This window comes from Pusillimonas caeni, from assembly GCF_003545815.1.
Lineage (GTDB): Bacteria > Pseudomonadota > Gammaproteobacteria > Burkholderiales > Burkholderiaceae_B > Pusillimonas > Pusillimonas caeni.
In genome coordinates this window covers 393,437-448,861 of the sequence record NZ_PDUW01000003.1, presented here as the reverse complement: position 1 = coordinate 448,861, position 55,425 = coordinate 393,437, and the positions used below count along the sequence as shown (strand labels likewise).

The 55,425-nt window shown below is 59.9% G+C and carries 59 protein-coding genes and 2 pseudogenes (1 of these 61 running past the window's edge); 21 read left to right on the top strand and 40 right to left on the bottom strand.

The window, feature by feature from the left end; translation table 11 throughout:
- Positions 1-362: the 3' portion of an RNA-binding S4 domain-containing protein gene (locus CSC67_RS09430; RefSeq protein WP_118994254.1), read on the top strand. 22 nt of this gene lie to the left of the window's left edge; 362 of the gene's 384 nt are visible here — the last part of the coding sequence; its start codon lies off the left edge, out of view; the stop codon is at positions 360-362.
- Between the two features lie 15 nt (positions 363-377).
- On the opposite strand, the gene CSC67_RS09425 is transcribed toward CSC67_RS09430, so the two are convergent.
- From CSC67_RS09425 to CSC67_RS09400, 6 genes and pseudogenes are all read right to left on the bottom strand, one after another.
- The gene (locus CSC67_RS09425) at positions 378-1,181 is read right to left on the bottom strand and encodes a family 1 encapsulin nanocompartment shell protein (RefSeq protein WP_118994253.1); all 804 of its coding nucleotides are present in this window, start codon (positions 1,179-1,181) and stop codon (positions 378-380) included.
- A complete protein-coding gene (locus tag CSC67_RS09420) occupies positions 1,174-2,223 on the bottom strand; it encodes a Dyp-type peroxidase (protein WP_118994252.1) in 1,050 nt (349 codons plus the stop codon). The genes CSC67_RS09425 and CSC67_RS09420 overlap by 8 nt, the downstream gene beginning before the upstream one ends.
- A gap of 557 nt (positions 2,224-2,780) precedes the next feature.
- Positions 2,781-3,686 carry an Abi family protein gene (locus CSC67_RS09415; RefSeq protein ID WP_118994251.1) on the bottom strand — a complete coding sequence of 302 codons (906 nt, stop codon included), beginning with the start codon at positions 3,684-3,686 and terminating at the stop codon, positions 2,781-2,783.
- Between the two features lie 97 nt (positions 3,687-3,783).
- Positions 3,784-4,065 (bottom strand): DUF2274 domain-containing protein, encoded by a 282-nt coding sequence (locus CSC67_RS21760; RefSeq protein WP_118994250.1) that lies wholly within the window; start codon positions 4,063-4,065, stop codon positions 3,784-3,786.
- Positions 4,043-4,222, bottom strand: a pseudogene (locus CSC67_RS21350) (hypothetical protein); the annotation flags it as partial. The pseudogene CSC67_RS21350 and the gene CSC67_RS21760, both read right to left, overlap by 23 nt.
- A 281-nt stretch (positions 4,223-4,503) precedes the next feature.
- Positions 4,504-5,376 (bottom strand): MBL fold metallo-hydrolase, encoded by an 873-nt coding sequence (locus CSC67_RS09400; RefSeq protein ID WP_118994249.1) that lies wholly within the window; start codon positions 5,374-5,376, stop codon positions 4,504-4,506.
- An 87-nt stretch (positions 5,377-5,463) separates the two neighbouring features.
- On the opposite strand from CSC67_RS09400, the gene CSC67_RS09395 reads away from it, so the two are divergent.
- On the top strand, positions 5,464-5,763 hold the full coding sequence (locus CSC67_RS09395; RefSeq protein WP_228255684.1) for an ArsR/SmtB family transcription factor: 300 nt from the start codon (positions 5,464-5,466) through the stop codon (positions 5,761-5,763).
- Positions 5,764-5,788: 25 nt separating this feature from the next.
- Positions 5,789-6,313, top strand: a complete 525-nt coding sequence (locus CSC67_RS09390) for a rhodanese family protein (RefSeq protein ID WP_118994247.1) — start codon at positions 5,789-5,791, stop codon at positions 6,311-6,313.
- A gap of 96 nt (positions 6,314-6,409) precedes the next feature.
- On the opposite strand, the gene CSC67_RS09385 is transcribed toward CSC67_RS09390, so the two are convergent.
- The 23 genes from CSC67_RS09385 to CSC67_RS09270 form a co-directional block, all read right to left on the bottom strand.
- The gene (locus tag CSC67_RS09385) at positions 6,410-6,652 is read right to left on the bottom strand and encodes a DUF2274 domain-containing protein (RefSeq protein ID WP_118994246.1); all 243 of its coding nucleotides are present in this window, start codon (positions 6,650-6,652) and stop codon (positions 6,410-6,412) included.
- Positions 6,606-7,946 carry a TraB/TrbI/VirB10 family type IV secretion system protein gene (locus CSC67_RS09380; protein ID WP_118994245.1) on the bottom strand — a complete coding sequence of 447 codons (1,341 nt, stop codon included), beginning with the start codon at positions 7,944-7,946 and terminating at the stop codon, positions 6,606-6,608. Before CSC67_RS09380 ends, CSC67_RS09385 begins: the two co-directional genes overlap by 47 nt.
- Before the next feature lie 2 nt (positions 7,947-7,948).
- Positions 7,949-8,941, bottom strand: coding sequence for a P-type conjugative transfer protein TrbG (gene trbG / locus CSC67_RS09375; protein ID WP_118994244.1), 993 nt, complete (start codon positions 8,939-8,941; stop codon positions 7,949-7,951).
- Positions 8,938-9,642 carry a conjugal transfer protein TrbF gene (trbF, locus tag CSC67_RS09370; RefSeq protein WP_118994243.1) on the bottom strand — a complete coding sequence of 235 codons (705 nt, stop codon included), beginning with the start codon at positions 9,640-9,642 and terminating at the stop codon, positions 8,938-8,940. The genes trbG and trbF overlap by 4 nt, the downstream gene beginning before the upstream one ends.
- Before the next feature lie 11 nt (positions 9,643-9,653).
- Positions 9,654-10,901, bottom strand: coding sequence for a P-type conjugative transfer protein TrbL (gene trbL, locus CSC67_RS09365; protein ID WP_118994242.1), 1,248 nt, complete (start codon positions 10,899-10,901; stop codon positions 9,654-9,656).
- Positions 10,902-10,917: 16 nt separating this feature from the next.
- Complete coding sequence (gene trbJ / locus CSC67_RS09360; protein ID WP_118994241.1) at positions 10,918-11,658, bottom strand: P-type conjugative transfer protein TrbJ; 741 nt, start codon at positions 11,656-11,658, stop codon at positions 10,918-10,920.
- Complete coding sequence (gene trbE / locus CSC67_RS09355) at positions 11,655-14,111, bottom strand: conjugal transfer protein TrbE (protein WP_118994240.1); 2,457 nt, start codon at positions 14,109-14,111, stop codon at positions 11,655-11,657. Before trbE ends, trbJ begins: the two co-directional genes overlap by 4 nt.
- Positions 14,112-14,123: 12 nt before the next feature.
- Positions 14,124-14,408, bottom strand: a complete 285-nt coding sequence (locus tag CSC67_RS09350) for a VirB3 family type IV secretion system protein (protein ID WP_118994239.1) — start codon at positions 14,406-14,408, stop codon at positions 14,124-14,126.
- The gene (locus CSC67_RS09345; protein ID WP_118994238.1) at positions 14,405-14,782 is read right to left on the bottom strand and encodes a TrbC/VirB2 family type IV secretion system protein; all 378 of its coding nucleotides are present in this window, start codon (positions 14,780-14,782) and stop codon (positions 14,405-14,407) included. Before CSC67_RS09345 ends, CSC67_RS09350 begins: the two co-directional genes overlap by 4 nt.
- Positions 14,779-15,849, bottom strand: a complete 1,071-nt coding sequence (trbB, locus tag CSC67_RS09340) for a P-type conjugative transfer ATPase TrbB (RefSeq protein WP_118994237.1) — start codon at positions 15,847-15,849, stop codon at positions 14,779-14,781. The genes CSC67_RS09345 and trbB overlap by 4 nt, the downstream gene beginning before the upstream one ends.
- A complete protein-coding gene (locus tag CSC67_RS09335) occupies positions 15,846-16,310 on the bottom strand; it encodes a ribbon-helix-helix protein, CopG family (RefSeq protein ID WP_118994236.1) in 465 nt (154 codons plus the stop codon). The genes trbB and CSC67_RS09335 overlap by 4 nt, the downstream gene beginning before the upstream one ends.
- Positions 16,307-18,322 carry a conjugal transfer protein TraG gene (locus CSC67_RS09330; RefSeq protein ID WP_118994235.1) on the bottom strand — a complete coding sequence of 672 codons (2,016 nt, stop codon included), beginning with the start codon at positions 18,320-18,322 and terminating at the stop codon, positions 16,307-16,309. Before CSC67_RS09330 ends, CSC67_RS09335 begins: the two co-directional genes overlap by 4 nt.
- 233 nt (positions 18,323-18,555) lie before the next feature.
- Complete coding sequence (locus CSC67_RS09325; RefSeq protein WP_118994234.1) at positions 18,556-18,822, bottom strand: EexN family lipoprotein; 267 nt, start codon at positions 18,820-18,822, stop codon at positions 18,556-18,558.
- Between the two features lie 32 nt (positions 18,823-18,854).
- On the bottom strand, positions 18,855-19,760 hold the full coding sequence (locus CSC67_RS09320) for a LysR family transcriptional regulator (protein WP_118994233.1): 906 nt from the start codon (positions 19,758-19,760) through the stop codon (positions 18,855-18,857).
- 97 nt (positions 19,761-19,857) lie between these two features.
- Positions 19,858-21,456, bottom strand: coding sequence for an apolipoprotein N-acyltransferase (lnt, locus tag CSC67_RS09315; RefSeq protein WP_118994232.1), 1,599 nt, complete (start codon positions 21,454-21,456; stop codon positions 19,858-19,860).
- A gap of 571 nt (positions 21,457-22,027) precedes the next feature.
- Positions 22,028-23,395, bottom strand: coding sequence for a dihydrolipoyl dehydrogenase (locus CSC67_RS09305; RefSeq protein ID WP_118994231.1), 1,368 nt, complete (start codon positions 23,393-23,395; stop codon positions 22,028-22,030).
- Between the two features lie 74 nt (positions 23,396-23,469).
- Positions 23,470-24,273 (bottom strand): sulfite exporter TauE/SafE family protein, encoded by an 804-nt coding sequence (locus tag CSC67_RS09300; protein ID WP_118994230.1) that lies wholly within the window; start codon positions 24,271-24,273, stop codon positions 23,470-23,472.
- A gap of 49 nt (positions 24,274-24,322) precedes the next feature.
- Complete coding sequence (dsbG, locus tag CSC67_RS09295) at positions 24,323-25,096, bottom strand: thiol:disulfide interchange protein DsbG (RefSeq protein WP_118994229.1); 774 nt, start codon at positions 25,094-25,096, stop codon at positions 24,323-24,325.
- Positions 25,097-25,131: 35 nt separating this feature from the next.
- A complete protein-coding gene (locus CSC67_RS09290) occupies positions 25,132-25,683 on the bottom strand; it encodes a TlpA family protein disulfide reductase (RefSeq protein WP_118994228.1) in 552 nt (183 codons plus the stop codon).
- A complete protein-coding gene (locus CSC67_RS09285) occupies positions 25,680-26,513 on the bottom strand; it encodes a TlpA disulfide reductase family protein (RefSeq protein ID WP_118994227.1) in 834 nt (277 codons plus the stop codon). The genes CSC67_RS09290 and CSC67_RS09285 overlap by 4 nt, the downstream gene beginning before the upstream one ends.
- Positions 26,510-28,360 (bottom strand): protein-disulfide reductase DsbD, encoded by a 1,851-nt coding sequence (gene dsbD, locus CSC67_RS09280; RefSeq protein ID WP_228255685.1) that lies wholly within the window; start codon positions 28,358-28,360, stop codon positions 26,510-26,512. The genes CSC67_RS09285 and dsbD overlap by 4 nt, the downstream gene beginning before the upstream one ends.
- A gap of 76 nt (positions 28,361-28,436) precedes the next feature.
- The gene (locus tag CSC67_RS09275; RefSeq protein ID WP_118994225.1) at positions 28,437-29,795 is read right to left on the bottom strand and encodes a sensor histidine kinase; all 1,359 of its coding nucleotides are present in this window, start codon (positions 29,793-29,795) and stop codon (positions 28,437-28,439) included.
- A complete protein-coding gene (locus CSC67_RS09270) occupies positions 29,792-30,469 on the bottom strand; it encodes a response regulator (RefSeq protein WP_118994224.1) in 678 nt (225 codons plus the stop codon). The genes CSC67_RS09275 and CSC67_RS09270 overlap by 4 nt, the downstream gene beginning before the upstream one ends.
- Before the next feature lie 236 nt (positions 30,470-30,705).
- Between CSC67_RS09270 and CSC67_RS09265 the strand changes: the two genes are divergently transcribed.
- The 16 genes and pseudogenes from CSC67_RS09265 to CSC67_RS09185 all read left to right on the top strand — a co-directional run.
- Positions 30,706-32,301, top strand: coding sequence for a cbb3-type cytochrome c oxidase subunit I (locus CSC67_RS09265; RefSeq protein WP_118994359.1), 1,596 nt, complete (start codon positions 30,706-30,708; stop codon positions 32,299-32,301).
- Entirely contained in the window at positions 32,298-32,948 is a 651-nt protein-coding gene (locus CSC67_RS09260) for a cbb3-type cytochrome c oxidase subunit II (protein ID WP_118994223.1), read from the top strand. Before CSC67_RS09265 ends, CSC67_RS09260 begins: the two co-directional genes overlap by 4 nt.
- A 7-nt stretch (positions 32,949-32,955) precedes the next feature.
- On the top strand, positions 32,956-33,774 hold the full coding sequence (locus CSC67_RS09255; protein WP_118994222.1) for a c-type cytochrome: 819 nt from the start codon (positions 32,956-32,958) through the stop codon (positions 33,772-33,774).
- A 15-nt stretch (positions 33,775-33,789) separates the two neighbouring features.
- Complete coding sequence (locus tag CSC67_RS09250; RefSeq protein ID WP_228255686.1) at positions 33,790-34,896, top strand: c-type cytochrome; 1,107 nt, start codon at positions 33,790-33,792, stop codon at positions 34,894-34,896.
- A 7-nt stretch (positions 34,897-34,903) separates the two neighbouring features.
- On the top strand, positions 34,904-37,159 hold the full coding sequence (locus tag CSC67_RS09245; RefSeq protein WP_164878369.1) for a heavy metal translocating P-type ATPase: 2,256 nt from the start codon (positions 34,904-34,906) through the stop codon (positions 37,157-37,159).
- A gap of 42 nt (positions 37,160-37,201) precedes the next feature.
- Positions 37,202-37,531, top strand: a complete 330-nt coding sequence (locus CSC67_RS09240; RefSeq protein WP_425337642.1) for a thioredoxin family protein — start codon at positions 37,202-37,204, stop codon at positions 37,529-37,531.
- Positions 37,532-37,919: 388 nt separating this feature from the next.
- Positions 37,920-38,537, top strand: coding sequence for a cytochrome c biogenesis heme-transporting ATPase CcmA (gene ccmA, locus CSC67_RS09230; RefSeq protein WP_228255687.1), 618 nt, complete (start codon positions 37,920-37,922; stop codon positions 38,535-38,537).
- A 4-nt stretch (positions 38,538-38,541) separates the two neighbouring features.
- The gene (gene ccmB / locus CSC67_RS09225) at positions 38,542-39,225 is read left to right on the top strand and encodes a heme exporter protein CcmB (RefSeq protein WP_118994218.1); all 684 of its coding nucleotides are present in this window, start codon (positions 38,542-38,544) and stop codon (positions 39,223-39,225) included.
- Between the two features lie 10 nt (positions 39,226-39,235).
- A complete protein-coding gene (gene ccmC, locus CSC67_RS09220; protein ID WP_118994217.1) occupies positions 39,236-39,973 on the top strand; it encodes a heme ABC transporter permease CcmC in 738 nt (245 codons plus the stop codon).
- The gene (locus tag CSC67_RS09215; RefSeq protein ID WP_118994216.1) at positions 39,970-40,152 is read left to right on the top strand and encodes a heme exporter protein CcmD; all 183 of its coding nucleotides are present in this window, start codon (positions 39,970-39,972) and stop codon (positions 40,150-40,152) included. The genes ccmC and CSC67_RS09215 overlap by 4 nt, the downstream gene beginning before the upstream one ends.
- Positions 40,149-40,589, top strand: a complete 441-nt coding sequence (ccmE, locus tag CSC67_RS09210; protein ID WP_118994215.1) for a cytochrome c maturation protein CcmE — start codon at positions 40,149-40,151, stop codon at positions 40,587-40,589. Before CSC67_RS09215 ends, ccmE begins: the two co-directional genes overlap by 4 nt.
- Positions 40,590-40,594: 5 nt before the next feature.
- On the top strand, positions 40,595-42,556 hold the full coding sequence (locus CSC67_RS09205; RefSeq protein ID WP_118994358.1) for a heme lyase CcmF/NrfE family subunit: 1,962 nt from the start codon (positions 40,595-40,597) through the stop codon (positions 42,554-42,556).
- Positions 42,553-43,077, top strand: coding sequence for a DsbE family thiol:disulfide interchange protein (locus CSC67_RS09200; protein ID WP_118994214.1), 525 nt, complete (start codon positions 42,553-42,555; stop codon positions 43,075-43,077). The genes CSC67_RS09205 and CSC67_RS09200 overlap by 4 nt, the downstream gene beginning before the upstream one ends.
- Positions 43,074-43,541, top strand: coding sequence for a cytochrome c-type biogenesis protein (locus CSC67_RS09195; RefSeq protein ID WP_118994213.1), 468 nt, complete (start codon positions 43,074-43,076; stop codon positions 43,539-43,541). The genes CSC67_RS09200 and CSC67_RS09195 overlap by 4 nt, the downstream gene beginning before the upstream one ends.
- Positions 43,538-44,386 (top strand): c-type cytochrome biogenesis protein CcmI, encoded by an 849-nt coding sequence (gene ccmI / locus CSC67_RS09190; RefSeq protein ID WP_118994212.1) that lies wholly within the window; start codon positions 43,538-43,540, stop codon positions 44,384-44,386. The genes CSC67_RS09195 and ccmI overlap by 4 nt, the downstream gene beginning before the upstream one ends.
- Positions 44,387-44,478: 92 nt before the next feature.
- Positions 44,479-45,051: pseudogene (locus tag CSC67_RS09185) on the top strand (LysR substrate-binding domain-containing protein); the annotation flags it as partial.
- A gap of 15 nt (positions 45,052-45,066) precedes the next feature.
- Here CSC67_RS09185 and CSC67_RS09180 read toward each other — a convergent pair.
- From CSC67_RS09180 to parA, 5 genes are all read right to left on the bottom strand, one after another.
- Positions 45,067-47,070: a relaxase/mobilization nuclease and DUF3363 domain-containing protein gene (locus CSC67_RS09180; RefSeq protein ID WP_118994210.1), complete on the bottom strand. Its 2,004-nt coding sequence runs from the start codon at positions 47,068-47,070 to the stop codon at positions 45,067-45,069.
- 460 nt (positions 47,071-47,530) lie between these two features.
- On the bottom strand, positions 47,531-48,130 hold the full coding sequence (locus CSC67_RS09170) for a S26 family signal peptidase (protein WP_118994208.1): 600 nt from the start codon (positions 48,128-48,130) through the stop codon (positions 47,531-47,533).
- Positions 48,127-48,672 (bottom strand): DUF2840 domain-containing protein, encoded by a 546-nt coding sequence (locus CSC67_RS09165; RefSeq protein WP_118994207.1) that lies wholly within the window; start codon positions 48,670-48,672, stop codon positions 48,127-48,129. Before CSC67_RS09165 ends, CSC67_RS09170 begins: the two co-directional genes overlap by 4 nt.
- Positions 48,669-48,953 (bottom strand): chromosome partitioning protein ParB, encoded by a 285-nt coding sequence (locus tag CSC67_RS09160; RefSeq protein WP_118994357.1) that lies wholly within the window; start codon positions 48,951-48,953, stop codon positions 48,669-48,671. The genes CSC67_RS09165 and CSC67_RS09160 overlap by 4 nt, the downstream gene beginning before the upstream one ends.
- Positions 48,950-49,588 carry a ParA family partition ATPase gene (parA, locus tag CSC67_RS09155; RefSeq protein ID WP_118994206.1) on the bottom strand — a complete coding sequence of 213 codons (639 nt, stop codon included), beginning with the start codon at positions 49,586-49,588 and terminating at the stop codon, positions 48,950-48,952. The genes CSC67_RS09160 and parA overlap by 4 nt, the downstream gene beginning before the upstream one ends.
- Between parA and CSC67_RS21345 the strand changes: the two genes are divergently transcribed.
- A complete protein-coding gene (locus CSC67_RS21345) occupies positions 49,587-49,727 on the top strand; it encodes a hypothetical protein (protein ID WP_164878370.1) in 141 nt (46 codons plus the stop codon). The genes parA and CSC67_RS21345 overlap by 2 nt on opposite strands.
- A gap of 174 nt (positions 49,728-49,901) precedes the next feature.
- On the opposite strand, the gene CSC67_RS09145 is transcribed toward CSC67_RS21345, so the two are convergent.
- From CSC67_RS09145 to CSC67_RS09130, 4 genes are all read right to left on the bottom strand, one after another.
- Entirely contained in the window at positions 49,902-50,762 is an 861-nt protein-coding gene (locus CSC67_RS09145) for a replication initiator protein A (protein WP_118994356.1), read from the bottom strand.
- 26 nt (positions 50,763-50,788) lie between these two features.
- Positions 50,789-51,073 carry a helix-turn-helix transcriptional regulator gene (locus tag CSC67_RS09140; RefSeq protein ID WP_118994205.1) on the bottom strand — a complete coding sequence of 95 codons (285 nt, stop codon included), beginning with the start codon at positions 51,071-51,073 and terminating at the stop codon, positions 50,789-50,791.
- A gap of 83 nt (positions 51,074-51,156) precedes the next feature.
- Positions 51,157-51,963, bottom strand: a complete 807-nt coding sequence (locus CSC67_RS09135; RefSeq protein ID WP_118994204.1) for a DUF2285 domain-containing protein — start codon at positions 51,961-51,963, stop codon at positions 51,157-51,159.
- A 370-nt stretch (positions 51,964-52,333) separates the two neighbouring features.
- Positions 52,334-52,729, bottom strand: a complete 396-nt coding sequence (locus CSC67_RS09130) for a DUF2958 domain-containing protein (RefSeq protein ID WP_425337641.1) — start codon at positions 52,727-52,729, stop codon at positions 52,334-52,336.
- A gap of 219 nt (positions 52,730-52,948) precedes the next feature.
- On the opposite strand from CSC67_RS09130, the gene CSC67_RS09125 reads away from it, so the two are divergent.
- Complete coding sequence (locus CSC67_RS09125; protein ID WP_118994202.1) at positions 52,949-53,245, top strand: helix-turn-helix domain-containing protein; 297 nt, start codon at positions 52,949-52,951, stop codon at positions 53,243-53,245.
- A 73-nt stretch (positions 53,246-53,318) separates the two neighbouring features.
- Here CSC67_RS09125 and CSC67_RS09120 read toward each other — a convergent pair whose 3' ends face one another.
- A complete protein-coding gene (locus CSC67_RS09120; protein ID WP_118994201.1) occupies positions 53,319-53,633 on the bottom strand; it encodes a DUF736 domain-containing protein in 315 nt (104 codons plus the stop codon).
- A 639-nt stretch (positions 53,634-54,272) separates the two neighbouring features.
- The gene (locus CSC67_RS09115) at positions 54,273-54,800 is read right to left on the bottom strand and encodes a JAB domain-containing protein (protein ID WP_164878371.1); all 528 of its coding nucleotides are present in this window, start codon (positions 54,798-54,800) and stop codon (positions 54,273-54,275) included.
- Positions 54,801-55,425 lie beyond the last annotated feature (625 nt).

The following is a 55,425-nucleotide window of genomic DNA, read 5'->3' as shown; positions in this document are numbered from 1 at the left end:
ACAAATGGCTGTGGGCCGCGCGCTTTTTCAAGACGCGCAGCCTGGCCTCCCAGGAAATCACCAAGGGCCGGGTGCAGGTCGATCAGCAACTGGTCAAGCCCGCACGCGACATCAAGCCGGGCGACACTGTCTGGATAAAACGGGGCGACACGACCATCACCGTGGTCATCCAGGCGCTGAGCGCCATACGCGGCCCCGCCCCGGTCGCACAGCAACTCTACGCCGAAACGCCCGAAAGCATCGCCAAGCGCGAGAAAGCGGCCGAAATGTGCCGGCTGGCGCCCGAACCCGCCCGTCAGATCGAACAGGGCCGGCCCACCAAGCGTGATCGCAGGCTGATCGACCGGCTGCGGGACACATGATGCGCGGTTGCGGCGCTACGTGTTGAGCGTCACCGAAACAGACGCCTCGCTGGTCAGCATCAGGAAGGTCAGGGTTTCGCGCAGATAAAGACGCACCACCTCATCGGTATGGCTTTGGTAGCCTATGGACAGGTCCTGTCCGAGATGGAGCCGGTAGTCGCCCCCGCGTGTGGACAGCACGCAGCCGCCGTTGATCGCGGGCGCCCATATGATCTCGCCGCTGACGATGCGCTTGATGTGTTCGATGACCGGGTATCCGCCATCGCTGCCTTCGGTGAGCGCCGTATAGGCGTCGGCGCCCAGCAGAACGGAATAAGGGCCGTCCACGCCGGCGAGCCGCAGCTTTTCCAGTGCCTGGCCGATGGTGAAGGGATAGTCCGCCACGTTGGCCGGCAAAGCCAGTTTTTCGTTGGACGACCCTTGCCGGACGCCCACGATGCTTGCGGCCTCGTAGCCGTCGAAAATCGCCCTGTCTTCTGCATAGGCGAGCCGGGTGGCGGCGTCCTTTGCCGGCTGCCAATCGGAATCATCGGCGCCGCGCTCGACGTTGTCGATCTCCTCTCGCCGCAGTTCGAACGGCACGGTGAGCTCCACCAGCGCCTTGACCTCGCGCAGTTTGGCGTTGACCCCTTCGTGCGGCGCGGCGATGCCCCGCTGGTGCCCTGTTCCCACTCCGGATCGATCCGCGCCGCCGGCGCTCTCGACATCGACCACCCGACGGCCGGCGACGGTGCGCTTGAAGGTGCGCGCGACCTCCTCTTCGATCTGGGCCCAGGCGGCGCCGGAGATGGGCGCAAGTTCGCGATGCAGATTATTCATGCTGGGGAACTCCTTTTAAAGAACCTATATTGAGGGAACCGGTATTGCTTTGTTCGGCGGCGGACTGTGCGGCATCCCGCCCGTCGATGTTCTCCCCGGGATCTCGGTCCGCCAGTGCTTCGAGCAGATCGGCCGAGGGAACGAAGAACAGACTGCCCGTCACGGCACGGCTGAAGTCGAGCAGGCGATCGTAGTTGCCGGGAGGACGCCCGACCACCATGTTCTCCAGCATCTGCTCGATGGGCGCAGGCGAACGGGCATAGCCTATGAAATACGTGCCGAACTCGCCGACGCCCGGGCGTCCGAACGGCATGTTGTCGCGCAATATCTTTACTTCCTCGCCATTTTCGGTAAGAGTCGTCAGCGAGCTGTGCGACGACGAAGGCTTGACCGACTCGTCCAGCTCGATGTCCGACAGCTTGGTGCGCCCGATGATGCGCTCCTGGGTTTCAACCGGCAGGGCATTCCAGCCCTCCATGTCGTGCAGGTATTTCTGCACCATCACATAGCTTCCGCCGGCAAAGTCCGCGTCTTCGTCGCCCACCAGGGTGAAGTCCACGGCCTCTTGGCCCGAGGGGTTTTCGGTGCCGTCGACGAAACCGACCATGCTGCGCATATCGAAGTAGCGAAAGCCGTGCACCTCGTCCACCACCGTCACCGCGCCTTTCAACTGGTCCATTATCTGCGCCGCCAGCTCGAAGCACAGGTCCATGCTTTCGGCGCGGATGTGGAACATGACGTCGCCCGGCGTGGCCATGGCGTGGCGGTCGCCGGCGCTGAACTCGCGGAAGGGATGCAGCTCGGCCGGCCGGGGCTGGCCGAACAGCCTGTCCCAGGCGTCGGAGCCGAACCCGCAGATACAGGACAGCCTGCCGGACTGCACACGATGTCCGACGGAACGGACCAGGGCGGCCAGGTTGCCGCACAGGGCCCGGACGGCATCGGCATGCTCGGCTCCGGCCCCGACGGTGGCAACCATGAAGATCGCGCTGCGTGTGATCGGTTCAACGACGGCTTGCGGCTGAGGGACGGTGTTGGGCATGGAGGCGGGTCGATGATTGAAGTTGTCCTGGTGCACAGTATAAAGCGCCACGGATACGAGTCTGCTCGGCGCCACAACTTATATCGCATGCCCCTACTACAATGCTATCTTGTCGCGCATCGAATCCCTTTCTTGTCCAGAGCAGGTCCGAGCCTGAGACGTCGGGGATTTGCGTCGATCCAGAGTTCCAAATGCATACAGTCTGTTGAAATTTAATGGAAAAACAGGAAAACAGTGCACACACCCCCATGGTGGAGGAGGAGCAGTTGCTGTCGGGGACAGAAAGGCGAAATTATCTTTTATAATCAATTAGTTAATAAAACTACGCCTTACTTGTCTCTGGCTTGATATGGGCATCGATTGGCATGATTTAGCGACTGAATTGTCCCAAATTTGTCCCAAGAATTTGGTCATCAACGTGGAGCATATTCAAGGGTATGCAGGCATACTTTGCAGCGCTTCGCTGAGGTACGCTGTATTGCCCTGCCGTATGGAATGCCTGCTTCTCATATCCGTCGCATAGTGGAGAATTATTGAACGGAAAAATCCGATGCTAATTACAGCCAGCCTGGTCGATTTCCCCAATCTATCGGGAAGCCTATTTCTGCCAAATGCACCTCTGGGTATTTGGCAAACAGGGCTTTCAACTGTTCTGACCATTCCAGCGGTAGGCCTATTTGTCGCAATAGGTAATTGATAACCGTTGCCACGGCATAGAACGATTTTGAATCGGAAAACCGAATGTCTGCCTTACGATAATCTCTGGGAGCAACGCCAAGCGTCACGCGAAGCAGTTGCCCGCTATGAGCCACCATGTTCCGTACAACTGTCAGAGTATGAATCCACGATTCAAATACTTCAGTCGCATCCACATTGAAGCGCCGACTGATTGCTTTGCGATCATCGGGATTCTTCAGCAACTGATAGGTTCTGGACCAAAGCCCAAAGGTTACGCACTCGCATACTGACCAACTGGGCGGAAGATGCGGTTCGCTGTACCGCGAGAAATAATGCTTCACAAATGTCTTGTCGCGGGCTCGATCTACCTCGGCCTCGATCTTCGCCACAAGCTCAGCTGCGCCCTGCCGCCGCCCTTGCCTGAACAAGTTACCATCCAGGAACCAATGCGGAGAATGCTTCAGACTCAGATGGTTTGCCATCACGACCCGCACCGCAATTTCCAGGCGCTCGACGGCAGCCATGGTCAGGGCTCGCAGCTCTCTATCAAACTCGCAGCGGCTGACAATCTGTTCGAACCGATATCCAGCGGGAAAGTTTTTCGTGACTGGATCGACCAGATGATGCCAGTACCCTTTGAGACGATATCCGCCCACGAAACGCATGTAATTACGCGCTTGCCCACGCTTAAAATCATCCACGACCAACCCCTGCCGCTCCAGCTTCTGGAGAAGCTGCTCCGGCGAGGACGCTGGTTTGCTAAATGGAATGCGATTTATTGCCATGGGCGTAATATGGGCGCAAAAAACCCGCCTTTTGCACGTCTGCGTTAGCAGAACCCTACCCGAAGATAGGACGTGTGGCGGGTGTGTTGAGACTATTCTAACCCAACCAGCCCTCCTCACGCAAACGCCGGAAAGGCCGACAGAAACTGGGGCCAAGCCGTTCGCGGCAATGCCTCTGATGCAAACACAACACGACGTCCTCCGCCCTTCGTGAACCCCCGGTCCCCGCCATGAACGCTTCCAGCATGTGTGGAATCAGTGTCACGGCATCGACCGATTCCCCATAGGTTTGTGCGTGCAGCTCTGCGTAGCGGTCTAGATCGGCCTTCAGGCCAGTCAGACACGGGAAGGTTAACTTAACAGTTTCGGTCTTCGGCAGCGGCCCAAGCCGCTGTTTTTTTAGTCGCGCTCATTGTGAACACCCCCTTGTTGAAGAAAAGCGGTTGGTAAGGCCTCAGCACCAGATCACGGTTGACGATGATGTGCACTGGCAACCCTGAGCGGGTGGTCAACGTAGGTTGGATGTTCATGTTGCGAGCCGCTGCTATCGCTCTAGTTTCTGTGGGCGATGTCTGCCTTGCAGCGAGCTCAGTCATGGACGGGCTGACCGCATTTGGACTTAAAACGGTCACCCAAGCAGTTGCGAAGGACTACATCACTGGCACCTCCACGCATTGGAGCTTAACGTCAAGGTCGAGCTTGCTCCGTTGGCGAAGTCAGGTCTGCAATAGCAGTGCCGCTGACTTATGCTACATGTGCCCGCGCACGCTCGTCACTTTTCTACCTCACTCGATCACATCCGATGCAGCAAACCGGCCTATGCCTCGGCCAAACTGACGGGGATCTTGAGGTAGCGCACGCCGTTGGATTCAGACTCCGGCAAGCGGCCCGCACGGATGTTGACCTGAATGGAAGGCAGCAGCAGCGTGGGAGCCGGAAGTGTGGCATCGCGAGACTGGCGCATCTCGGTGAATGCCTCGGCGCCCACGCCATCGCGCACATGCACATTGCTCTGGCACTGCTCGGCAACGGTCGATTCCCACGCATACTCGGTGCGCCCCGGAGCCTTGTAGTCGTGGCACATGAACAGACGCGTTTTTGGCGGCAACGCCAGAAGCCGACGAATCGACAGGTACAGCATATATGCGCTACCGCCTGGAAAGTCAGCGCGAGCCGTGCCGTAATCAGGCATGAACAAGGTGTCCCCCACGAACACAGCGTCACCGATACGGTACGACACGCAGGCGGGCGTATGGCCTGGCGTATGCATAACCTCTACGGTCAGCGCACCGATGTGGAAGGTTTCGCCATCGCGAAACAGCCGGTCGAACTCGCTGCCGTCGCAGAAAACATCGTCCAGGTTAAACACTGGACGGAAAATCCGCTGTACGTCGCGAATATGCTCACCGATAGCGACAGGCGCACCTGTACGAGTTTTGAGGTAAGGCGCTGCGCTCAGGTGATCCGCATGCGCATGGGTTTCAAGAATCCATGCAATCTGCAGTTCACGCGCATGGACGGCGGCCAGCATGCGATCAGCAGAGGTGGTGGAAGCCTTGCCGCTGCGGTGGTCGTAATCCAGCACCGGATCAATGATGGCGGCTTGGCGGGTGGATGGGTCAGAAACTAGATAGCTCACCGTATTGGTGGCTTCATCGAAGAAGGACTGAATGTCAGCGGCAGGAAACATAACTTGTCCATCCAGGGGTACGGAGTCTTGAATATATATTAGTTTATGCTAAATTAGAAAAATACGAAATAAATTGTGATTGTGACTATGAAAGACAAGCAGTTCCTACAAGACGGAGCGAAGCAGGCGGCTGCCATGTTACGAACCGTCGGCAATGAGCACCGCCTGTTGACCCTCTGTTTACTGATCGAGCATGGGGAAATGACGGTAGGTGCGCTGCATGAATACGTACCCTTGAGCCAATCCGCGCTGTCCCAGCATCTGGCCAAGATGCGCGAAGAGGGCCTAGTGACGTTCCGCCGAGAGGCACAAACGCTGCATTATCGGATCGACAACCCAAACGTGGCCACCCTCATTGCCACACTCAAGGCTATTTTCTGCCCCTGAACCCGACTGTCCGGAGTCAATTTTCATGTCTTTAAAGCCTATTTCCCCCCAAGCAGCCCGAGACCTTATGAATCACGGCGCAATCCTGATCGACATCCGTGCAGCGAACGAATATGCTCGCGAGCACATCGCCGCCGCACGCCACGTCCCCATGGAAGATCTGAAAAGCTCAGCACCGCTCGACGCCACGGCGGGCCTCATCTTTCACTGCCGTTCCGGCAATCGCACACGTATCAATGCTCAGACACTCAGCGCATGTGCGGCCTGCGAGGCTTATGTACTGGACGGGGGACTCGATGCCTGGAAGAAGGCCGGGCTGCCCGTGGTGACAGATACTTCCCAGCCGATGGAGTTGCAGCGCCAGGTGCAGATTACGGCAGGCTCGCTGGTCCTGTTGGGCGCTGTGCTGGGCGCCACAGTCTCGCCCTGGTTTCATGCGCTGTCGGCAACCATCGGCGCTGGCCTGGTGTTTGCTGGTGTATCTGGATTCTGCGGGATGGCCCGCCTGTTGATGCGTATGCCATGGAATCGTAAGGCTGTGGCCGGCTAGGCTAGATACGTCTGCCTCCAGGCATCTTATCACCACGCTCCTGGCTTTCCGACGTTTCTATGTGACTGGCGCACTGCACTCGCAAAAGGCATCAAATCAGCCATTTTTCTCCCTGCTGCTCCATTCGCCACCTCTTCTAAACCCACGATCTCCCGCTATGAACGCCTCCAGCATGTGCGGGATCAACGTCACTGTACTCACGGTTTTCCCGTAAGTCTGCGTGTGTAACGCTGCATAGCGGTCGAGATCGGCTTTCAGGCTGGCCGGACATACGAAGGTTACCTTGACAGTTTCAGTCTTGGGAAGCGGTCCCAGCCGCAGTTTTCGGGTGGTGGTCATTGTGTGACGCTCCCTTGTTGAAGAAAAGCGGCTGGTACGGTCGCAGCACCAGGTCGCGGTTGACGATGATGCGCACCGGCATTCCTGCACGGATAGTCAGTGTCGGCTGGATGTTCATGTTGCGCCGGGTCATCTCTTGGCCGACCTGATTGATGTTGTCCTGGGCGCTGTCGCGTCCGGCGATGATGACGCGGTTGCCGTCCTGCCGGTTTTCCGGCGCGGCCAACTCGGCTCCGACGCCCAAGAGCGTCGTCAGCACGGCACCGCCTATGATGCGATTCCAATGCCAGTCCACATCGTCTTCCAGGCCGGCGAACCCGGTCGGGTCGGCACCAACTAGGTTATCCAGCGTCAATGAGGCCGTATCAGGCAGGATGACCCGATGCCATACGACCTGCACCCGGCTTTGCCCATAGCTGACTTGGCTGTTGTAGCGCCCCAGGATGCGCGAACCTTGGGGAATCAACAGGTGCTTGCCGGTCGCGGAATCATAGACGGGTTCAGTCACGGTGCCGATCACATCCCCCGGAAGGTCAGACTTGATGCCCGTAACCAGCGCAGCGGCGATTACAGTCCCCGCCATAACCTGATACGGCGAGGCCGGCATTTGCAAATCCCCAGAATTACGGGTTTGCGTAGAACCGGATTGCAGGAAGGCTTCTTTCTGGTCTTGCCGGTTCTGTGCCGCAGTGGGATCGGTAGGTTGCGCCTCCGTCGAGGCTGGCCCTGCGGCCAACGGGTCGAACGCAGCTAAGGAATCATCCATTCCGGGCGCGACAGGCATCGCCTGCGCAGCCGTTACCGTGGGCTGGCCGGTGCGGAAGAATACAGGTGAAGCGGCTGCTGCTTCTGCTTCCTTACGCCGCGCTTCGCGTTCGGCAGCTTGCGCGTCAACCCCCGGCGGCGCATAGGTGGCAACCGCCGGCTGCTGACTATTCACGATGGCCGGCCCCAGATCGCCCGGCAGGGGCGGCCCGAGCTCCGGCACATCGGACGGCACGTCCGGGGCCGACAGCATGGAATAGTCAGCGGGCAAGATGTCCAACCCTTCCGACTTGGACACCCGGTCGACGTTGTACAGCTCGGTGTGCTCGCCCGCGCCGCGCCGCTGCGGTTGCAGTGACCAGATGGTGGCACCCAAGGCCGCCGCCGACAGCCCTGCCACCAGGAGGGCGAGCATGCGACGGTTTAGTCGCGTGACGGGCCGTGGCCGTGCGCGCAGCGCCACGGTTTCGGGGGCCACCTTATCCGTCGCCTGTGGCGTGGCTTGTTCGGATCTGTGTTCCTCGCTCATACTCAGTTCCTCCGCGCCACGCCATCGGTACGCTCTATGCGCACCACGTCGCCTCGATCACCACCCAGGCGCAGTTCGGCTGCGCCAAAGAGTCGATCCACGATGTAGTACGGCGAACGGAAGCGATAGTTGACCAGTTGACCGTCGCCCTCAGCACCGATCACAAAGAGCGGTGGCAGCTCCCCTTGAGCAATCCCTGCAGGAAACTGGATATAGACCTTCTGTCCGTCATCAAAGGCGCGCAGCGGCTTCCAGGGCGGATTGCTGCCGCTGACTGCATACCGAAAGCGCAGGCTCTCCAGCGCCAGCCCGGTATCGACGGACGCGCCAGCCTGCGCGGCCCGGTTCTGGCGGTGCAAGGCTAGCATCCGATCCTTCGGGTACTCCCAAGACACCGACGCCATCCATGTCTTTTCGGTGGACGTCAGTTCCAGCAGATAGGTTCGGCGATTGGTGGTAATGACGAGGTTCGTTTTCAGGCCTGAGCGGATAGGCTTGACCAGCACATTCACGCGCAAGTCCGCGCCGCTGCCGCTGGACGTGTCGCCCACGATCCAGCGCACGGTGTCGCCGGCTGCCACCGTCACCAGCTCCTCGCCGGGCTGCAGCGCAATCACCGTTACGCGGCCCACGCCGGTATAGACCTGATAAAGCGCCCCATCGCTATAGGGCCAGACCTGAATGGCATTGACATAACCTTCGCGTGTGGGCGCAATCCGCGCTTCGGCATTGGCGCGGGACACCCGGACGGTTTCATCGGTGGGTTCGGGCGTGGACTTGCCCGCATCCGTGTCCGGCAAGGGTTTCAGTTGCGCCGGCAGCGCCAGCGGTTCGGGCACGGCAATCACTTCGACCGGGCTGGGTGGTTCGGGCAGCAGCTCGGCGGCTACCGGCTCATCGAGCGAAATGGCTGGTGGTGGCTTGCCGTGCGTAGCGCACCCAGCGAGGATGATCAGGGTTAAGGGGGCAACCCACATGCGGACAACATTAATCATGGCTGTGCTCCTTCCGACACGTTCAAATCTCGACTCCAGGACAATCCATGGACATACAGGCCCAAGGAATTCTTTCTCAGTTCGTCCTCTGTTTTCGGCGCCTTATGGACAAGCGTGATGACGGCAGACCAGCGCTGCGTGGACGCAAGAGCGCCGTTGGCGTAGTGCCGTTCAATCCAGCGAATGTTGAAGGTCATGTCGCTGGCTCGAACCACGCTATAGACCTCCACAGTTGTGGACTCCTTACCCACTTTTGCGAAAGGACTGTTCTGCCGTGCATATTCGTTCAGCACGGCGGCACCGCGATCCGTCGTGTAGCGGTAGGCCTCAAGCCAGCTTTCCCTCACGACCACGGGGTCAATAGAAAGCGAGCGAACAAGCTTGATGAAGCGTTCAAGATGCGTAACGATCTCAGCCTCCTTCGGGCTGTAGGGTTCTGTAGCTTTGCCGACCGCCCGCGTATTCCCCAGGCTATCGACCTCCACTACATAGGGAACGATCGTGGACTGCATCGAGCGCCACACCAGGCCACCGGCCATGAATAGCGCGAGCAGCAGGCAGCCGAAGGCCATAAGCCGCCAGTTTTTGGCCTGTACGCGAGCCGAACCGATCCGGTCATCCCAGACCTGGGCGGCGGATTGATATGGGGTTGCAGGTTGCGGTGTCTCGGCATAGCGCACCTGCGGTCGTTTGAAACGCATGGTTGTTCTCCTTATGAATCGGCATCACGAAGGCTCGGACCTTGGCCCGTGCCGCCGCCATCCCCACCGCGTAGAGCATGGGCGGCAGTCGTGGCGGCTTGCGTCAGTTGTTGTCTGCGGTGCAGGCGCTTGGCCCAGGCCGGTTGTGCGGTGCCGGCTGGTTCAGATGACGCAACACCGGACGCACCTATCCCGGCGCCAGAAGCGGAAGTCACCCCCGCCGCTCCTTTAAGGCCGCTACCCGCTGTAGGACCTGTCTGAGAGGCCGACCGGATGCTGCCCACACTTGAACCGATGGAGCGCGCTGCGCCGGATGTCATGCGGACGGCACCCGGGACCATGCGCGCGCCTGCCGCCACCGCACCACCCACCCCTGTGGCGGCCGCACCGATGGCAACCGCAGTCCCGACAGCACCCACGGCGGCACCGGCCATGGAGCCCGCGCCCAACTGCGGCCCGCCGGAGACAAGCCCCGTAGCGATGCCCGGCCCGAATATTCCTAGCGCCAGCAAAGAGAGCGAGGCCAGCATGATGACCAGCGCATAGTCGATGGACGGCTCATCGGGATGCACCTGGAACTCGGCAAACAAGCCGCTGCCAATGCCGACGATCACGGCCAGCACCAGCACCTTTACCCCTGAAGACACCACATTGCCCAGTACCTTCTCAGCAAGGAACGAGGTTTTGTTCCAGAGGGCAAACGGCACCAGCACAAAGCCGGCAAGCGTGGTCAGCTTAAACTCGATCAACGTCACAAAAAGCTGGATGGCGAGCACGAAGAAGCTCAGCACCACCACCATCCAGGCCAGGAACAGCACCACGATGGGGTCGATGTTGGCGAATACTTGGGGAAAGCCCGCCATGTCGCCGATTTGCTCCAGAATCGGCGCGGCGGCATCAATGCCGGTCTTGGCCAGCCGCCCTGGCTGCAGAAAGTTACCCATGCTCAACGACGAGCCCGAGGCCATCAGCCCCAATCCCGCGAACGAGCGGAACAGGATCCCAGCCAGCGCGTTGAAATTGCCGATAATGTAGGCAAAGGCGCCGACGTAAAGCACCTTGCGCAGCAGCTTGGCGATCACGTCATCGCCCTGGCCGCTGGCGTGACCCATTGCCCAATACAGGCCGGCCAGCGTCATGTCGATGACAACTAGGGTGGCGGTGAGAAACGCCACGTCGCCTTGCAGCAGCCCGAACCCCGAGTCGATGTACTGCGCAAAGGTAGCGAGAAAACGGTCGATCACCGCCACGTCGTTCATGGCTCAAGCGCTCCGGTCAGTTGCCGTAGAAGGTCACGGCCTGTGGCGTGTATGGCGTGCCGCTGCCCTGGAAGCGCCGCCGTACTTCACGGGCGCGCTCGGTCACGGCGGCTTGCTGGGCCAGCTCCAAGGCGGCAGCCCGATCCTGGGTAATCTGAAGCTGCTGCGCCTGAATGCTCTGTTTGGCCTGTAAAGCCAGAAGCTGGTTGGTCGCCTGCATGGCCTGCAACGCGCCTTGCGCCGACTGGCTTTGGTTCACCAGATCTGCCAGCGCGCTTTCATCGTCGCGCAGGTTCTGCGAGGCTTGCGCCTGCACCCGCATGGCCGTGTACAAGCCATTAAGCGTGTTCTGCCAGCGCGCCCGCGCATCCTGAGCCATACTGTCGCCGCTGACAGTTGCGGCGTACTGGTCGGGATACAGGCGGGCGAATTCCTGATCCATGTGCGCCACCTCGTAACTGAGCCCCTGCGCCTGGCCGATCAAACGGTCGGTGGCGGCCAGCGCGGTACGCAGACGGTTCACGACGTTGAAATCCAGGCTCGCCAGATTACGTGCCTGATTCATCAACATCTGCGCCTCGTTCTGAAGCTGGCTAATCTGGTTATTGATCTGCTCCAACGTGCGGACGGCAGTCAGCGTATTTTGCGTATAGTTGGACGGATCAAAGACCGTTTTCCAGGCCCAGGCGGGCGAAACAGCGAGTAACGACATCGAAAGCACGACGGCAAGCGATACGGATAGCGCGCGGGTTTTCATGGCAGGTTCTCCAGGGATGAAGGGGAAAGCTCGGGAACGGGCGAGAGACCGGGAAAATCGGGCAGCAGATCGGCAGCCCAGCCCAGACCGCGATGGCGCAGCCAAGCGCCCGCAAAGCCGGGGACCCCAGCGTCTAGCAGGATTCGGTCGATGTCGCGCTGGTCTTGCGGGGTGGACACCCCCGCAAAGGCCAGCGTCGCCGGTCCCAGGTCAAGGTCGAACAGACGATTGCCCAGACGCGATTGGTAGTAGTAGTCGCGCTTGGGTTGGGCGGTGGCGACAATCTCGATCTGTCGGCTATTCAGGCCAAAGCCTTCGTAGATCGTGCGAATCTGCGGTTCGGTCGCCTGTGGATTGGGCAGGAAGATGCGGCTGGAGCAGCTTTCGATGATGGCTGGCGCGATGCTCGAATCCTTGATATCAGCCAAGCTTTGCGTGGCAAAGATGACGCTGACATTCTTTTTGCGCAGGGTCTTCAACCACTGCCGGATACGAGCGGCAAAGGACGGTTCATCGAGAAACAACCATGCTTCATCTAGAATCAGGAGGGTGGGAGCACCATCGAAGCGTTCATCAAACCTGGCAAACAGATAGCGCAGCACCGCCTGCACGGCGGCCGGACTGTGCATCAATTCTTCCATCTCGAAGCCCTGCACGTCGGCCATGCCCAGCCGGTCATGGTCGGCATCCAGCAGCTTGCCGTGTGAGCCGCCCAGGACATAGGGCGCAAGCGCTTGGCGCAATGTGTTCGATTGCAGCAGCACGGAAAAACCCGTCAACGTGCGCTGCTCCACCGGCGCACCTGCGAGGCTCCCCAGCGCCGACCAGATGGCGACTTTATCGTCGGGGCTGACGGCCATGCCTTCGTGCAGCAAGCGACCTTCGATCCATTCTGCGGCCCAAGTGCGGTAGCCGTCGTGGTCAATGCGCGCCAACGGCTGAAAGGCAATCTCACCATCATTGCCAAGGTCATAGTGCTCCCCGCCCAGGCCCAAGATGGTGGCGCGCATTGAACGGCCCATGTCGAAGGCGAAAATACGTGAACCGCGATAGCGGCGAAACTGCTTGGCCAGGACGGCCAGCAGCACCGACTTGCCCATGCCGGTCGGTCCTGCGACCAGGGTGTGGCCCACGTCGCCGATATGCGTCACCAGCCGGAATGGTGTGGCGCCTTCGGTGCGCGTGATAATCAGCGGGGGGCCGTCCAGATGGTTGTTTTTCTCCGGTCCAGCCCACACTGCTGATACCGGCATCATGTGCGCCAGATTCAATGTAGACACAATCGGTTGCCGTACATTTGCGTAGGCGTTGCCGGGGATGGACGAGAGCCAGGCATCCACAGCATTCAGCGTCTCAGGAATCGTCACAAAACCCCGGCCCTGGATGACGCGTTCAATCATGCGCAGCTTTTCATCGGCCGCAGCGGGTTCGGCATCCAGCATCGTCACGGTAGTGGTGACGTAGCCAAAGGCGACTTGATCACTGCCCAACTCCTGCAAGGCAGCATCTGCATCGGCGGCCTTGTTGCTGGCATCGGTATCGACCAGAGGCGACTCCTGCTGGAAAATCGTTTCCCGCAGCAGCGCCACGACATTTTTGCGCTTGGCGAACCACTGACGACGTAGGCGGCGCAGCTCCTTTTCCGCCTCGGCTTTGTCCATACAGATGAAGCGCGTACTCCAGCGATAGGCAAAACCAAGCCGGTTAAGGTCATCCAAAATGCCCGGCCAGGTGGACGTCGGGAAGCCCCGCACCGATACCACGCGCAGATGTGCGTCGCCCAGTGTCGGTGCCAGCCCACCCACCAGTGCGCAATCGCTCAGCAGCGCATCCAGATGGAACGGCACTTCCGGCACACCGATGCCGTAACGCCGTGTCGAGATGGTGGAATGCAGGTACGCGAGCGTCTGGCTGTCATCCAGCCAGCCGATTTCTGGCATCACGCTATCAAGTAGATCAAAGACGCGATCCGTTTCCGCTACGAATGCGGCCAGCCGCTCACGCCAGTCCACGCCTTCGGCGGGACGGTTCTCATAGAGCAGCCCCGCTGCGCGGGCGCGAGACTCCTCGGGTGGGAGGAACACGAACGTCAAGTAATAGGCACTCTCGAAGTGATTCCCAGCCTCTTCGAAGGCGGCGCGGCGCTCCTGATCGACCAGCCAGGACAGGGCTTCAGGAAAGTCCGAATGGGGGTAGCCCGCCGCCGGGCGGCGCTCGGCCTCAATGAAAAGCGCCCAGCCCGACCCCAGGCGCCGTAGTGCATTGTTCAAGCGCGCCGTCGTGGCGATCAGCTCGCTTTGGGTCGCGCTATCCAGATCAGGTCCGCGAAAACGAGTCGTGCGCTGAAAGGAACCATCCTTATTCAGCACGATGCCCGGCGCAACCAATCCGGCCCAGGGCAGCCAGTCTGCCAGCAAGGCGGGACGCTGGCGATATTCGGCAAGGTTCAGCATGACGGTATCCTCTTATACGTCCAGCAACGATTTGTGCTTAATGTGGCGCGCGAACACCTGCATGAACTGCGGGTCCAGCCGCGCGCCCCAGACCGCCAGAGAGTGGCCGACGATCCACAGCACGACGCCCGGTATCCACAATTGCAGACCCAGCCCCACGGCAGCCGCCAGCGTGCCGTTGGCAATGGCCACGGTGCGCGGTGCGCCGCCCAGCAGGATGGGTTCGGTCAGCGAGCGATGCAGCGGAATTTCAAAGCCGGACGCGAAGCTCGATGCGCCTTTGGTGTCGACACTCATACGACGGCCCCGCCCGAGAACGAAAAGAACGACAGGAAGAACGAAGATGCGGCGAACGCGATGGACAGACCAAAGACAATTTGAATCAGTTTGCGAAAGCCTCCGCTGGTGTCACCAAAGGCGAGCGCCAGCCCCGTGGCGATAATGATGATGACCGCCACAATGCGCGCCACCGGCCCTTGAATGGACTCCAGAATGGATTGCAGCGGCCCTTCCCAGGGCATGGAGGAACCAGCGGCGTGTGCTGCGCCGGCCAGGAGCATCAACATCATGGCCAGCAGCAACCCTTGCGCGGCAGGCCGGACAAGCAGACGCAGGCGGTTCATAGTAGAAAGCGGAATCACGGAAATACGAAATACATCAGCAGGCGTCATGGCAGTTCTCCAACGGAATCAGGGGATGGGAAGATCGCCGCAGCGGGTGCGGCATCGGAAATAGGTGACGGTGCAGAAAGCGGCGTCTCCAGCGCATCCCCCAGGCGATAGCCCGCCGCATCGAAACCCATGACACGGGCAATGCTTTCGACGCGGCGCTTACGGCCCCGTCCGGCGATGTGGATCACGACGTTGACCGCCTCGGCGATGAGCGCACGCGGCGGGTTCACCGCGACTTCCAGAATCAGTTGCTCCAGGCGCAGCAGCGCACCCAAGGCGGAGCCAGCATGGATGGTGGCGATACCGCCGGGATGGCCGGTGCCCCAGACCTTGATGAGATCCAGGGCTTCGCCGCCGCGCACTTCGCCAACCACCACGCGGTCGGGGCGCAGACGCATGGTGGCGCGCACCAGCTCCTGCATCGACACGACCCCGGCGCGGGTGCGCAGTGGCACGTGGTCACGGGCCGCGCATTGCAGTTCAATGGTGTCTTCCAGCACCAGTACGCGGTCGCCCGTGGCGGCGATCTCGGCCAACAAGGCGTTGGCAAGCGTGGTCTTGCCGGTGCTGGTGCCGCCGGCGATCAGGATGTTCTGCCGCTCACGTACCGCAAGCCGCAGAAACCCGGCCTGATCAGCGGTGACGATGCCGTCGGCCACATAGCGATCCAGGCTGAGGATGCTCACCGCCCGCTTGCGTAGCGCAAAAGCCGGGCCGGGTGCGGCGGGCGGCAAGATGCCCTCGAAGCGCTCGCCTGTTTCGGGCAGTTCAGCGCTCAAGAGCGGCTGGCCGCGATGCACTTCCGCGCCAACGTGCGTCGCGACCAGCCGGATGATGCGCTCGCCATCGGCTTCGGACAGCTCGACGCCCAACGGCGTGCGGCCCGTAGAGAGCCGATCCATCCACAGGCTGCGGTCGGGGTTGAGCATGATTTCCACCACGTCCGGGTCTTCCAGCGCGGCGGCGATCAGCGGCCCCATTGCTGTGCGCAGCATCTGGATGCGGCGGTCCAGCGATGTGGACGCGGACGAACGAGGTTCATGCAAGGACTGCGGCGCGATAGTCATGAGACACGCTCCTGCGCTTCGAAATGCGCTGGCGCGTCGTCCATACGTATCGGCTCGGGGTGCAACTCATCCACCACGTCGCGCACCAGGCTGCGACCGCGCAGCAGGTGGCGGCCAAGCTGTTCGACGAATTGCTCAAAGCGCGCCTTGCCCTGCGCACGGGCCGCATCCTGATGGGCTTCGGGCACCGGCGTGCTGACCGTCAGGTAGTAGCGCACGAACAGCGCCAGCGTTTCGATCTGGATATTCTGGTCACGCTCCAAGCGCTCGAACTGGCGTGACAGGCGATCCAGGCGCTTGGCCATCGCCGCTTCGCGCTGGTCGCCGGCATCGGGCGAGAGCCACGAAGCCAAGGCGGCGGCGACGATGGACGATTTGGACACCCCTTTCTTGGCGGCCAGCTCGTCCAGGCGCTTGGCGTGTTCAGGGTGGATGAAGAGATTCAGGCGATATCGGCTCATAACTGGATTCCGTCATCAGGGTCGAGGACAGCCAGCCGCGCCACGCGCTGCATGGCCGGATCAAGCTGGCTGGGAAGAACAGGCGCCAGATCGTCGTCATCGAGCAGCGCCAGGTCGCTGGCGGGGTACTCTGGCTGCGGGCTGTAGGTGGCGGCTTCGTCTAGCTCGGGCCGATGGCGCGGGCCGCCGTCATCGGCCACGCCCGCCATGCCATCGCCACCCGCCGAGGCGGGCGCAACGGGAACAGCCGGAATCGACAGACCGCTCCAATCATCGGGACGGGCCGGCGGTGCATCCGCATAGCGCCCGGCGGCAAGTACCGGCGGCGCCAGCACGCGATGCTTGAAATTGGCATCCAGGTAGTAGCGCAGCTTCTTAGCCTTGATCGGCGCCACGCTGGAAACCATCACCACCGCCTCATCGGGAGGAAGCTGCATGACTTCGCCGGGGGTCAATAGCGGCCGCGCTGTTTCCTGGCGCGACACCATCAGGTGCCCCAACCAGGGTGCGAGCCGGTGGCCCGCATAGTTACGCTGGGCGCGCAGTTCGGTGGCCGTACCCAAAGTTTCGGAAATCCGCTTGGCGGTACGCTCGTCGTTCGTGGCGAAGGTCACGCGCACATGGCAGTTATCCAGAATGGAATGGTTCTGGCCGTAAGCCTTGTCGATCTGGTTGAGCGACTGCGAGATCAGGAAGCTGCGGATGCCGTAACCGGCCATGAAGGCCAGCGCCGTCTCGAAGAAGTCCAGGCGGCCCAGGGCCGGGAACTCATCGAGCATCAGCAGCAGCTTGTGGCGGCGAGCGATGCCGTCGGAACCGTCCAGCGATTCCGTCAGCCGCCGCCCGATCTGATTGAGAATCAGGCGAATCAGCGGCTTGGTGCGGCTGATGTCGGACGGCGGCACCACCAGATAGAGCGACACGGGATGGTCGGCAGCGATCAGGTCGGCAATGCGCCAGTCGCAGCGTGAAGTGACTTCGGCCACCGTGGGGTCGCGGTACAGGCCGAGGAACGACATCGCGGTGGACAGCACGCCCGAGCGTTCGTTATCCGACTTGTTGAGCACTTCACGCGCGGCGGAGGCCACCACCGGATGCGGTCTGCCTTCATCCCCATCCGTGCCCAGGTGCGGGGTCGTCATCATCCGATGCAAGGTCAGCTCGAACGGGCAGGCCGGGTCGGACAGAAAGTTCGCCACGCCGCGTAGCGTCTTGTCTTCGCCCGCATAGAGCACATGCAGGATGGCGCCCACCAGCAGCGCATGACTGGTTTTCTCCCAATGGTTGCGGCGCTCCAGCGCACCTTCGGGATCGACCAAGATGTCCGCGATATTCTGCACATCGCGCACTTCATGCGCGCCGCGCCGTACTTCCAGCAGCGGGTTGTACCCTGCGGATTGGCTATCTGTGGGGTTGAACAACAGGCAGTGCGAGAAGCGCGCGCGCCACCCGGCCGTGATCTGCCAGTTCTCGCCCTTGATGTCGTGAATGACGGCCGACGCCGGCCAGGCGAGTAAGGTGGGCACCACCAGGCCCACGCCTTTGCCCGAGCGCGTGGGCGCGAAGGCCAGCACATGCTCCGGTCCTTCGTGGCGCAGGTACTGCCCCTCGTGCTGACCGAGGAAAACGCCAACGGGTTGGGTCAGTCCGGCTTCACGGATGTCGCTCGTCTCGGCCCAGCGAGCTGAACCGTAGGTGGTGACCATCCGTGCCTGGCGCGAGCGCCAGATCGACATGCCGATGGCAACCACCACGGCAATCAGGCCGCTGCCGCCCGCGATCAGACCACCGATATTGAAAACCTCGGAGGCATAGGCGTCGAAGAAGAACCACCACTCGAACAGTTTCCAAGGGAGATAGATCGGCGTGCCGTAGACATCGAACCAGGGCGAACCCAGGCGTAGCTGATAGCCCAGGGCGGCGGCTGTCCATTGTGTGGCACTCCACACTCCGGCGATCACGATGCCGAATACGACGGCGATCTGCCCGAACAGCACGTTCGTCCCTTGCATAGCCTGGCCTCCGATGTCTCCTGCGCTGATTCCTCAAAAAGGCGGCACGTGGGTGTGCCTGCCATATGAGGATCGGTGCCGGGCCAGTGCAGGTCAAAGACTCTTATCGGGACAATGCTGACGAAAAAAGCATCAATTCATATAGGAGCGAATACAAGAAAAAAGCCGCAGGCGTGGGCGCGCTGCGGCGTGTTGGCAAAGAAAAACGGGATTTGTCAGAAAATGCCGACAAATCAGAACTTGGGTGGCGTATCCGATGGGGTGTAAGGTACAGTGCCGTCACCGTAGAAGCGCTGGCGCGTTGCTTGAGCCACCCGGTCACACAGTAGATCTCCCATATTGGTACGATCTGTTTTGCACTGCTCGCGTAGCTCTTTTAACGTCGTCGGGTCGGCAGCCAACTCCTCTACAGTCGCGACATCCGGTTTCTGTTCGGGTATTTCTGATTGGCCGCAACCGCTTAGTGTGGCTACCAGAAGAATAAGGGTGACTCGTTTCATGGCTCTATCTGCTCCTTAGAGTCGACTTCAGATTACATCGGCTTGAACTGACGGAGTATGTCAATAGCCTGCACGCGCTTGATAAAGCGGGACAACTCATCAGAAACATCATCATCCCGACGCAGCAGGTACGTCATCAACATCGGCGGGCGGCCCGCTAGCGGCCGTGCCACTATACCTGGCTCCCGGCTTGCAGCAATATGTGGGGCGCTAGCTAGGCTAAGTGCAAAACCCGCCGACACCAATGCCATCATCAGGTCGTAAGATGCAACTCGCTCTGCGATTAGAGGCTCTACTTCGGCCTGCCGCAACACCCGGTCTATTTGACGGGAGAACCCTTCACATGCCAAAGGATCACACAGCACAAGTGGATACCGCAGGACTTCACTCAAAGGAATTCGCTTATAACTCAGCAACGGATGTCTCGCCGGCACGGCTACCATCAGCGGGTCGCTCCATACCGGTTCGGCAACTATGCCATCTCCAACCTCATTGGATTGTGCAAGCCCCACATCGTACAAGTCTTCTTGCAGCCCTTTGAGCTGCTGCGACACAGGCACCTCGAATAGGCGGATTTCAACTTGAGGCTCCTCCTGGCGGCAGAGCGCTAACAAGGCCGGTAAGCGTAATGGAGTAATGCCATCGGATAACGCGAAGCGCAATTGACCGTAGAAGCCATTGGCCGCCGCTTTGACACTGTCTCTGGCTTGCTCTAAGGAGACGAAGACTCGTTGTGCATGCTCCAAGAACAGCAGCCCCGCCCGGGTCAGTCGAGTGCTTCGTGTAGTTCGAGCGAATAACACAACACCCAACTCATCTTCTAGTTCTTTGATAGCGCGCGACAGGGGTGACTGCTCGATGTGGAGCCGCTCCGCGGCGCGTGCAAAATGGAGCTCTTCAGCAACCGCTAGAAAGCAACGCAGATGACGCAGTTCCACCGCACTCTCCATTAATTAGCTTGACCTGATCCCACGAGCACTTAGCAAATGCCGTAGCTCGTTAGAGGTGTTTTCCCCACCATCGATGACCGGTTTCTCAAATGCCTCCGTTACTTCCGCTGCTGGACTGCAGCGCATTCGAGTGCCACATGCTCGACAAGCGACGGCTATAACGACATCGGACAGCAATCACCAGAAATACCGCTACCAACATCAGCACGGGGCTATCGCCGAAGCGGGTATACGGGGTTAGGCCCGTCATACCTTGCACCGTGACCGGCAGCACGCCAGAGCGGTGTGGGGGCAATGCGGCCAGAACACGGCCATGCGGATCAATAGATGCCGTAATGCCGGTGTTGGTGGAAGTCACCATAGGTCGAGCAGTCTCAATGCTGCGCAACCGGCCGATTTGTAGATGCTGGCGAAGTGCCCACGTATCACCGAACCAGCCGAGATTGCTTATGTTGACGATAACGCTCGCACCTTCGTCGCTGCCGGAGCTCGCGAGTAACGCCGGTAGAATTTCCGGCCCGAAAACGTCCTCATAGCAAATGTTGAAGGCCAGTTGCTGCTCGCCTACCGTGAACGGAGTCTGTCGGATAGGACCGCGGTCGAACTCGCCCATGGGTATGTCGAGCATCTGCACGAACCACTCAAAGCCCGGTGGTACATATTCGCCCCATGGTACCAAGTGGCGCTTATCATATCGCTGCGGCATCGTGCCTTCTATCAACTGCTGCACCGGCGTACTAGCGTCAAAACCAATTGCACTATTGGTATACCGAAACTCTCCGTTCGTTTGTGCGATTCGAAGAGGCGCCCCCATAGCAATCGTACTGTGCTGGCGCTCGGCAACGTCGCGCCACGCTTTCCAGACATGGGCTTCGAGCTGGTCCTGGAATACTGGTAGTACGGTCTCAGGCAGCACGATTAGATCGGGAACTGGTTCGTCAGGAAGAGGCGGTTTCGTCGCAAGCTGCAAGTGCCTGGCAATGCCCAGTTCAAGCAATGCCGGATCAAACTTCTGAGACTGCTTAATATTTCCTTGAACTAGCCGAATATTCAATGGCTTACCTTCGGCCGAAGCCCATTCGACATGAGTCAAAAGCTCGCCCACGCCGACGACGACTACCAGCGCAGACAGCGTGAAAATGGCAGGCCGGCGCAAAGAAGTAGGAGACGAACAAAGAGCGGCCAGTGCAGCCGCTACGAACGCAGCTGACAGCGCGGTACCATGCACGCCCAGGACTGTCGCCCATCCTGCCAGCGGGCTATCAACATGAGCGTAGCCGATATTCAGCCATGGGAACCCGGAAAAGGCCACAGCGCGCAGCCACTCCATACTTGCCCATGCTCCCGACCAAGCCAAAGCACCCATTAGGGGCGCTGTGCGTAAAGACGGTGGCCGCAGCCAAGAAAAAATTGCACATGCTATACCGGTAAATAAAGCCAGAAAGGCCGATAACGCAATTACACCAGCAGCAGCCAGCGTAGCGGAAAGACCTCCATAGTGATTCATGCTAATAAAGAGCCAGTACAAACCGACTCCGAAGCTCACCGCGCCGAACCACCAACCTCGTATGGCAGCTTGTTTAAGCGACTTGGCATCGCCAACGACACGCACAAGCACCGCCAAAGATGCGATCTGTACAATCGCCAACGACCAGGAAGGCAGCGGGCCTATCGCGAATGTCATTGCGTGTACGCCACCAGACAGGGTCAACACCGTAGCGGAACGCAAATACCCGACCGGGAAAGAGGCTGACTTTATGCTTGGGAACACGCTATGCCAGATGGACAAGCTATTACGACCGAATGTATGCCCAACCGCTTTGTTGTAGGCGAACAAGCTCAAGGACTGCGGCTCTATCCAGTAAGCGAAGCGGCTGTCGATTCTCCCTATTGATTCGAGCAAGAGTATTCGGACACACCCATGTGAACTCATCCGCATCTGGATGCGCCTCATCCAAGGCTTCGGCAACCGCCTCAGCATTAATGACGATACACACATCTGCTCCAGGATCCTCCCGTCTCAAGTTCATCGCGTTGCTGCGCGCCCGCTGAAGCGCCTCAGACGTCGGTGCGTGAAACACAACTTTCAGTTCATTATCTTGCTGCATACTGTTCATCATAATTAGGACATTAAATCGAGCAGTGGCGGCTCGAGGGCCACGCTATATATGGATTGCAAAAACTAATCCTAGAATAAAGCTAGAAATCGAACGGGCATGGACAGTCATAAGCGGCTCCTATGAATGTGGGTCACTTTAAGTACCGATTTGCTGGGACGCCGATTTCAAAGCGCTCTGCAACATCTCCTCGATGGAGGGATGGTAGTACGGCATGGTCAGTAGCTCATTGACGGTTTGCTTCGCCTGAATCGCCCATGCGAGCAGGTGCGCTATATGTTCACCTCGAGTCAGCAGCATGCTGGCGCCAAGCAAAATGCCCGTATCCGGCTCGGCATAAACTCGCAGCAGGTTATCTTGTGCACCCAGTATCTTGGAGCGACCATTGCCACTGCCTTCGGCCAACCCTATGATCGCGCCCTGCTGCATCGCGGCATCGTAGGACACCCCTACAGTGCAAACATCCGGGTCCGTAAACAAGATCGACATCGGCACTCGGCGTGAAGTACTTGGCCGCTGCTCATCGCGCAAGTAGGACAATGCGGCCTGCGCCGCCATTAGTCCTTCATCCGCTGCCTCGTGCATCAAAGCTCGGTCGGGTTGCACGTCGCCGGCAAAGAAAATCGGCACATCTGAGGCCTGCATGGTAACGGGGTCAATAGATGGCCTACCTTGATCATCCAGCGAAATTCCCGCAACCGACAGATTCAGTGCAGCAGTACTGGGAGCCCGTCCTGTGACGACCAGAAGGCGGTCCACAACGGCACTATGCTCACTCGTACGCATGAGTACCCCTTCGCCCGCCAGGTGGATTTCCACCGAGTCTCCCAGCCACATCGGCAGCTCGCTTATGAATGCTGAAATGGCCCGCTCCTGAACCATGGGATCTTGAATACCACCGATAGTATGGCGCTGATCGGCTCCTATTACTTCTACGTCTAGACGAGCGAGCGCCAAACCCAGCTCAAGGCCAACCGCTCCCATGCCAAGAATTCCCAATCGTTTCGGCAGAGACTCCTGGTCGAAAAGGGTATCGGTTGTCAGGATTCTAGTCGCAACACTTTCAAGTGCTTTGGGCACAACAGGGCTAGAACCGGTAGCGACAATAAAGGCATCGGCTTCGAGACACTCCGATCCTATCTGCAAGACGCCAGGTTCAATGAAGCTTGCTTCGGCCAGAATCAGACTATCTTTTGCCGCATTGCGCGTACGCTCCGCTGCCCCGTTGGCCAACATGTCCCGTGTCTCGCGAGCATGCTTCCACAAAGCTTGTCGTCCTCGCGGGAAGAGCACAGCGCCATCTGGCAATTGCTTTACGGTCTTCCAGCGCATACCCGCATGCAACGCAGCTTTCGACGGCATACATCCGACGCGGGCACACGTCGTGCCCAGTGGCCCTCGATCAATGAGAGCCACTTGCTTGCCTGCAGCTTTTATCGCATGGAATGCTGTGATTCCCGCAGTGCCTGCGCCAATAATGGCGACATCGATTTTCCGGTTGGGCATTGAACTCCCTTTATCCATAATTAAAGAAATGGGCGTTGAAGCATGTTCGCAACAGCGCGCCTGTCTAAGAACCGTTAGCCGATATTGCGCGTGAGCATCATGGCCGCCACCACAACGCAGGCGATGGCAAAAATTCGCTGTAATACCATTGAGGAAATCTTCGGCACCAGCAAGCGAGCGCCCGCCATGCCTGCGAGTGCGGCGGCCGAGAATGCCCAAGTTGCAGCAGTAAGTGAAAGACCTTGTTCTGACGCAATGAAGACGGTGACTACAGATAGCAGTGCAATCACCAACAGAGATGTTGCGACGATGCTGTGCATGCGAAGTTCGCTGAAGTACCCCAGCGCGGGGACGATGATGAATCCACCGCCGATGCCCAACATGCCGGTAAAAAGGCCCGAGACCACTCCGATACCGCCCAGCGTTGTGACGGTGCGTGGGTTCCAGATGAAGCGTCCGGTCTCCTTGGATACTTTGCAAATCCCAGATTGCATCAGGGGCAACTCGCCATCGTTTTGAACACCGCGTGAAGACATGAACATGCGGTAGGCGACCACAAGCATGACGGCGACAAAGATCAAGTTCAGCCACCGGGAAGGAAGCCAGTGAGCCAGCCTGATGCCGAGTGGCGCAGTAATGGTACCCGCTGTCGCCAAGACAATCGCGGCTTTGTACCGAACAAGGCCTTGGCGCAGCCCTTGCAATGCACCAAGCATCGCTGCGGAACCAACGGCCATGAGTGCCATAGGAGCAGCCGCACGCATATCCATACCCAGGCCAAACACCAGTGCCGGTACGGCAAAGATACCGCCTCCAGCCCCAGTGAGTCCTAAGACAGCGCCGATTACAAGCCCAAGCAGCCCGCCACTAAGCATCATGCCCCCTGCCTTGACACATAATTCCGTACGTCTGTACTCAGATGATCCATCAGCGCGGACCCAACACTTCGGTCAACGCGCCCTGTTGCGGCATGCCGTTGTACTTCTGGATCAACCCTTTATCGTCCTGAACGATGATGCCAGGGGTTCCTCGAAATCCCATCGAAAGCATGAGCATCTGATTATCTTCGAGCGTCCGCTGTACATCGTCCGGTACGCTCTTGGCGGGCGTAATACCGCCCTGGTCGAACTTGACTTCATTCTCTCGCAACGCGGCTGAAGGATCGGCTGCGCCAAGAATCGCCGCCGCTTTGGCCGGGCTGTCCTCTTTGATGACGCCGACTAACAGGTGGCGCAACTGGACCTTTCCGGCATCAACCCACGGACGCGCGGCCTCCCAGAACAAATGGCAATAGGGACAATTTGCATCGGTGAAGGCATAGACGATACGCGGCGCGTCTGCCTTGCCATCCAGCACCCACGTGGCCGACTCCAGCTGCGCCCACGCCTGGTCGCTGATTGGCTTGGCAACCAGGCTCTGCAGTGTCGCTTGGTCAATCGGTTCGCCCTTGGCATTCAGGCGCGTGCCCGCAACGGCATTACCATCGGCCAGGACGTAGACCGCGACGGGGCTGTCGCCGAGAACACCGGCGAAGGCGCGCACGCCTTTACCGGCCTCGAACTCCTGCTTGAAGATGACACCTTGGTCTTCCAACGCGTCGATAACTGGCGGTTTATCCGTGACTTGGGCCAGGCCTCCGCTGGGCATCAGAATGAGAGGCGCCGCAGTCATGAAAGCGAAAAGCACCCGCGGTGCAAACATAGTCGTTCCTTATCCGTACTGGGTTAAATGAATGGTCAAAAATGGCGTGATATCTTGTCTTTGAGATCACTCATCGTGATCTCGCCTAAATGCAAGTCCACCATGCGTCCTTGTGCATCGAAAAGGAAGGTAGTGGGCAAGCCACCCGTCCGCATTTCCTGCATCGCCTTGGACGATGGATCGAGCAGAACATCCTTCAAATTCAGACCTTCGCTACGAAGAAACGCTTTAGCCTGTTGCGCGCTTTCCCCCTGATTGATCAAGACGAAGGCTACATCGGGAAATGCCGCCTGGGCCTGCTCGAGCACCGGCATCTCGCGCCGGCATGGTGGGCACCAGGTCGCCCAAAGATTGAGCACGACCGGCACTCCCACATACGAACTCAAGTGGGCGGGACGCTCCTCCAGCGTCATTAACTGCAAGTCCGGCAAAGACAGCGCGGCCTGCTGCGCCAGCTTGTCAGCTTCCAATCCCAGTGCTGTTGAGGAGTTTTCTGCGTTGTCTGCCTGATTGCAGCCCGCCATCAGCATGAGGGTGACGACAACAAGAATGAGCAGGCGTAAAGCCGGTGTAAGCTTGGTTATCATTTTTCGGCTCCCGAGCCGGAGGATAGGTCAAAACGACGCAGCATCTTGTCCTTGAGGCTGGGCATGGTGATCTCGCCCAAATGCATGTCCACCTGACGGCCTTGCGCATCGAAAAACAAGGTGGTGGGCAAGCCACGCGAGTTCATTGTGCGCATGGCCTCGGAAGCGGGGTCAAGTAAAACATCCGTCAAGCTCAAACCCTCACTTTCAAGAAAAGCCTGCGCCTGCTGCGCGCTTTCCCCTTGGTTGACCAACACGAAGGCCACATCCGGAAAATCGGTCTGAGCCTGTTCAAACACCGGCATCTCGCGTCGGCATGGCGGACACCAGCTCGCCCAAAGATTGAGCACGATGGGGCGCCCCGCATACTCGCTCAGCGAAACGGGATGTTCGTCCAGCGTCGCCAGTTGCAGGTCCGGCAAAGGCGGCGCGGCGCGCAGCAATAAAGCGAGCACCCCGCCCGCGAGGGCCCATGCGGCGACGCCGACCATGACGCCCGCCATCACGGGGACGCGCAAGATCTGAGCGGACCGGGTTCGCCGCCAGATGTAAGCAACGACCACCAGCACGCCAACCCACCAGACAAATCCACCATCGCCGATGGCGATCATGGATCTGGGTGTGGCCGAGTACTCCTCCCACCACTGCGCAATGTATGCCAAGCGTGCCGTCAAGAGCCCCCAAAACACGGCGTCAAGAATCATTGATCCGGCGGCTTTGTAAGACACATCAGGCGTCCTCCGACCGACAATTCGTGCTGTCAGCCAAGCCAGCAGTACGGCGGCAATAACCGTGACGACCTGTATAGGAAATGGACCAATGCCGCTCATGACACCCCCGCCGCGTCCAGGCGGTCCTGAAACTCGCGCGCACCGATCTCACCCACCACACGCAGATCCCGCCGTTCCGTACCATCCGGCCCCACCAGTATGAGCGTGGGCGGCCCCATGACGCCCCAGTGTTTGAGCAGTTCCTTATCTGTAGCGTCATTACGCGTCACGTCTGGCCGCACGACCTGCATACGCGCCAGCTGCGCCGCAACCGCGGGATCGCCGAATACATTGCGCTCGATTACATGGCAGCTGACGCACCAGTCGGCGTAGAAATCAATCAAGGTCCACTGGCCGCGCGCGGCGCCTTCCGCCAGGCGAGCATCCACGTCGGCCACCGATTTCGCCTGGATATAACTGACCTCGGCGGTTGGCGTGGCCGCAGCGGGCGCGCCGCGCAGATGCGCCAGGGGCTGCAAGGCGGCGTCACCCCCTGAAGCGGCGCCCACGAGCATCAGGACAGACCACAGACCGACGAACGCCGCCGCCGAACGCAAGCTCCACGCCAACCGCTGCCTATTCGTAACGGCTTGCGCCCAAGCGACGAGCCCCACCGCCACCAGCAGCATCCAGGCCCCCCAGAGCAACAGACTCGTCGTTCCGGTCAGAAAACGCGTCAGCATCATCACTGCCATGCCAACCATGACATAGCCGAAGGCGACGCGCACCCGATCCATCCACGCACCGGGCTTGGGCAGCACACGGGCGCCGAACACAGCAATGGCCAACAATGGCAGGCCCATACCCAAACCCAGCGCAAACAAAGCCAGCCCCCCTTGGATCGCACTGCCCGTCTGCCCGATGTACAACAGCGCACCCGCCAAGGGAGCCGTCATGCACGGACCAACCAAAAGCGCCGACAGAAAACCCAACACCGCCGCACCGGTGATACTCCCCCCCGAACGAGCAGGCCCCGCTGCCTGGAGGCGATTCGTCACAGCGGATGGCAAGCGCAACTCGAACAGACCGAATAGCGAACTGGCCAGAATGAGAAAGAGCGCCGCGAAGGCGCTGAGCAACCAAGGCGACTGCAGCGTGGCTTGTAAATTGGCACCCACCAGTCCAGCCGCCACCCCCACTGCAGCGTAGGTACCCGCCATCGCCAGGACGTATGACGACGACAAAACGAAAGCCCGACGCGGCTTGGCCTGGCTACCAACGACCATGGTGGAAACGATGGGAATCATCGGCAAAGTGCAGGGCGTAAAAGCCAACAATAGGCCGAATCCGAAAAACAGCAGCGTGCCGGCAATAGGCCCCAGCGCAGCAAGTCGCTGAGCAGCCGCCTGATCCTCGCCAACACTGGCGCCCGAAGGCATGCCGGCCGAATCAGGCCCGCGCTCCGAGACTGATTCAGGTTCCGATGCCTGAGGCGGTTGCTCGACAGCCTGACCGTCAGCTACCGCTGTCGCTGCTGGCGCGCTGATATGCATCGTCTGCGGTGGATAGCAGATACCGTCTTCTGCACAGCCTTGCCAATGCAGTGTCAGTGGGCCGGTTACAGCCGCCGGGAAGCGCAGACGGGCCGTATCGCCGGTGTAGATGACGGTATCGCCAAAAAACTCGTCATGCCGGGGCGTTCCAGCAGGGAGAGCCAGATCAACAGCATTCTCGTTGTCGTCGACCAGCTTCAACGAGTGGCGGTAGACATAATAGCCGTCGGCAATCTGCCCTTCGACTATATACTCTCCGCCTTGCTGCCTCACCTCCTCTACCTTGAATACGTCTGAGGCTTCAAGAAATTCGGGCTCCGTGGCCGACGAAAACAGACCATTGCCTGCCCAGGCACTTCCAACGGCAAAACAAAACAGTACGAGAGCCGCACGGGCAATCCGATAGACAGACAAGCTGAACTCCTGCAGGTAAACTTAGGTGAATCATGCACCTGCAGGATTAAGGGAAGCTTAAGGCTTCGCAGAAAACTCAAGAAAGCGTAGTATCGCCCGCTACTGGAAGCGTAAGTCGTGCTTCCAGCCCGCCGCCATCCCGTTCCAGAAGCTCAAATGCGCCCGCATGTCGACGTGCAATCGCGTTCACAATAGATAGGCCTAGTCCGTAGCCGGGTATTTTTGGGTCTCCACGCCAAAACCGATTAACTGCTTGAGCCCGCTCTTGCGCATTCAGGCCAGCGCCTTCGTCCAGCACACTAATGTGCATGGTGCCATTGCTTTGCGGCTCCAAGCGAATCGTAATGGGAGTGTCGGTGGGCGCGTAGCGTATTGCATTATCAATTAGGTTTTGAATTGCCCCAACTAGAAGTGGTCGGGCGGCGCGTACCGGTCGCGAGTTGTCAGCCCCTTGCACCGATATCCTACCTATAGAATCACCGTACATTGGCTTCAATGCCTCAATTGCAATGGATGCAGCCTCAATCGGATCGCTAACCTCCTTCGCGACAGAATGGCCTTCTAACCGCGCCAGATCAAGCAAACGCTGAAGGATATTCTGCAGCTGCTGTACCCCTTGGTCTGCGCTGGTGAGGGCTGCTTCCATGGTGGCTTTTTCATCTCGCCGTTGCAACGCAAGCTTCGCCACTTGAATGTGTGTTTTCACACCGGTAAGGGGAGTACGCAATTCGTGCGCCGCGCTATCGGTGAATCGGCGCTCTCGCACGATTGCGTCCTGCAGTCTCTCCAAAAGTTGCTCGATCGTATGCAGGAGCGGCTGTAACTCTACAGGGGCCTTCACCTCAGGCAATGGACTATCGTCGCCGGGCCGGCGCCGTGCCAGAAGGCTACGAATACGCTCCACGGGCGCCAGTCCACGGGTAATGCCCAACCACAGCACGATCAGGGTGCCAAACAAAGCGACAACGAACGGCACCCCTGCCGAAAGGATCAACTCTTTGACCAATGCCTCTCTGACGTCGATGCTGTCGGCGGTAGCGATCTGAACGTCGCCCTGCCGCAGTACATAGGTACGCCATCGCTTATTACCGTATATATAGGTACTGAAGCCTGGATCAGCATGCATCAGTTCCGGACTGCCTGCCGTACGTGCCACGGTTTCAATCACGACTTCACCGCGCACGAGGCTTACTTCGCACGCCACCCCATCTCGGGCGACGACGTCCAATGGCTTATCACCCATTGCGGCAATATCTTGAGGTTCGGGAAATTGGGAAACCAGCCCGGCAACCATTCGTGCGGACGCCGCCAGACGGTTGTCCAATGCCTGGCCTAACGACTGACGGGCGTCAATGAACATCCAGGTCGCCACCAAAGTCCAAAGCGCAGTCAGCGAAATACCGATATACAGCAAAAGGCGCAAGCGCAGACTCATGTTCCCACTACCTTCTCGGCTGAACCAAGCCTATAACCGAGTCCACGCACTGTTTCGACAATATTATTTCCGAGCTTGCGGCGCAAATGATAAATATGTACGTTGATCGCATTGCTTTCCACGTTCTGCTCATAACCATAGACGCTATCGCAAAGCTGCTCTGTACTAAGGATGGCCTGGGGATTCTGCAGCAAGGCGCGCAATAATGACAACTCGCGACGTGCCAGCGCTACCGGCTCATCGGCTAGCCATACTCGGCCTGTCGACGAACAGAACTTCAGTTCCCCGTGATTCATGCAGTCGGTGTTGCGGCCCGCGACCCGGCGCGTCAGTACGTGCAACCGTGCCTGCAACTCATCCAACTCGAAAGGTTTGACCAGGTAATCATCAGCCCCTCCAAGTAGTCCCTCCACACGATGGCTGAGCGCGTCACGTGCCGTCAATACGAGAACGGGAAGATCACGACCTTCTTCGCGCCAACGGCGCAGCAATGCCATTCCATCTTCGTCTGGCAGCCCAAGATCAAGGATGCATACATCAAAGTATGACGTCGCCAATGCAGCATCCGCCAAGTTAGCCGTGCTCACGTGGTCGATCGTCAAGCCATGCAATCTCAGTCCCGCCACAATACCGCTCGCGACGAGGAGATCATCTTCTACGAGCAAAATATGCATTTCATTATCCTTGCGTACAAGCGCCGGAAACCTTCTGAACTCTCAATCAAGCAAAAATCTTAACAGTCTTTCAAGCTTTGCTCACCCTCGCATCACCTCTTAATGCTGCCTTAATTCTGGCAACTTATTGTGTCTCCAATTTGGCTGTATTTAATCTGGATTGCCACGTATCTCCTGAGGCAGCACCGGATACGACTCTACCGGATGCAGCCCCTATGGAAGCGGACACGTATGCTATGACACCTATACTGGGAACCTTGCTAGCGACAAGCTTTGTCGCTTCATTGGTGGCGCTGGGCATTCTCGTCTGGGCTGTTGCCAATAAGTTGATATTCGTGGGTAAAGCCGAGGCTTCCACGATTTTCATGGAAGGAGAGCTCGGCCATCCCGACGACAGCTCCTCTTTTGGTAAACAGAACGAGGACGAATCACATCACTTCGACGTATTGCGCGCTGGCATCGATCGCGCCGGGAAGGGCCCAGTTCTGGTTCTGATCACGGCTGGCATTCTCTGGCTACTGATAGGCTCAACATTCGGCGTCATTGCATCCTTGAAGCTGCACTGGCCAGATTGGCTCGCGGATGTTGCGCAGATCACTTTTGGCCGTGCACGCACACTACATCTGAATATCGTTGCCTATGGCTGGCTTTCGGTCACAGGCATCGGCGTGGCTTTATGGCTGTTGCCACGAATCTTCCACACGCCCCTTCGACGGCCCAATATGGCCTATCTTGGGGCCTTTCTTTGGACGCTGGGTGTTCTGGGTGGGACCATCGCCGTCGCTAACGGCTGGTCCGATGGCATTGAGTGGCTGGAATTCCCATGGCAAATCGACTTGGTGCTTGCATTGGGCGGTTTCTTCCTTGCCTGGCCTGCGATTGAGACTGCTGCACGGCGGAAATCACGTCACATCTATGTGTCTGGCTGGTATTTCTTAGCCGGCATGGTGTGGTTTCCCTTCTTGTTCCTGGTGGCGAACATACCCGGCCTGCACGTGGGCGCTCAGCAGGCGACAGTGAATTGGTGGTTCGCCCATAACGTGCTGGGATTGTGGCTGACGCCCATGGGCGTTGGCATGGCCTACTACATTATTCCCAAGATCATCGGCAAACCGGTGTATTCATACAACGTCTCGCTCCTCGGTTTTTGGAGCCTGGCGTTGTTCTACAGCCAGGTCGGCATCCACCACCTGATGGGCGGACCGATCCCGACCTGGGCGGTGACGCTGTCTGTTGTCCATAGCATCATGATGTTTGTCCCGGTAATCGCCGTTGCGATCAACCAGCACGTCACTGTCGCCACCAACATGTGGGCGTTCAAGCAGTCAATGTCGCTCCGGTTCGTATGGATCGGCGCGCTGATGTACACCCTCTCTTCCTTTCAGGGCTCAATCGAGGCAATACGTTCGGTCAACTCGATCACTCACTTCACCCATTACACCGTCGGGCACGCACACCTGGGCGCCTATGGCTTCGTTTCGCTTGTGCTGTTTGGCACTCTCTATTACATGATGCCGCACATCGTTGGCCGGCGCTGGCCCTACCCGAAACTGGTGCAAACGCATTTTTGGCTGGTGGTGGTCGGATTCACGATCTACTTCGTCTCCCTGACCATCGCTGGCGTCCTGCAAGGCATGGGGTTGATGGATCCGGGATCGAGCTTTGCCGAAATCACCCGATCGATGATTCCTTATCTTGAAGGCCGATCCATCGGCGGCACGTTGATGACCTTGGGCCACTTCGTCTTTGCCGCACATTTCGCCTTGCTGCTGCTGAAAAAAGAATCGAGCACCAATTCCGTCGATACGTTCGCTCCTGTGAAAGCGTCATGAACAAACTTTTGCCACTTCTCATTGGCGCAATTGGCGTCTTGCTGCTCGCCACACTGATGCTGGTGATTCTGCCCGCCTGGCAGCTTCGCACATCGCAGCCGCCGGCGCAGCTCCAGCCCTACACCGAGCAGCAGTTGTTCGGACGCCAGCAGTACGTCGCCAACGGTTGTATCTACTGCCACAGCCAGCAGCCCCGCTCCACAGGCCAAACGCTATTCGACGGCGCCCGCGGCTGGGGCCGCGCCTCGACGCCGGGAGACTATTTCTACGACACGCCCCACCTGCTGGGCACCATGCGTACCGGCCCCGACCTGCTCAACGTCGGCGCCCGCCTGAAAAGCCGCGATTGGCATCTGACGCACCTGTACCAGCCGCGCGCCATCTTCGATTGGAGCATCATGCCTTCATATCCCTATATGTTCGACGTGAAGGATGAAGCTGCGCAGGACGACGTCGTGGTGCGCCTGCCCGCCCAGTTCCAGCCGCCGGGCGGCCGGGTGGTCGTGGCTCGCAAAGAAGCGCTGGATCTCGTCGAATACCTGCTCAGCCTGGATCGCACCTATCCGGCCAGCCACGAGGAATTGCAGAAGAGGGACCGCGGATATGACCACCGTCCGGAAACAGCGGCAGACGGGCATGCGGGTTAGGAACGCCATGAAAACTAATCACCACTCGACAACGCCCCGTGTCGACGACATCGATCCCACATTCGAACCTTGGGAGCCGCCCCGCCCGATTCCCATTTTCCTGCTGGCGGTGCTCATCGCCTTGGCGCTGGCCGGCGTCGGCATCTATCTAAGCGACCTGGCTCCATGGACGGACTCCGGCTCGCCCGATACGGTCGCCAGTGGCCCGGTCGCGCCGGTGACGCCCGCAGTGCCTACTCCCATCGCGACGCAGGATGCACCCGAGCTGGTCCATGCCGGCCGAGGTAGCGTGTGGAGCTGCGCATCCTGCCATGGCGATCAGGGCGAGGGTGCCGGCAACACCCCCCGTCTTGCCGGCCTTTCAAAGGAATACCTGGCCAAGCAGCTGCGCGACTTCGCTTCCGACGAGCGCATTAACGAATCCATGCACTACGTGGCGCGCGAACTATCGGCTCACGATATTGCGGAAGTGACGGCCTACTATGCGAACCTGCCCGTCCCCCAGTTGATGCTGCCGCACTCCGATGCCGACATGGAGAGAGGCCGCCTGCTGTTCGAAAAAGGTGACTGGAAACTGGACGTGCCTGCATGCGTCAGTTGCCACGGAGACCAGGGACAAGGCGTGGGTGTCTCCTTCCCGCCCCTGGCTGCGCAACAGCCCGAATACTTGTTCGGCCAGTTGGCCGCCTGGAAAGGTGGTCACCGGCACAACTCACCGCAATCCTTAATGGACGACATCGCGAGCCGACTGTCCTACCAGGATCTGTATGCGGTATCCAATTATGCGGCGTCCTTGCCGGGAGACCGCGACGACACTGTCAAGTAAGCATAGAGAGCCAAGATGACACAAAACCATTCCTCTAACCGGCCGGAGCCGGGCATACGCAAGCGGATGTCAGGCGCCCGGCGGTTAGCCTGGAGCGCGGGACTGGGCATCCTGTTGTTCGGCGCCGGCTACCTGATTCATGACAGCGGCCTGATGTCGTTCTCTTTCACTTCCGAGAAAGGCGGCATTACCCAGATCGGCAGCCAGGTCTACACACGTGAAGCCATGGAGTCCGACCGCAAGACACACCAAGCAGACAGGGCTGCGCCCACAGCCGGCATGCCAGTCGGTGCCGATGGCTATTACTCACCTCCATCGGAAAACAGTATTCCTGACAGTCCCTACGGCGATGCCGTCAAGCGAGGCCGCGCCATCTTCATGGAAACGTCGACCATGGTGTCCGAGCACGTCGGCAATACGCTCGCTTGCGTCAATTGCCACCTTGATGCCGGACGCCGAGAAAATTCAGCTCCCATGTGGGGCGCCTATGTGCGTTATCCAGCGTACCGAAGCAAGACAAAGTCAATCAGTACCATCGAGGACCGCATCAAGGGCTGTTTCACGTACTCAATGAATGCACAGGGCTCACCATCGGGCCAGCCTCCACCAGCCGGGAGCGATATCTACCGCGACTTGACAACCTACTTCTATTGGATGGCCGATGGTGCGTCCACGGGAGAAAAGTTACCTGGCTCAGGCTATCCCAAGCTCAAGAAACCCGAAGAAGACTACGACGTGATGCGCGGACAGACAGTCTACGCGCAGAACTGCGCCCTGTGCCATGGCGCGGATGGCCAGGGCCAGCGAGATCCCGACAGCGGTGTGGTGTTTCCCCCGCTCTGGGGCCCGAACTCCTACAACTGGGGCGCGGGCATGGCGCGTATCGATACGGCCGCCGGCTTCATCAAGGCCAACATGCCGCTGGGCAAGCCATTCTCGCTGACCGACCAGGAAGCTTGGGACGTTGCAGCTTTCGTCGACAGCCATGAACGCCCCAAGGATCCCCGTCAGACCGGCACCCTCGAAGAGGCGCGCGTCGAATTCCATGATGGGGAGGAAAGCTTCTACGGCAAGGCAGTCAACGGGAAGGTCGTCGGCGGGGGTACGGAACAAGAGGACTGATCACGCCATGCAGTCGACGACAACGGCCGCCGCAGCCAACACATTGGACCTAGAGTCGCTGCGCCCCGCCGGACGCATGATTTTTTCCGTGCGCGGCATGTTCTGCGCCAGTTGCGCCATGGCGGTGCAGCGCGTCATCGATAAAGCGCCGGGAGTGCTGGAGAGCAACGTAAATTTCACCTCCGGCTCCGCCTTAGTTCGGTGGGAACCGGCGCGCTTCGATTTTCAAAAGCTTTTTGATCGGGTGCAGGGCCTAGGCTACGAAATGTCGCCGCTGCTGGACGACAACGAGGTGAACCTATCCCTGGAAAAACAAGCATCGCGGATACGGCTGCAGTTGATCGTTGCCGCCTTCTTCGGCATGTGGAGCATGCTGGGATCCTGGATGCTTTACTTTGGCATCGAGGCCGTGGCCGGTATCGATGCCTTGCTGGTAGGCTGGACCGCAACCATTTTCAGCCTGCCGGTGGTTCTATACAGTGGCCTCGATTTTTATCGGGCGGGCTGGAAAACAGTGCGAGCCGGAGTTCCCGGCATGGATGCCCTCATATCGCTGGGCGTCTGGGGCTCCTTATTGCTGTCGCTATGGAACCTCACTCGAAATTCGCCCGCCGTATACGTCGATGCCGCCACGATGCTTATCACATTCCTGTTGGTGGGGCGGCTGATCGAGATCCAGGCACGCAAGCACAGCATGGTAGCGATCGACGCCCTGCGCCAGCTCATGCCGGAAACGGCACGCATCATCCAGCCTGACGGAAATAAAAAAATCGTTGCGCTGGAGTCGGTCCAGACGGGCTCACTAGTTTACGTGCTCGCTGGCGAACGCATACCTGTCGACGGGCTCATAGAAAAGGGCGCGTCGCAGGTAGACACGTCTTTGCTGACGGGAGAATCTCTGCCGCTGGAGCGCAGCGCCGGCGAGTACCTGCATGCCGGCATGGTGAATCTGCAGGCCCCGTTAGTGCTGCGGGTGGAAAAATCTCAAGGCGAAAGATATGCCGATAAACTGGGTCTGCGCATGCATGAGCTGTTCGGCGCGAAGTCCTCGATGTCGAAACTCGCCGAACAATTTGCCCGATGGCTACTTCCAGTGGCTGGCGCGATATCGCTGCTTGCGCTCATGCGCCACCTATGGATGGGTATGGCCGTCGACCACGCATTACTAGCCTCGCTCTCGGTACTCGTCGCGGCTTGCCCCTGCGCCGTCGGGCTTGCCCTGCCGCTGGCATTCTCGGCAGGCAGTGCTCGCGCTTCGCGCGCCGGCATCCTGTTCAGGGATCCCGCCAGTGTCGAAGCCCTGGCGCGAGGCCGCACATTTGCGTTTGACAAGACGGGAACGCTCACGACGGGGCAATTGACAGTGGCGCGCATGACAAGCGAGCACCTGGCGCCCGACGATCTCCTACGAGTCGTCGCGAACGCGGAAACAGGCGTTGCCCATCCTGTGGCCAACGCCATCGTCCAGCATGCTCGTTCTCGTGGAATCGAAGATCTGCCGCTGACGCCCCTTGTGGAGCGGCATCCGGCCGGCGTACGTTATATCGCGCCCGATGGGGCGACATGGCTGATCGGAGCCGTCAAGTGGCTGGAGCGGCAGGGCGTGCGCTGCACCGAGAAGGAGGAAGCAGCCGCTGATCCCGCAACAGGCCCAGCACCAAGCGCCACAGCGCACATTTCTCGTAACGGACGATGGGAAGGCAAAATCGAACTGCAAGACAATATCCGGGCCGATTCGCTGAAGTCCTTGAACTTCCTGCGTAAAGAAGGCTGTCGAACTCTGCTGGTAACGGGCGATCACGCCATGGCGGCAAACTGGGTGGGTGAAAAACTTGGCTTTGCGCCGAAGCACGTTCACGCAGCCAGCAAGCCGGACGACAAAGTCGCAATCCTTCAGAAACATGGGCATGACACTGTTTTTGTCGGCGACGGCATCAACGACACGCTGGTCCTTGCTGCGGCCGGCTGCGGTGTGGCCGTCACTGGTGCAAATGCCATCGCCGTCACGGCCTCAGGCGTGGTGATCACGCGAGGCGGCATGAGCCAAGTGGTCCTGGCACGTCAAATGGCCCGCCACATCATGCGGCGAATCCGTCAAAACCTCTTTTTCTCGATCATCTACAACGTTGCAATCGTTGCGTTGTTCTTGCATATCGGCGTTACCCCCGGTGCGGCCGCCGTCGCCATGCTTCTAAGCAGCATGACGGTCCTCGGCAATTCTGCTCGTCCATTTCAGTCCGACGGCTTGGCTGCTGCTCATTAAGCAGCACCGCCAAATCTTTCATCCCTCTCGCCCGGAAACTTAATCATAATCAGAGAACTAACCTCCGAGAGTTTTGACACCACCATAGGCCTATCCGGCGTGCACGTTGTGCGCTTCTGGGCTAAATGGTGTGGACCGTGCCGGGCCATGTCGCCCCCGGTCAAGCAAACCTCCAATGACATGGCCAAAGACGCCCACTTCGGTGAGATCAACGTTGATCATGCGCTGGCATTGACACATCGCTTCGGGGGTTCAGAACATACCGGCAGTCCTAGCATTCAAGAACGGCTCACTCGCGGATCGAACGGCAGGAGCGATTGGAAAAACGCAATTGAACAATTTCGTCAAGCAACACTTGGATTGATCGAGTGAGCACGCACCGCTCACTCATTATCCTCGGTTCAGATCCTGCGGGATGGGCCGCCGCCATCCATGCTGCACGTACCAATCTTAGGCTCGTGGTCATTACTGCTTAGAGCAAGGTGGTCAGTTGATGACTACTACAGAAGTCCATAATTGACTAGGCGATGCTCACCGCTTGGAGGGACCGGAGTTGTTCATCAGCGCGACCCAAAGGTTGAAACCGGAGTTACATACGGCCACTGCGCCTTTAATATTGACTTAATCGGGTTGGCGTATCGTGTGTAATGATTGGCCCAATCGAACGGGTCATTACCCATACGAATGCGCTGAGCAGTGTGAGTGAATCAACACATGCAACCTGCGCTTTTACCGATTGGGAGTAATCCCATAAATTGAGGTGAAGTTGTTCAAAGCTCTCAACCTAGAATGTGTACGCGGTGATCGCAGCTTGTTCAACGGCCTGAGTTTTCATCTCAAGGCCGGAGAGTGTCTGGTGATTCATGGCGACAACGGTAGTGGAAAAACGAGTCTGCTACGCACACTTGTGGGGCTGGCAGCCCCCGCTGCTGGCGCACTGTACTGGCACGGGCGCAAGATCGACTCTCTGGATGAAGAATACCGATGTCAGCTCATTTACGCAGGCCACCTCCCAGGACTGAAGGAAGAGCTAGATGCAGAGGAAAACCTGCAGTTTGCCTTGACCCTGGCGAATGAACCGTCCAGCGTAAGTGCGATACACACGGCATTGCATCAGGTCGGATTGCAAGGCAAGGAAAATCTGCCGACGCGGCTCTTGTCTGAAGGACAGAAGCGTCGAGTGAGCTTGGCTAGATTAGTACTGCAAAAACGCCCTTTGTGGGTATTGGACGAACCTCTGGCCGCCTTGGACAGCAAAGCCGCCCAATGGGTGACGGAAACGATAGACCGGCACCTGTGCCGTGGCGGAATAGCCGCTGTCACGACGCATCATGAGATGAAACTGAAGCATGCGACGTATCACATCACATGCGGATAAGCACATGAGTGCGCCCCTGGGGCTGGCTTCTTTCCATGGAGTGATCAAACATGATTTAAAAGTCGCCATGCGTTGCAAGTCCGAAGTCCTGACTTCGCTTTCGTTCTTTGTCATCGTGGTCAGCTTGATTCCATTGGGCGTTGGCGCTGAACGAGACATACTCAGACAGATTGCACCCGGCATTCTCTGGATTGCCGCATTGCTGGCCACCTTGATCTCGTTGAATCGCCTGTTTGAACGGGATTATCTGGACGGGACCCTGGAGCAACTGCTCCTGTCCCCCGCTCCGTTGGGCGTACTGATATTGGGCAAAGTCGTCGCGTACTGGCTATTGACCGGCCTGCCGCTGACATTGCTGGCGCCATTTTTGGCACTGCAATTCGACTTGCCGCCTTCATCTCTATACGCGCTGACAGCCTCGTTATTGCTCGGCACCCCGGTGCTGAGCCTGCTTGGAGCGATTGGAGCCAGCCTGACATTGGGCTTGCGCAGCAACAGCGTGCTGCTGACACTGCTGATTTTGCCGCTTTACGTACCGGTGTTGATTTTTGGCACGGCCGCTGTTGACGTCGCCACCGGCGGGGCACGCACAGGCGCGAATATTTCGCTGCTGGGAGCGATGTTGGTGCTGGCCGCGTTTTTTGCTCCTTGGGCGACGGCTGCCGCGCTGAAGATTGCGCTGGAGTAATGAAAAACAGATGATCAACTGGTTCAAATACGCATCGCCAAGAACGTTTTATCCGCTTGCTGGGCGCCTGATCCCGTGGTTTGGCGCAGCCTCCGTCCTGTTGACTGCGGCGGGGTTATACGCAGGTTTCTTCATGGCGCCCACCGACGCCCAGCAAGGCGAGGGATACCGCATTATCTTCGTGCATGTGCCCGCCTCATGGATGTCGATGTTCATCTATTTGGTGATGGCTTTCTGGGCCGCAGTGGGGCTGGTTCTCAACAGCCGCCTGTCGGCCATGATGGCATCGGCCCTGGCCCCCACCGGCGCCATGTTCACCTTTCTCTCCCTATGGACCGGCGCCTTGTGGGGCAAGCCCATGTGGGGAGCCTGGTGGGTGTGGGATGCGCGCCTGACCTCAGAACTGATTCTGTTCTTCTTGTACATGGCCTTCATTGCGCTCCAGTCGGCCGTGGACGACCCTCGACGCGGCGACAAGGCCGCTGCCGTGCTGGCTCTTGTCGGCGTGGTGAACATTCCGATTATCTATTTCTCGGTCCAGTGGTGGAGCACCCTGCATCAGGGGGCCTCGGTCTCGCTGACACGCGCTCCGTCCATGGCAACGATCATGCTGGCCGGCATGCTGCTCATGGCCCTGGCCGCATGGGCGTACACCATCGCCACCGCACTAAGACGTATGCGCTGCATCATTCTGGAGCGCGAGCGCCATGCCGGGTGGCTGAACGAATTGAAGGAGATGCAAGAATGACATGGTCAAGTCCAACTGAATTCCTGGCCATGGGCGGCTATGGTGCATACGTATGGGGCGCCATGGGAATGTCCATCATCGCTGTGTGCGCCGAACAGATGCTTCTTGGACGGCGCCGTAGATCAGCGCTGCTGCAAGCAGTTCGCGAGCAGCGCATGCAAAAAAAGGCAGTCCAATGAAGAAGCGCCATCAACGCAGCTTGCTCATTGGAGGCGGGCTGGCCGCCATCGCCATTGCGACGGCGCTCGTCCTCAATGCATTCCAGAATAATCTTGTGTTCTTCTTTACGCCTACGCAGGTCAATGCGGGCGAAGCTCCCCAGGAACGCCTCTTCCGCGTCGGGGGGATCGTGCAAGCGGGCAGCGTACGGCGTGACGGCCTAACCGTGCAGTTCGTCGTGACCGACAACGCCAAGACGGTACCCGTCAGCTACACGGGCATACTCCCTGACCTCTTCAGCGAAGGCAAGGGCGTAGTGGTGCAAGGCAGGCTTGAGCTTGGCGGCCGGTTCCTGGCCCAGGAGGTACTGGCAAAGCATGATGAAAACTACATGCCTCCCGAAGCTCAGCACGCCTTGAACGAAGCCGAGAAAGCCACCAATGCAGGGAGGCCATGATCGCCATGCTTCCCGAGATCGGACATTTCTCCCTAATACTCGCGCTGTTCGTGGCGCTAGCGCAGGCCAGCCTGGCCCTTGCGGGCGCCGCGCGTGGCAATGCCGCCTGGATCGCCCTCGCGCGTCCCGCCGCACGCGCTCAGTTTCTTTTGGTGTCCATCAGCTTTATCGCGCTTGGCGGGTCGTTCTTCGCCAACGACTTTTCAGTTCTCTACGTGGCGCAGAACTCCAACTCTCAACTTCCCTGGTTCTATCGAATCGCCGCGACGTGGGGTGGACACGAAGGGTCGCTGCTGTTGTGGCTGCTGATGCAAACCGGATGGGCGTTTGCCGTAAGCTTTTTTTCAAGACAACTGCCGGAGGCTATGGTGGCGCGCGTACTGGGCGTGCTGGGCTTGGTCACCGTCGGATTTCTGCTGTTTGTACTGGCAACTTCCAATCCGTTCGAGCGGCTGATGCCTCCCGTCATGGAGGGGATGGACTTGAATCCGCTACTGCAGGATATCGGCCTGATACTTCATCCACCTTTACTGTATATGGGGTATGTCGGGTTCTCGGTGGCTTTCGCATTTGCCGTGGCCGCCTTACTGGCCGGAAAATTGGATTCTGCCTGGGCGCGATGGTCCCGGCCCTGGGCTACGGCTGCCTGGTTGTTTCTGACACTGGGCATCGCCCTGGGTAGCTGGTGGGCCTATTACGAACTCGGATGGGGCGGATGGTGGTTCTGGGATCCCGTGGAAAACTCGTCCTTCATCCCCTGGCTTGTCGGCACTGCCCTGATTCACTCCTTGGCCGTGACGGAAAAACGCGGCAGCTTCAAGAACTGGACAGTGCTCCTTGCCATCTGTACGTTCTCATTTTCCCTGCTGGGGGCCTTTCTGGTGCGTTCGGGTGTGCTGACGTCCGTGCACGCCTTTGCCACCGATCCCCGAAGAGGCGTGTTCCTGCTCATTCTTTTTGCTGTTGTGGTGGGAGCATCATTAGTGCTCTTTGCTCTGCGCGCCCCCAAAGTAAGCACAGGCGGCCAATTCTCATTGGTGTCGCGCGAGACTCTCTTGCTGGTGAACAATGTGCTGCTGGCTGCAGCGGCCGGCGCCGTAACCCTCGGAACCCTGTATCCGCTGCTGCTCGACGGCTTCGACCTAGGCAAGATTTCGGTCGGTCCCCCGTACTTCAATGCCATCTTCGTGCCGCTGATGATTCCCGCCCTGCTGCTTATGGCCATAGGGCCCGCAGCCAACTGGAAATCGGCGAAAATCGCGGCCTTGACAAAGCAGCTTCTGCATCCCGCATGGATAGCGCTGATCGTCGGCATCGGTGCCCCGCTCTTGCTGGGGCGATGGTCTGTGCTGATAGCGCTGGGACTGGGCCTAGCGGCCTGGATCGCGGCGTCGGTGGCCATCGGCGTGATGCAACGTGTGCGCGCCACCCGCAGTGGCCCGCTGAAACAGCCGCGCAGCTGGCTGGGAATGCATCTGGCTCATTTTGGCATTGCCGTGTTTGTCACGGGCGTCACGCTAGTCATGGGGTATGAAACCGAACAAGACCTACGCATGGAACCCGGCGCTACGGTGCAGGCGGGAAGCTATGACTTGACGTTCCGCGGGGTCACCAAGGCAACAGGCCCCAACTACGAGGCGGAAATTGGCGACGTGCTGCTCTCAAAGAACGGCAAAGCGCTGCGCACACTCCATCCCGAGAAACGCGATTACTTTTCATCGGACATGCCGATGACGGAAGCGGCCATTGACGCCAACGGCCTGCGGCACGTGTACGTCTCCTTGGGGGAACCTCTGGGCGGTGGATCGTGGAGCGTGCGGGTCTACTTCAAGCCGTTTGTCGATTGGATCTGGATCGGCTGTATCTTGATGGCACTTGGCGGGCTGTTGGCCATCAGCGATCGACGCTACCGGCTTAAACGCCGCCGGCGCCAAACAGACACGGCTGCCCATGGAGTTGACGCATGAATCGTTTTTTTTGGCCTTTGGCCGGACTGCTGTTACTGATAGGCCTATTGGCTATCGGCTTGACGTTGAAGCCCAGTGAAGTGCCTTCTCCGCTTATCGGCAAACCGGCACCCGTCTTTAGCTTGCCCAAGTTGGCAGCCCCGGACGAAACATTCTCGCCGCAATCCATGGACGGCAAGGTGTGGCTGCTGAATGTCTGGGCCTCGTGGTGCCCGCCCTGCCTTGAAGAGCACCCCGTCATTACCGATTTGTCGACCACCCACGGATTGTCGATTGTCGGTCTGAATTACAAGGATATGGCTGATGATGCAATCGCCTGGCTACAGCGCCATGGCGATGCCTATGAAGCAGTGATCACAGATCCCGAAGGCGTCGTCGGTATCGACTATGGTGTTTATGGCGTGCCGGAAACATATATCATCGATAAACAGGGTGTCATCCGCTACAAGCATATCGGCGCGGTCAGCTTCGGCGATGCTCGCGACACCATCCTGCCCCTGGTTCGAGAGCTGCAAAAATGAAGCGCATATGGCTGTTGCTGCTTTGCGCATCGGTTTGCCATCCCGTCTGGAGCAACGGCAGCGCGATTGAGGCGCGAATGCTGGATATCGCCACCGAGTTGCGCTGCCTAGTGTGCCAGAACGAATCAATTGCCGCCTCGCGCGCTGACTTTGCGAGGGACATACGGGAGCTGATTCGTAATCAGATCAAGGCGGGACGGTCAGAAGCTCAGATTCAGGATTTCCTGGTGGCGCGGTATGGCGACTTCATACTCTATCGGCCGCCATTGAAAGCTACCACGCTCTTTCTGTGGCTCGGACCCATGCTGCTGATGGTGGGCGGGCTCCTGGTGCTCGCCATGACACTGCGGCGCCGAAATAGAAACGCCGCGCCTGACCCGCTTGACGATGACGAACAACGCATGGCTGACGCCCTTTTACAGCGCAGCACCAGCGAAACTCATTCAAAAGGTAATTCATCATGAGCTTGCTCTTCGCTGGCATTGTGTCGTTGCTTTGCGCAACGGTGGCATTGTGGCTCGGCCGCGCCCTTTGGCGCGGCCCAGGCCAAGGTGATGAGATCGGGCATCACTCGGTCAACGCAACAGTTTTGCGCGATCAATTGGCTGAATTGGAAGGAGACGTCGCAAACCGTACACTATCCGAGCACGATTTTTCCGTGGCCAAGCAAGAGTTGCAGCGCCGCGCGCTGGATGAGGCGATACCTGGCTCGGCTCCCGCTACCGGTGCGCATAACAGCCGACGAGCAGCCGCGGTAGTGGGCATCGTCTTGCCTGTGGCCGCCCTGCTGGTGTACGCATACCTTGGCAGCCCGGCCGCAACGCGGCCCGCCCCAGCTCCCAGTGCTGCCACAATGACTCAGGCTGATGTGCAGAAGATGGTGGAATCTCTAGAGGCGCGCCTGAAAGAAAATCCGGACGATCCCGAGGGCTGGCTGATGTTGGGCCGCTCTTATCGATACTTTGGAAGATATGCAGATGCAGCCCAAGCTTTTTCCAAAGCTGCTCCCATCATCGAGGCGGACCCGCTTTCCCTGGCGGAATATGCCGAAGTGATCGCACGCAGCAGCGCAAGCGGATTTACCCAAGAAGCGACGCGACTACTTGACCGCGCCCTTACCCTCGACCCGGACGAACCATTCGCCCTCACCTTGGCGGGAAGGGCTGCATTCGAGCGCGGCGAATATCAGGCGGCCATTGGCTATTGGCAACAATTACTAGAACAGTTCCCGGCCGGTTCGGAAGCGGCCCAGGCGGTACTAAATGGCATTGATATGGCTCGACGAAGTGCTGGTGCCGCCTCTCCATAACCCATCAGCATACTTCGAACTCGCTTGGAAATCGCCTTCAAACCAGCTAATCGGTTTCTCGCATATAAGCCCGGGGACTGCACTTCATCTCGGTAGATCGATTCCAGACAGCTTGTCCGGACATCGATGTACGCTTGGACACCAACCACAAATCGGTAGACTTCGCAGCCCAGCGCATCGATATCGGTGTGCGCTACGGCATGGGGGACTGGCCAGGCCTGAAGGCCGACAAGCTCATGGATGAAGAAGCTTTTCCCGTATGCTCCCCTGAGCTGCTGCATCAGTTCAGGCAACTACGCAAGCCAAGTAATCTAATTCGCGAAACGCTGATCCATGACTTGACGATGGCCGGCCATGCGGGCTTCCCGACCTGGGAGGAATGGATGAAGAAAGCCGGCGTTAGCGACACAGCGACGATCCATCGCGGCATGCCCCTCAATAACTCTGCAGCCGTGCTGCAGACAGCTATTGAGGGGCATGGCATCGCGCTCGCACGCAGCATCATGGCCCGCGACGATCTGTCGAGCGGGCGCCTCGTGAGGCTATTCCCAGACATCAGCTTAGCGTTGAATGCCTCTTATTACATCGTTTACCGACCCGAGTGCGCCAATCTACCCACACTAGCGGCATTCAGGGAGTGGTTAATCACTGAGGCGGATGACTAATCACAAAGTAAAATTTCAAACGGAAGGGCTGCGCTGTCGCCCAATCTCCCACGACACCCCACCGCCATGCACTGTTGCGGCGATCTGCTGGCCCAGCCGCTGCTCGATCACCGGTCGCCACGGCACCAGACTGAACCCCATGCCGTCATCAAGCATCGCGTAACGCCCGCTGACGAGCATGATTGAGCGTCGGTAGATACCGGCCACGCGCTGCCCATCAGCCACGGGCCGATGCTCCAGACCGGTTTCGGCGGCAATGTCCTTGGCAGCCCGCGCCAGTTCCCGATTGCGCAGCGTGCTCAGCAGATTGCCCGCCAGGATCACGCGCTGCCCGCGCCGCTGGGCCAGTCCTTGCTCTTCGAGGAAGTCGGCGCGCTGCTGCATGGCTTGTTTGGCCTCGCCACCAAAACCCATATCCTCCAGCCCCTTGCCGCGGCCAATCAACTGGTGATCAAGCCAGGTGGCCCCAATCACGCGAGTTTGCCGCTCGATGGGAAGGGGTGATTTCAGTTCCACCGCCACACCTCCCTGCCGCTGCGCGTCATACTGGCGGCCACGTTCGGGGAGGTCACGCGGTACTTTCCATAGTCCATCAGCCACGCGCTCCACAATTCCGGCGCGGCGCAGGGCTTCCAGCCGGCGAACATGCGCCGCGACGACTTCCTGCGGGTCGCGACCAGCTTTGGCGCGACCTTGCTCAATAGCAAGGTGGTGATCGATACGATACAAACCGTCGCTTGCCAGTTCCACGATGTTGCGGTCAGCCGCTCGAATGTCGGCGGAACCCTTCACTTCCACCACCGCGCCGGTTGGATAGTTGGCCGGTTCGTCGCGAGCATTGAGTGCAACGTAATGGGCCTTGCCGTCCACGCCGTCGATCACCAGATAGCCCCGGTCGCGCAGCTCATCATCCAGCCCCTTGGCCGCCACGCGCCCAACGATGACGCGTCCACCTCCATCATCATCTTGGCCCGGCTCGAATACGGCAAGTTCGCGTTGTTTTCCGCTCATGGCCCGCTGCATGGTGCGGATAATGTCGCCCCGCTCGCTCAGGGCGCGCAAGATTTTTTCAGCGTCGGTGTGCATGGCCCAGGTGCCGGGCTGTATTTCATCGGCCAGCCCTAGGCGCTGCAAGCGTTGCAGGCGACCGATCAGCAACAGGCGCTGGCGTTGCAATGTCGGCTCATTGAAGCGTTGGATCTGCACCCGTCCATCCTCTCCGATCTCACGTTGCAGGGTGCGATCCAGGCTCGTCCACCGTTCCTGCTCCACTTCGCGCTGCATGGCCTGCTGGATTTCCAGCTCGGTGCGCGGCCCCAGCCATTCGGTCGCCAGCTCAGAAGCGCGATGACGCAAGCCCTGGGCGATATAGTCGCCCGCAATGATGAGGTCTTGACCGGTCTCGTCGCGCCCGCGCACGATCAGGTGGGTGTGCGGGTTGTCGGTATTCCAGTGATCCACCGCCACCCAATCCAGGCGCGTGCCCAGGTCGGCTTCCATGCGGTTCACCAGATGCCGGGTGTAGGTGCGCAGGTCACCCAGCTCCGCGCCATCTTCGGGCGAGACAATGAAGCGGAAATGATGCCGGTCGTCTGCGCAGCGTTCCTTGAAGGCATCCAGATCGGCGACGTCCGTCTGTGGCCCATAGGCTTGGCCTGGCTCGCCATTGCGGCCCGCGCCGTCACGCTCGACGTAGCGCAGGTGCTTGGCAAGCGACTGTGGGCTGGCACGTTGCTGATTGACCAGCAGCGTCTTAATGGTCACGCGCCGCGAGAATGGCGTGAGATTGGCGCCTGCGAAGCGCGCCGCCGTATGGCCGCGACCCAGGCGTGCGCCGGGACGCTGACCGGTGCGTGCGCCACGGCTACCGGCTGCGGAATGACGCATCGAGGACTTGCCCCCGCTGGCCTTGCCGGTCTGCTTGAGCACCTTGGAAATAAAACCTTGGCCTTGACCCTTGCCCCGGTTCTTCGGGGCGCTGGGGCGCACCCGGAAATCATCATCGCGGCGGTCGCTCATGGCTACGCTTTCTGTAAGTTCTGACTGAAGCTGCGGCGTAGCCGGTCGTGTGAAGCACGCGGCAAGCCCTCTCTTGGCGCGAGCCTCGCGCCCCCAGCGGCACGACGGCAACGCCGCGTCGTGCCGCGCCACCCCCACGTGCAGACTGGCTTTGCGGGCGGCTGTGTGCCGCCCCCTTTTGTCTTGCCTTCCGCCTTTGCCTGTCGCTTTCGCTCCGGGCGTCGGCGGTCCGGCAGCGCTGTGCTGCCGACAGCCAGCCCGCCGGCGAACGCGCCAATGGCCGCAGGCCGGGCGCGTTCGAGGCAAGACGCCTGCTCGTTGGACGGCTGCGCCGGATGTTGCGCGAGGCGCGGCGCGAATGCGCCCGTGCTGCACGCGCGACGACACGGCGGCAGCAGCCGGAACAGCATGCCCGATGGCACGATGAGATGCACGGCAACGTGCAGCGAATCGGCGGCCATCATGGATGTGTCTCCAGCCAGATCGGATGCGCGACGCCAATCACGCCGGATGCGCTGACCGGGCCGAAATAACGGCTGTCGAACGACGCCGGATGTGTGGCGCTCAGCAGGAACAGTTCGCTCTCAAGGAGTGGTCGGCAATGCGGCCAGAAGGGCAGCGGCCGGCCTAGCCGGTCGGCAGGCAGTGCGGCGGCCACCGGCACGCCGTCGATACGCACCTGACCGTCGATAATGCAGACGTGCTGCGGCGCGACGGCGCCCACACGTTTGAGCAGCGGGATATGTGCGGGCAGGTAGCCGCGCTGCGCGGCCAGTACGGCGGCGTCAGCAGGCAATCGAGTCAGAACAATACTGCCCACTTCCAGCCGACGGGGCAGCGAACCGGACTGATGTTGGAATGGTTTGACGCGATACCAGCCGGCCGGAACGCTGCTGGACGGGTTGTAGATCAGGCGCGGTAGCGGCTGCACGAACGTCGCCCAGGCGAGCGCCGCGAGGCCAACGGCGGCGAAGCCCGCCAGGACGATGCGAGCGCGCACGCGTGAGCGAGGAAACGGCGCGACTTCGGGTGTGCGGGCGGTGGTGGAATCGGGGGTCATGACAGCGCCCTCCCAGCCAGCCAGGCAGTGTGCCGCTCAATGGTGTATTCGGGCAACGCCAGGCGGGCCGCCAAACGGTTGCCCAGCGTGCGCCAGTACGCTGGCGATGTAGCGGCGGGCACGATGCCCAGCGCCTCGATGGCGTCAATGCGCTCCAGCACAGAACGAACTGGATGATTACCTTCGACGTTCAGCAGCAAACGCGCACCGGGCTGCACGCCGGGAATGCGCTGCGCCGCGTCCAACGGTGTGCAAGCCTGCATTACCATGAGCTGCCAGCGTACCGTGCCGTAATCGTTGGCCTGCCAGCGGACGCGGCAGAACATCACGCCCGGCATAAACACCGCCCAGCGCCGCCAGCGATCCAGCCGGATCATATGTGCCGGTTCGCCAAAACGCAGATAGAGATTGAAATGCGGTTCGATCGTGGCGAGCGCCACCCGCGTCAGCGGCACGCTGTTGGCTTGGTTGGCAAGCGTGGCGGATAGCGGCAGCGATGCCGCCGTCGCCGCGCCAAAAGCAGGCGAAGCGGATGTATTCATGGCGTGTCCTCTTTGCGATGTTCTGGAAACTCGCGCTCCAGCAGACCGCGCAGCAGGTCGGCCACGGTCACGCCTTGCGTGAAGGCCGACACCTTGATGCGTGCGCGCAGCGCGGGGGTGATGTCCAGCGTCAGGCGGGCGGTGTAGCAGTCGCCCTTGTTCAGTGCGCCGGCGTCGCCCTGGCGAATCCACGCCTCGGCGTGTGGATTCACGGGCGGACGCATACCTATTCCGACGCGCTTGGCCGGGCGTTTGCTGTTCGGTGGCAGCCTCGCTCTCATGTCGGCCACCGCAGCAGTTCATCGACCAGGGCCGTGATTTCACGCGCCGCCGCGCTGTCGGGCGCTGTCTCGCGTGCCAGCCGCCCGGCGGCCACGCTGTCGGCAAAGATGATTCTTTGCCGGACCTCGGCGCGCAGCGTCGGCAGCAGCAGATCGGCCAGCGCCTGGCGCGCTTCGCGCCCAATGACGGTGGTGCTGACCCGTCGATTGATGACAAAGGCCGCTTGCAAGGCGGGCCGGAACACCTGGGCCTCGCGAATCAGCGCCACCATCTCGGCGCTGGCCCATAAGTCGTAAGGGCTGGGCTGAACGGGAATCAGCACGTAGTCGGCCGCCAGCAGCGCGGAGCGCGCCAGGGCGGCGATGCGTGGCGGCCCGTCGATCACGACATGATCGGCCCGTCTGGCCAGCTCCGGCGCTTCCTGATGCAGTGTTTCGCGAGCAAGGCCCACGGCGCTGAACAGCCTTGGCAAACCTTGCTGACTTCTGCGCTGCGTCCAGTCCAGTGAGGAACCCTGCGGGTCGGCGTCCAGCAGGATGACCTGCTGACCGCGCAGCGCGAGTTCTCCAGCGATGTGGGTGGCGAGTGTGGTCTTGCCGGCGCCCCCTTTCTGGTTGAGCAAGGCAATAATCATGGCGCAGCCCTCCCACCTGGAATGCCTGTCTGTTTTTGCCTTGCCAGACGGGCATGGTGCTTCGGCTGATTTTGCTGTTCAGACCGTCCCGATTGTTGGTTTTTGGAAGCTGCCCACCGATATGGCGCTTCTCTATTAAAAGTTAGAGTAGTTAAGTTAGGTAAGTTAAGGGGCGCGCAAAGCCAGCAATGGCGCCGGGTTGCGGCCATTTTTGTTGCCTGATAGCACGAGGATGTGTTGCCTGATAGCACGAGTGTTCCGTTGCCTGATAGCACGACACTATCCACAGGATATTCACAACTTACCCACAGATTTATCCCCGTGCCGTGGGCGGCACGGGCCGGAACGTGAGCAGTTCGGTTTTGTCCTCCGGTACGAGTTCGATGCCCAGGACGTAGCCCGGCAGCGATTGGCGCGCAACCAAGGCGCGCAAGTCGGCGGCAAAGTCGTAGAAGCGCGCTACGCTGCCCGATTTGCGGTACAGGTGCCGGAAGTCGAATTGCCAGCCGTCCGGCTGCTTGCCGCCGTGCTTGCGCACCAGGCGGTACAGCCAGCGTTCGATGCCGCCCGTCAGGCGGAAGTATGCCGGGTCGATGGTCAGCACCAGGGCCGCATCCATCACCCCGGCATAGAACCAGTCCGGCAAAATCAGTTCGATGCCCAGCGGCTTGCCATCGGCATCGGCCAGCTCCTTCCATTCGTTGATCCACGAGAAGCGGTGCAGCCGCCGCCCCGTGGTTTCGCGGATGGATGTGGCCACGCTGGTCGATTGCAGCCGGTCGAGGGCGGCTTTCAGGCGCTGGTAGTCGCGCAAGGACGTACCGCGCCCAATGAAGCGCAGGATCTCGTAGGGACGCACCTGCATCAACCGTGAGCTGCGGATGCCCGCATCGCGGGCTTGCACGATCTGACTGGCGGCCCAGATCAGAATGTCGGCATCCCAGATCGTGGCAATACCGTGTTCCTGTGTACCCTCCACGCGGATGGTGACGTTCCCGCTGTGAAAGTCGATGGGCGCAACGCGCCGCGACTTCGCCAACGAGAAGAAGGGATAGGCCATCAAATCCTGAGCATCGCGCGGCGCCATGTCCTCGCCCGGTAGTGCGCGGAACAACGCCAGTTGTTCGCGCTGCGGCGGGGGTCGCAGCCGTGATGACTGCGAAGGACTGGACATGGCGATGGCCGCCCGCACCCGAACGCTCAGCGACCGTCACGATAATCACCCTCATGGCGCTCGGCGTATTCCGGGTCGGATGTCGCCTCGTAGCTGCGCGCATCGGCCCAGGCGTCCAGATCGGCCACCGCATACATGACGCGCCGGCCGAATTTACGAAACGTCGGCCCGCCGCCGATCACGCGCTGCTTTTCCAGCGTGCGCGGCGACAGGCGCAGGTACTGGGCGGCTTCGTCGTTGGTCAAGTAGCGTTGGGGCTGCGCGGGCGTGGCAATGGGTGCGGCGGCGGGCCGTAAGGGAGCGGGTCGCATGAGATGAACCTCCATCGGTCGGTAGAGCCGGCGGCGCCAGTGCTGCCGGATGGAGACAGTCTCAACAAAGCCGGGCGACTTGCTCAGGGACGTTTTGCAGGGGATGAAGATCGTCCCTGTACAGGCTCGGGCAACTGTGCCAGGCGGCGGTAGCCGCCGCGCATCAGCGCATCGCCTCGCCGAACCAGGCGGCGCATGCGAGCGCGCATAGCGCCATCGGCATGCCAGTCGCGGGCCACCGCCTTGGAGCCAAACAGCCCTTCGGCGATGTCGCGCAAGGACGCACCCGCCAGGGTCGCGTCGAGCGCTTGCAAGGTGTGCAGTTCCTGCAAGGCCGACAAGGCGGGCCGGGGCCGCACCACGGCAATGGGAACGGCGTCGTTGACCAGAGCCAGATTGTTCATTTCCAGCGTGAGCGCTTGCGCGTGCGCAAGAAGATCGGCGCCGGCGCGCACGGCATAGACGTAGGCCATGCCGTCTGCCAGGCCAGGGGCCACCGCCAGCCGCAGGCAGCTACCCGGCCAACGCACCCGCAGCACCAGGCGTACACCGTCGTGAATCAGGGATTTGTCACCGGGGATGCGCCAGAGCGTGAATAGCGTGGCACCCGGCATGGGGTCGGCGTCCGGGTAAAGATGAACGCCATGAGAATTAGGGAACCAGATCGGATGTGCGTCACGCGCATCCAGGGCGGGGTCTTCCAGCAGGCGCAAGCCCCAGCGCTGCGCCGTGGGCTGCGCGGCTTCCGGCTGCTGGGAATGGCGCAGCCAATCTTGCCGGTAATCAGGATGGCGGCGCAGATATTCCCAGGCCAGCGCCGGGCCATCCAAGTGCAGGATGTAGAGATACGCGGCAACCGGATGCCAGTGCTTGGCGAGCGAATCGGCCATGACGCAACCCCCTTTGACTCAGCGGGGCAGCACCATCGGAAAATAAACACGAGCCAATAAACACAAGCCAGTTTCAATACGTTAAGATTTAACTACCAATCGCATAAAATGAAACTAAAAACATCAAGTCCGATTGCGTCTTAACCATTGCACCAGTGATCAGAATGCGATGATGGCACCGCTGAAGAATCAGCAAGCAGCATCCATGACCCTGCCGCATTTCGCGCAGAAGATCATGACTATTTAAGTCTGGGCCGTCGCGTATTCATGCAAGACTCATGATTCAGACCGTCACGGTCTTGAACATGACTGAAATAGTCACAATGCGCCTGGATGAGATGGGCTGCGCGGCTCGTATTGCGACTGCCTGTTAATCCGTGATCGAACCGTTTTCTTGCGCCAGGCGCACGTATTCCGAGAGCGGGCGCACCGCCTGGAAATAGCGGTCGCGCATCACGGGCTGCTTGCGTGGGCCGACGATGGAGGCCAAGGCGGAAAGCTGCACAGTGCCCAGCGCCGGCATGCCTATCCCCAGGTCGATCAGCCCATACGCCGTGTCGCCATCAGCCGGATCGAGTGCGGTCAGCAGCCAGGTCGCATGCGCGTCCGGCGTGAAAAGCCGCACGACCGGCGGCGGGTCGATACGCTGGCCCGCAGCGCGGGCCTGCCCGTGAGCGAGCAGTTGTGCGCGTTCGTCGTCGGTGATGAGTGAAAGGTTCACGTGTGCTCTGCCAAAACGTAAAACCGCTGATCTGCCTTTGTGCATTTGTGCGAAGACCCGAAAGCGGTTTGTCTCGAATCCGTAAAAGCGGGCAATCGTAATGCCGATTGTGCGCAAGCCCTGAAAAGCACGCTTGCGCATCTGCGCTTTAAAAGGAATCCACCTTGACGGGTTTGCGTCATTACACAAGAAAAAGCTGAAATCTGGATGAATGAGTTAAAGATAACGTGGTTTTAATTGTGCCGCCAAACGACGCTTGTGTCTATGCAAAAGCGTCCCATCCAGCGCGGCCGGCCACCCGGCGCCACTACCTATGATGCCGAACTGGCGCACGCCTTCGGTACAGCGGTGCGTGCGCTGCGCACGGAACGCGGCATCGCCCAGGAAATGCTGGCGAACCTCGCCAATGTTGAACGCTCCCATCTGGGCAAGATCGAGCGCGGCGAACACACGCCCACCCTGGCGATTATCTTCAAGATCGCCGGCGCGCTGGAATGCAGCACGGCCGTGCTCATGACCCGGACAGAAGCCCAGCTTGCCCAAGGCAAGGTCTCAGAATAAAGGTCTGGGGCGGCTGTGCCGCCATGGGCTGTTAGGTGAACAGGCGCCCCGCCGAAAGGCGGGGCGCGGTGGTTTAAGCCGCCTGCGGCTTGCTGCGCGACCACAGCAGATCATGCGTGCCGTCCTCGCCTTCGATCAGGCGGGCATAGACCGTGGCCGGGAACGTGGGGTCGTCCAGGGTGACGGACAGGTATTCCCGCCCGGCCTCGCTGGTTTTCTTCCACGCCGCGCCGATGTCATGACTCGCCGCCTGCAAGCGGAAGTCGGGGGCTTTGTCGTTTTCGCCCTTGTCGTTGGCAACCAGCTTGACCTTGACATTGAGCGTCAGGGTGCGCAGGGTGCCGGTGTAGCCATCTTTGTCTGCGGTGAAGGTGCCGATGTTAGCCATGATGATTCTCCTTTCAGGAATTCAAGGTCGCGCCAGTGCGTCCTTGTTGTGATCCGGTCGGCGGGGGTGGGCGGGCCGCACCGCGCCAGCGGCCGTAACAACGTGAAGGGCCGGGAAGCACAAAGAATTTGTCCCGCGAGGAAGCCGCCCGCGGCGGCGGGGAAATTGTTTGTGCTGGACGGTTGCGACCAATAAGCCCGAAGGCTTGCCGTCCCCCGCCAGGATTCACGACAAGACAAGGACGTACAGGCCGACCGTCCTGCAAAGAGAGGTGGCGAACTCGGTTTCTCCGCATACAGGCTTGACCGGCAAGCGCCCTGATGCGGGCAAGAACCAGGCTCCCAATATGGGGTGAAAACGCACCCGCCGCAAGTGGCGGCGCTGTCGTCGAAAACGCGGTGTGGAAGCTCCATAAGCCAGACCGGGCAGCGTGTCGGTGAACCGCCCCTCCTGATGTCCAGACAAACAACCGCCAGCATCGAGGACGGCACGCTTGCGTGCAACCTGCGCCAGCAAGCCCAGGCGTAGCGTGACCCGCGCCGCCGTTTGGCGGGGCGCCATATAAAAACCGAAAGCACTTGAGGCTGCCTATCTGACAACAGCACAGGGTATAACGCGCCCTGTGCTGTTGTCGGAGCTTTACAGTTGCCCCCGCTCTGCCAGTGAGGTTGTGCTTGCCGCCGTCACGAGGACATGATCGAGAAGCCGTACGTCTACCATCGCCAGCGCGTTTTTCAGATGTTTGGTCAGGTTCAGATCCGCCATGCTTGGCTCGGTTGAACCCGACGGATGGTTATGCGCCATGATGAGCGCGGCTGCGTTCAGACGCAGCGCCGTCTTAACGATCTCGCGGGGATAGACGCTGGCCTGACTCAACGTGCCCGACCCCTGCTCGATATAGCGAATCGGCTTGAAACGTGAGTCTAGATACAGGAAGGCGGCGCATTCGTGTCCCAGCCCGGCCAGCTTGGCCTGAAAAAACTGCTTCACCTTGGTCGGCTGATCGACCGGCGACGATTGGGAAACCAGGCTTTCCGCAGCCGTGCGGCCCGCCGCCAGAATCTGCTCGTCGCTGGCCAGCTTGTAGCGGCCGCTGGGACTGCGTACATACAGAGCGTATGTCTCGTCCATGTTGTCATAGCTCAGTGCGGCGATGGTGTTGTTCATGATGCTCTCCAGTGTTCAGGGCGGGATTGCCCGGAACCCGAAGGCATGGCGCAGCGCAGGTTTCAAGGGTCAAAGACGGCCAGCGGCCGCAAGCGGCGCCCACGGCGACGCGCCGCCCTTGAAAATAAGAACGACATGACACAATGACCGGGAGTAAAACAGCCCCCACCGTGTCACTGGGTTTTGCGTTGGAATCCTCTGCGTGCAACGCAGCCAGACTTTAATCGTTGCGGGTCGCGCAACGTGCACGCGCAGTGCGCAGCGCCCCCCGACGCGAAGGCGTGAGGGATGGAAGCCGAATGGCCGTGACGGCAAAGCCGGCATGTGGCGCTGCCCGACAGCCCGGCGGCGCGTGCGCCGACACGCACGGATTTATCCACAGATTCTGTGAGCAAGCCTGTGCATAAGAGATGAAGACTTTATGACAGCCCTTGTCATTCCGTGCCTTGCGCCTGGATGGGCTGCTATTTGTCCAGCGCAGCGATGGCCGCCCGCCCCCAGGCGCGCTTGTGTCATAGGCTCCGGTCGCCGCTGGCCCGGTGGGCGGCGAACGGCTGATTTGGCTTTTCGCTTTGGCTGTTATCACCGGGCGCGGCGATGCCGCGTCCGGATTTTGCCCACCGTC

Excerpts from the sequence above, each read along its gene's own strand:
- trbE (WP_118994240.1), bottom strand. The coding sequence starts at position 14,111 with ATGCTGAACCTTGCCGAATATCGCCAGCGTCCCGCCTTGCTGGCAGAC.
- CSC67_RS09255 (WP_118994222.1), top strand. The coding sequence starts at position 32,956 with ATGAAAACTAATCACCACTCGACAACGCCCCGTGTCGACGACATCGAT.
- CSC67_RS09195 (WP_118994213.1), top strand. The coding sequence starts at position 43,074 with ATGAAGCGCATATGGCTGTTGCTGCTTTGCGCATCGGTTTGCCATCCC.
- CSC67_RS09390 (WP_118994247.1), top strand. The coding sequence starts at position 5,789 with ATGTCTTTAAAGCCTATTTCCCCCCAAGCAGCCCGAGACCTTATGAAT.
- CSC67_RS09200 (WP_118994214.1), top strand. The coding sequence starts at position 42,553 with ATGAATCGTTTTTTTTGGCCTTTGGCCGGACTGCTGTTACTGATAGGC.
- trbJ (WP_118994241.1), bottom strand. The coding sequence starts at position 11,658 with ATGAAAACCCGCGCGCTATCCGTATCGCTTGCCGTCGTGCTTTCGATG.
- CSC67_RS09275 (WP_118994225.1), bottom strand. The coding sequence starts at position 29,795 with ATGAGTCTGCGCTTGCGCCTTTTGCTGTATATCGGTATTTCGCTGACT.
- CSC67_RS09270 (WP_118994224.1), bottom strand. The coding sequence starts at position 30,469 with ATGCATATTTTGCTCGTAGAAGATGATCTCCTCGTCGCGAGCGGTATT.
- CSC67_RS09215 (WP_118994216.1), top strand. The coding sequence starts at position 39,970 with ATGACATGGTCAAGTCCAACTGAATTCCTGGCCATGGGCGGCTATGGT.
- CSC67_RS09265 (WP_118994359.1), top strand. The coding sequence starts at position 30,706 with ATGACACCTATACTGGGAACCTTGCTAGCGACAAGCTTTGTCGCTTCA.
- CSC67_RS09350 (WP_118994239.1), bottom strand. The coding sequence starts at position 14,408 with ATGAGTGTCGACACCAAAGGCGCATCGAGCTTCGCGTCCGGCTTTGAA.
- CSC67_RS21345 (WP_164878370.1), top strand. The coding sequence starts at position 49,587 with ATGGCGCAGCCCTCCCACCTGGAATGCCTGTCTGTTTTTGCCTTGCCA.
- ccmB (WP_118994218.1), top strand. The coding sequence starts at position 38,542 with ATGAGTGCGCCCCTGGGGCTGGCTTCTTTCCATGGAGTGATCAAACAT.
- CSC67_RS09290 (WP_118994228.1), bottom strand. The coding sequence starts at position 25,683 with ATGATAACCAAGCTTACACCGGCTTTACGCCTGCTCATTCTTGTTGTC.
- CSC67_RS09395 (WP_228255684.1), top strand. The coding sequence starts at position 5,464 with ATGAAAGACAAGCAGTTCCTACAAGACGGAGCGAAGCAGGCGGCTGCC.
- CSC67_RS09345 (WP_118994238.1), bottom strand. The coding sequence starts at position 14,782 with ATGACGCCTGCTGATGTATTTCGTATTTCCGTGATTCCGCTTTCTACT.
- CSC67_RS09165 (WP_118994207.1), bottom strand. The coding sequence starts at position 48,672 with ATGAATACATCCGCTTCGCCTGCTTTTGGCGCGGCGACGGCGGCATCG.
- CSC67_RS09425 (WP_118994253.1), bottom strand. The coding sequence starts at position 1,181 with ATGAATAATCTGCATCGCGAACTTGCGCCCATCTCCGGCGCCGCCTGG.
- CSC67_RS09120 (WP_118994201.1), bottom strand. The coding sequence starts at position 53,633 with ATGGCTAACATCGGCACCTTCACCGCAGACAAAGATGGCTACACCGGC.
- CSC67_RS09420 (WP_118994252.1), bottom strand. The coding sequence starts at position 2,223 with ATGCCCAACACCGTCCCTCAGCCGCAAGCCGTCGTTGAACCGATCACA.
- CSC67_RS09415 (WP_118994251.1), bottom strand. The coding sequence starts at position 3,686 with ATGGCAATAAATCGCATTCCATTTAGCAAACCAGCGTCCTCGCCGGAG.
- trbG (WP_118994244.1), bottom strand. The coding sequence starts at position 8,941 with ATGATTAATGTTGTCCGCATGTGGGTTGCCCCCTTAACCCTGATCATC.
- CSC67_RS09385 (WP_118994246.1), bottom strand. The coding sequence starts at position 6,652 with ATGACCACCACCCGAAAACTGCGGCTGGGACCGCTTCCCAAGACTGAA.
- CSC67_RS09145 (WP_118994356.1), bottom strand. The coding sequence starts at position 50,762 with ATGTCCAGTCCTTCGCAGTCATCACGGCTGCGACCCCCGCCGCAGCGC.
- CSC67_RS09335 (WP_118994236.1), bottom strand. The coding sequence starts at position 16,310 with ATGAGCCGATATCGCCTGAATCTCTTCATCCACCCTGAACACGCCAAG.
- CSC67_RS09325 (WP_118994234.1), bottom strand. The coding sequence starts at position 18,822 with ATGAAACGAGTCACCCTTATTCTTCTGGTAGCCACACTAAGCGGTTGC.
- ccmI (WP_118994212.1), top strand. The coding sequence starts at position 43,538 with ATGAGCTTGCTCTTCGCTGGCATTGTGTCGTTGCTTTGCGCAACGGTG.
- CSC67_RS09260 (WP_118994223.1), top strand. The coding sequence starts at position 32,298 with ATGAACAAACTTTTGCCACTTCTCATTGGCGCAATTGGCGTCTTGCTG.
- CSC67_RS09115 (WP_164878371.1), bottom strand. The coding sequence starts at position 54,800 with ATGAACAACACCATCGCCGCACTGAGCTATGACAACATGGACGAGACA.
- CSC67_RS09180 (WP_118994210.1), bottom strand. The coding sequence starts at position 47,070 with ATGAGCGACCGCCGCGATGATGATTTCCGGGTGCGCCCCAGCGCCCCG.
- parA (WP_118994206.1), bottom strand. The coding sequence starts at position 49,588 with ATGATTATTGCCTTGCTCAACCAGAAAGGGGGCGCCGGCAAGACCACA.
- CSC67_RS09160 (WP_118994357.1), bottom strand. The coding sequence starts at position 48,953 with ATGAGAGCGAGGCTGCCACCGAACAGCAAACGCCCGGCCAAGCGCGTC.
- dsbG (WP_118994229.1), bottom strand. The coding sequence starts at position 25,096 with ATGTTTGCACCGCGGGTGCTTTTCGCTTTCATGACTGCGGCGCCTCTC.
- trbB (WP_118994237.1), bottom strand. The coding sequence starts at position 15,849 with ATGACTATCGCGCCGCAGTCCTTGCATGAACCTCGTTCGTCCGCGTCC.
- CSC67_RS09285 (WP_118994227.1), bottom strand. The coding sequence starts at position 26,513 with ATGAGCGGCATTGGTCCATTTCCTATACAGGTCGTCACGGTTATTGCC.
- CSC67_RS09125 (WP_118994202.1), top strand. The coding sequence starts at position 52,949 with ATGCAAAAGCGTCCCATCCAGCGCGGCCGGCCACCCGGCGCCACTACC.
- trbL (WP_118994242.1), bottom strand. The coding sequence starts at position 10,901 with ATGAACGACGTGGCGGTGATCGACCGTTTTCTCGCTACCTTTGCGCAG.
- lnt (WP_118994232.1), bottom strand. The coding sequence starts at position 21,456 with ATGACATTCGCGATAGGCCCGCTGCCTTCCTGGTCGTTGGCGATTGTA.
- CSC67_RS09130 (WP_425337641.1), bottom strand. The coding sequence starts at position 52,729 with ATGCACAAAGGCAGATCAGCGGTTTTACGTTTTGGCAGAGCACACGTG.
- CSC67_RS09300 (WP_118994230.1), bottom strand. The coding sequence starts at position 24,273 with ATGATGCTTAGTGGCGGGCTGCTTGGGCTTGTAATCGGCGCTGTCTTA.
- CSC67_RS09305 (WP_118994231.1), bottom strand. The coding sequence starts at position 23,395 with ATGCCCAACCGGAAAATCGATGTCGCCATTATTGGCGCAGGCACTGCG.
- CSC67_RS09140 (WP_118994205.1), bottom strand. The coding sequence starts at position 51,073 with ATGCGACCCGCTCCCTTACGGCCCGCCGCCGCACCCATTGCCACGCCC.
- CSC67_RS09380 (WP_118994245.1), bottom strand. The coding sequence starts at position 7,946 with ATGAGCGAGGAACACAGATCCGAACAAGCCACGCCACAGGCGACGGAT.
- CSC67_RS09245 (WP_164878369.1), top strand. The coding sequence starts at position 34,904 with ATGCAGTCGACGACAACGGCCGCCGCAGCCAACACATTGGACCTAGAG.
- trbF (WP_118994243.1), bottom strand. The coding sequence starts at position 9,642 with ATGCGTTTCAAACGACCGCAGGTGCGCTATGCCGAGACACCGCAACCT.
- CSC67_RS09330 (WP_118994235.1), bottom strand. The coding sequence starts at position 18,322 with ATGCAAGGGACGAACGTGCTGTTCGGGCAGATCGCCGTCGTATTCGGC.
- CSC67_RS09205 (WP_118994358.1), top strand. The coding sequence starts at position 40,595 with ATGCTTCCCGAGATCGGACATTTCTCCCTAATACTCGCGCTGTTCGTG.
- CSC67_RS09400 (WP_118994249.1), bottom strand. The coding sequence starts at position 5,376 with ATGTTTCCTGCCGCTGACATTCAGTCCTTCTTCGATGAAGCCACCAAT.
- ccmC (WP_118994217.1), top strand. The coding sequence starts at position 39,236 with ATGATCAACTGGTTCAAATACGCATCGCCAAGAACGTTTTATCCGCTT.
- ccmE (WP_118994215.1), top strand. The coding sequence starts at position 40,149 with ATGAAGAAGCGCCATCAACGCAGCTTGCTCATTGGAGGCGGGCTGGCC.
- CSC67_RS09250 (WP_228255686.1), top strand. The coding sequence starts at position 33,790 with ATGACACAAAACCATTCCTCTAACCGGCCGGAGCCGGGCATACGCAAG.
- CSC67_RS09170 (WP_118994208.1), bottom strand. The coding sequence starts at position 48,130 with ATGACCCCCGATTCCACCACCGCCCGCACACCCGAAGTCGCGCCGTTT.
- CSC67_RS09135 (WP_118994204.1), bottom strand. The coding sequence starts at position 51,963 with ATGGCCGATTCGCTCGCCAAGCACTGGCATCCGGTTGCCGCGTATCTC.